At 54.8% G+C, this 57,390-nt stretch carries 53 protein-coding genes (2 of these 53 running past the window's edge); 29 read left to right on the top strand and 24 right to left on the bottom strand.

What is annotated here, in order from left to right; translation table 11 throughout:
* The 5 genes from WA318_RS12995 to WA318_RS12975 all read right to left on the bottom strand — a co-directional run.
* Positions 1-245 carry the beginning of a carbohydrate ABC transporter permease gene (locus tag WA318_RS12995; RefSeq protein WP_258548777.1) on the bottom strand. Its footprint begins 697 nt before the window's first position, so only the first 245 of its 942 coding nucleotides appear in the window; its start codon is at positions 243-245; the stop codon falls past the left edge of the window.
* Entirely contained in the window at positions 242-1,510 is a 1,269-nt protein-coding gene (locus WA318_RS12990) for an ABC transporter substrate-binding protein (protein WP_336081683.1), read from the bottom strand. The genes WA318_RS12995 and WA318_RS12990 overlap by 4 nt, the downstream gene beginning before the upstream one ends.
* Positions 1,511-1,542: 32 nt before the next feature.
* Positions 1,543-2,730 (bottom strand): PLP-dependent transferase, encoded by a 1,188-nt coding sequence (locus WA318_RS12985; RefSeq protein ID WP_336081681.1) that lies wholly within the window; start codon positions 2,728-2,730, stop codon positions 1,543-1,545.
* Entirely contained in the window at positions 2,714-3,436 is a 723-nt protein-coding gene (locus WA318_RS12980; RefSeq protein WP_114099410.1) for a FadR/GntR family transcriptional regulator, read from the bottom strand. The genes WA318_RS12985 and WA318_RS12980 overlap by 17 nt, the downstream gene beginning before the upstream one ends.
* A 334-nt stretch (positions 3,437-3,770) precedes the next feature.
* The gene (locus WA318_RS12975; protein ID WP_336081679.1) at positions 3,771-4,154 is read right to left on the bottom strand and encodes a c-type cytochrome; all 384 of its coding nucleotides are present in this window, start codon (positions 4,152-4,154) and stop codon (positions 3,771-3,773) included.
* A gap of 246 nt (positions 4,155-4,400) precedes the next feature.
* Between WA318_RS12975 and WA318_RS12970 the strand changes: the two genes are divergently transcribed.
* From WA318_RS12970 to WA318_RS12955, 4 genes are all read left to right on the top strand, one after another.
* Positions 4,401-4,883, top strand: coding sequence for a sigma-70 family RNA polymerase sigma factor (locus WA318_RS12970; protein ID WP_336081676.1), 483 nt, complete (start codon positions 4,401-4,403; stop codon positions 4,881-4,883).
* Positions 4,884-5,031: 148 nt separating this feature from the next.
* Positions 5,032-6,147: a FecR family protein gene (locus tag WA318_RS12965; RefSeq protein WP_336081674.1), complete on the top strand. Its 1,116-nt coding sequence runs from the start codon at positions 5,032-5,034 to the stop codon at positions 6,145-6,147.
* 203 nt (positions 6,148-6,350) lie between these two features.
* Positions 6,351-8,765 carry a TonB-dependent siderophore receptor gene (locus WA318_RS12960; RefSeq protein ID WP_336081672.1) on the top strand — a complete coding sequence of 805 codons (2,415 nt, stop codon included), beginning with the start codon at positions 6,351-6,353 and terminating at the stop codon, positions 8,763-8,765.
* A gap of 129 nt (positions 8,766-8,894) precedes the next feature.
* Complete coding sequence (locus WA318_RS12955; RefSeq protein WP_336081669.1) at positions 8,895-9,482, top strand: HupE/UreJ family protein; 588 nt, start codon at positions 8,895-8,897, stop codon at positions 9,480-9,482.
* 98 nt (positions 9,483-9,580) lie between these two features.
* On the opposite strand, the gene WA318_RS12950 is transcribed toward WA318_RS12955, so the two are convergent.
* The 4 genes from WA318_RS12950 to WA318_RS12935 all read right to left on the bottom strand — a co-directional run bounded on the left by WA318_RS12950 (position 9,581) and on the right by WA318_RS12935 (position 12,897).
* A complete protein-coding gene (locus WA318_RS12950; protein ID WP_336081667.1) occupies positions 9,581-10,510 on the bottom strand; it encodes an ABC transporter permease in 930 nt (309 codons plus the stop codon).
* A gap of 7 nt (positions 10,511-10,517) precedes the next feature.
* Positions 10,518-11,297 (bottom strand): ABC transporter ATP-binding protein, encoded by a 780-nt coding sequence (locus tag WA318_RS12945; protein ID WP_336081665.1) that lies wholly within the window; start codon positions 11,295-11,297, stop codon positions 10,518-10,520.
* A 79-nt stretch (positions 11,298-11,376) separates the two neighbouring features.
* A complete protein-coding gene (locus WA318_RS12940) occupies positions 11,377-12,363 on the bottom strand; it encodes an ABC transporter substrate-binding protein (RefSeq protein ID WP_336081663.1) in 987 nt (328 codons plus the stop codon).
* Positions 12,364-12,594: 231 nt separating this feature from the next.
* A complete protein-coding gene (locus WA318_RS12935) occupies positions 12,595-12,897 on the bottom strand; it encodes a hypothetical protein (protein ID WP_336081661.1) in 303 nt (100 codons plus the stop codon).
* A 439-nt stretch (positions 12,898-13,336) separates the two neighbouring features.
* On the opposite strand from WA318_RS12935, the gene WA318_RS12930 reads away from it, so the two are divergent.
* From WA318_RS12930 to WA318_RS12910, 5 genes are all read left to right on the top strand, one after another.
* Positions 13,337-13,810, top strand: coding sequence for a hypothetical protein (locus tag WA318_RS12930; protein WP_258548778.1), 474 nt, complete (start codon positions 13,337-13,339; stop codon positions 13,808-13,810).
* Positions 13,811-13,839: 29 nt separating this feature from the next.
* On the top strand, positions 13,840-14,334 hold the full coding sequence (locus tag WA318_RS12925; protein WP_181850384.1) for a hypothetical protein: 495 nt from the start codon (positions 13,840-13,842) through the stop codon (positions 14,332-14,334).
* Positions 14,335-14,389: 55 nt separating this feature from the next.
* The gene (locus tag WA318_RS12920; protein ID WP_336081657.1) at positions 14,390-15,193 is read left to right on the top strand and encodes a transglutaminase-like domain-containing protein; all 804 of its coding nucleotides are present in this window, start codon (positions 14,390-14,392) and stop codon (positions 15,191-15,193) included.
* Between the two features lie 54 nt (positions 15,194-15,247).
* Positions 15,248-16,120, top strand: coding sequence for a transglutaminase family protein (locus tag WA318_RS12915; protein ID WP_336081655.1), 873 nt, complete (start codon positions 15,248-15,250; stop codon positions 16,118-16,120).
* A 517-nt stretch (positions 16,121-16,637) separates the two neighbouring features.
* On the top strand, positions 16,638-17,372 hold the full coding sequence (locus WA318_RS12910; protein WP_114099423.1) for a Crp/Fnr family transcriptional regulator: 735 nt from the start codon (positions 16,638-16,640) through the stop codon (positions 17,370-17,372).
* Between the two features lie 23 nt (positions 17,373-17,395).
* Here the strand turns inward: WA318_RS12910 and WA318_RS12905 are convergent, their stop codons facing one another.
* Positions 17,396-17,617, bottom strand: coding sequence for a hypothetical protein (locus tag WA318_RS12905; protein WP_336081652.1), 222 nt, complete (start codon positions 17,615-17,617; stop codon positions 17,396-17,398).
* Positions 17,618-17,784: 167 nt separating this feature from the next.
* Here WA318_RS12905 and WA318_RS12900 point away from each other — a divergent pair, with 167 nt between their 5' ends.
* Positions 17,785-18,147, top strand: a complete 363-nt coding sequence (locus tag WA318_RS12900; protein WP_336081650.1) for a hypothetical protein — start codon at positions 17,785-17,787, stop codon at positions 18,145-18,147.
* Between the two features lie 225 nt (positions 18,148-18,372).
* On the opposite strand, the gene WA318_RS12895 is transcribed toward WA318_RS12900, so the two are convergent.
* Positions 18,373-19,536, bottom strand: coding sequence for a hypothetical protein (locus tag WA318_RS12895; RefSeq protein ID WP_114099426.1), 1,164 nt, complete (start codon positions 19,534-19,536; stop codon positions 18,373-18,375).
* Positions 19,537-19,732: 196 nt separating this feature from the next.
* A complete protein-coding gene (locus tag WA318_RS12890; RefSeq protein WP_336081647.1) occupies positions 19,733-20,539 on the bottom strand; it encodes a TetR/AcrR family transcriptional regulator in 807 nt (268 codons plus the stop codon).
* On the opposite strand from WA318_RS12890, the gene WA318_RS12885 reads away from it, so the two are divergent.
* Both WA318_RS12885 and WA318_RS12880 read left to right on the top strand, forming a co-directional pair.
* Positions 20,538-21,704, top strand: coding sequence for an efflux RND transporter periplasmic adaptor subunit (locus WA318_RS12885; RefSeq protein WP_114099428.1), 1,167 nt, complete (start codon positions 20,538-20,540; stop codon positions 21,702-21,704). The genes WA318_RS12890 and WA318_RS12885 overlap by 2 nt on opposite strands.
* An 11-nt stretch (positions 21,705-21,715) precedes the next feature.
* Entirely contained in the window at positions 21,716-24,862 is a 3,147-nt protein-coding gene (locus WA318_RS12880) for an efflux RND transporter permease subunit (protein ID WP_336081644.1), read from the top strand.
* 252 nt (positions 24,863-25,114) lie between these two features.
* On the opposite strand, the gene WA318_RS12875 is transcribed toward WA318_RS12880, so the two are convergent.
* Positions 25,115-26,704, bottom strand: coding sequence for an FGGY-family carbohydrate kinase (locus WA318_RS12875; protein ID WP_336081642.1), 1,590 nt, complete (start codon positions 26,702-26,704; stop codon positions 25,115-25,117).
* A gap of 190 nt (positions 26,705-26,894) precedes the next feature.
* On the opposite strand from WA318_RS12875, the gene WA318_RS12870 reads away from it, so the two are divergent.
* Positions 26,895-27,680 (top strand): HAD family hydrolase, encoded by a 786-nt coding sequence (locus WA318_RS12870; RefSeq protein WP_336081640.1) that lies wholly within the window; start codon positions 26,895-26,897, stop codon positions 27,678-27,680.
* Positions 27,681-27,684: 4 nt separating this feature from the next.
* On the opposite strand, the gene WA318_RS12865 is transcribed toward WA318_RS12870, so the two are convergent.
* Complete coding sequence (locus WA318_RS12865; protein WP_336081638.1) at positions 27,685-28,416, bottom strand: FadR/GntR family transcriptional regulator; 732 nt, start codon at positions 28,414-28,416, stop codon at positions 27,685-27,687.
* A 163-nt stretch (positions 28,417-28,579) separates the two neighbouring features.
* Between WA318_RS12865 and WA318_RS12860 the strand changes: the two genes are divergently transcribed.
* The 3 genes from WA318_RS12860 to WA318_RS12850 all read left to right on the top strand — a co-directional run bounded on the left by WA318_RS12860 (position 28,580) and on the right by WA318_RS12850 (position 31,501).
* A complete protein-coding gene (locus WA318_RS12860) occupies positions 28,580-29,566 on the top strand; it encodes an aldose epimerase family protein (RefSeq protein ID WP_114099432.1) in 987 nt (328 codons plus the stop codon).
* 128 nt (positions 29,567-29,694) lie between these two features.
* Complete coding sequence (locus WA318_RS12855; RefSeq protein ID WP_336081635.1) at positions 29,695-30,411, top strand: FadR/GntR family transcriptional regulator; 717 nt, start codon at positions 29,695-29,697, stop codon at positions 30,409-30,411.
* 190 nt (positions 30,412-30,601) lie between these two features.
* Positions 30,602-31,501: an SMP-30/gluconolactonase/LRE family protein gene (locus tag WA318_RS12850; protein WP_114099434.1), complete on the top strand. Its 900-nt coding sequence runs from the start codon at positions 30,602-30,604 to the stop codon at positions 31,499-31,501.
* A gap of 101 nt (positions 31,502-31,602) precedes the next feature.
* On the opposite strand, the gene WA318_RS12845 is transcribed toward WA318_RS12850, so the two are convergent.
* Positions 31,603-32,367: a 2-keto-4-pentenoate hydratase gene (locus tag WA318_RS12845; RefSeq protein ID WP_114099435.1), complete on the bottom strand. Its 765-nt coding sequence runs from the start codon at positions 32,365-32,367 to the stop codon at positions 31,603-31,605.
* 280 nt (positions 32,368-32,647) lie between these two features.
* Here WA318_RS12845 and kdgD point away from each other — a divergent pair, with 280 nt between their 5' ends.
* The 5 genes from kdgD (at position 32,648) to WA318_RS12820 (ending at position 37,588) form a co-directional block, all read left to right on the top strand.
* On the top strand, positions 32,648-33,574 hold the full coding sequence (gene kdgD / locus WA318_RS12840) for a 5-dehydro-4-deoxyglucarate dehydratase (RefSeq protein WP_336081632.1): 927 nt from the start codon (positions 32,648-32,650) through the stop codon (positions 33,572-33,574).
* Positions 33,575-33,823: 249 nt separating this feature from the next.
* On the top strand, positions 33,824-34,816 hold the full coding sequence (locus WA318_RS12835; RefSeq protein WP_336081630.1) for a TRAP transporter substrate-binding protein: 993 nt from the start codon (positions 33,824-33,826) through the stop codon (positions 34,814-34,816).
* A 108-nt stretch (positions 34,817-34,924) separates the two neighbouring features.
* Positions 34,925-35,470 carry a TRAP transporter small permease gene (locus tag WA318_RS12830; RefSeq protein ID WP_114099439.1) on the top strand — a complete coding sequence of 182 codons (546 nt, stop codon included), beginning with the start codon at positions 34,925-34,927 and terminating at the stop codon, positions 35,468-35,470.
* A complete protein-coding gene (locus WA318_RS12825) occupies positions 35,471-36,760 on the top strand; it encodes a TRAP transporter large permease (protein WP_336081626.1) in 1,290 nt (429 codons plus the stop codon).
* A gap of 33 nt (positions 36,761-36,793) precedes the next feature.
* Positions 36,794-37,588 carry an NAD-dependent epimerase/dehydratase family protein gene (locus WA318_RS12820; RefSeq protein WP_336081624.1) on the top strand — a complete coding sequence of 265 codons (795 nt, stop codon included), beginning with the start codon at positions 36,794-36,796 and terminating at the stop codon, positions 37,586-37,588.
* Between the two features lie 115 nt (positions 37,589-37,703).
* Here WA318_RS12820 and WA318_RS12815 read toward each other — a convergent pair whose 3' ends face one another.
* Positions 37,704-39,053, bottom strand: a complete 1,350-nt coding sequence (locus WA318_RS12815) for a flagellin N-terminal helical domain-containing protein (protein ID WP_336081621.1) — start codon at positions 39,051-39,053, stop codon at positions 37,704-37,706.
* A gap of 489 nt (positions 39,054-39,542) precedes the next feature.
* Here WA318_RS12815 and WA318_RS12810 point away from each other — a divergent pair, with 489 nt between their 5' ends.
* The 5 genes from WA318_RS12810 to WA318_RS12790 all read left to right on the top strand — a co-directional run bounded on the left by WA318_RS12810 (position 39,543) and on the right by WA318_RS12790 (position 44,702).
* Complete coding sequence (locus WA318_RS12810; protein WP_114099443.1) at positions 39,543-40,067, top strand: RNA polymerase sigma factor; 525 nt, start codon at positions 39,543-39,545, stop codon at positions 40,065-40,067.
* Positions 40,068-40,142: 75 nt separating this feature from the next.
* On the top strand, positions 40,143-41,201 hold the full coding sequence (locus tag WA318_RS12805; protein WP_336081619.1) for a FecR family protein: 1,059 nt from the start codon (positions 40,143-40,145) through the stop codon (positions 41,199-41,201).
* Positions 41,202-41,288: 87 nt separating this feature from the next.
* Entirely contained in the window at positions 41,289-43,709 is a 2,421-nt protein-coding gene (locus WA318_RS12800; RefSeq protein ID WP_336081617.1) for a TonB-dependent receptor, read from the top strand.
* An 86-nt stretch (positions 43,710-43,795) separates the two neighbouring features.
* The gene (locus tag WA318_RS12795) at positions 43,796-44,209 is read left to right on the top strand and encodes a hypothetical protein (protein ID WP_336081615.1); all 414 of its coding nucleotides are present in this window, start codon (positions 43,796-43,798) and stop codon (positions 44,207-44,209) included.
* 91 nt (positions 44,210-44,300) lie between these two features.
* Complete coding sequence (locus tag WA318_RS12790) at positions 44,301-44,702, top strand: GFA family protein (protein WP_114099447.1); 402 nt, start codon at positions 44,301-44,303, stop codon at positions 44,700-44,702.
* Positions 44,703-44,751: 49 nt separating this feature from the next.
* On the opposite strand, the gene fhuB is transcribed toward WA318_RS12790, so the two are convergent.
* Genes fhuB through WA318_RS12770 form a run of 4 tightly spaced genes read right to left on the bottom strand, consistent with a single transcriptional unit; the run spans position 44,752 to position 49,472 of the window.
* Positions 44,752-46,737: a Fe(3+)-hydroxamate ABC transporter permease FhuB gene (gene fhuB, locus WA318_RS12785; protein ID WP_336081612.1), complete on the bottom strand. Its 1,986-nt coding sequence runs from the start codon at positions 46,735-46,737 to the stop codon at positions 44,752-44,754.
* On the bottom strand, positions 46,734-47,669 hold the full coding sequence (locus WA318_RS12780; protein WP_336081610.1) for an ABC transporter substrate-binding protein: 936 nt from the start codon (positions 47,667-47,669) through the stop codon (positions 46,734-46,736). The genes fhuB and WA318_RS12780 overlap by 4 nt, the downstream gene beginning before the upstream one ends.
* Positions 47,670-47,672: 3 nt before the next feature.
* Positions 47,673-48,644, bottom strand: coding sequence for an iron-siderophore ABC transporter substrate-binding protein (locus WA318_RS12775; RefSeq protein WP_336081608.1), 972 nt, complete (start codon positions 48,642-48,644; stop codon positions 47,673-47,675).
* A 51-nt stretch (positions 48,645-48,695) separates the two neighbouring features.
* Positions 48,696-49,472, bottom strand: a complete 777-nt coding sequence (locus WA318_RS12770; RefSeq protein WP_336081606.1) for an ABC transporter ATP-binding protein — start codon at positions 49,470-49,472, stop codon at positions 48,696-48,698.
* Between the two features lie 308 nt (positions 49,473-49,780).
* Between WA318_RS12770 and WA318_RS12765 the strand changes: the two genes are divergently transcribed.
* Positions 49,781-50,671 (top strand): SMP-30/gluconolactonase/LRE family protein, encoded by an 891-nt coding sequence (locus tag WA318_RS12765; RefSeq protein ID WP_114099503.1) that lies wholly within the window; start codon positions 49,781-49,783, stop codon positions 50,669-50,671.
* 204 nt (positions 50,672-50,875) lie between these two features.
* A complete protein-coding gene (locus WA318_RS12760) occupies positions 50,876-52,441 on the top strand; it encodes a YbaY family lipoprotein (RefSeq protein ID WP_336081603.1) in 1,566 nt (521 codons plus the stop codon).
* A gap of 152 nt (positions 52,442-52,593) precedes the next feature.
* On the opposite strand, the gene WA318_RS12755 is transcribed toward WA318_RS12760, so the two are convergent.
* The 4 genes from WA318_RS12755 to WA318_RS12740 all read right to left on the bottom strand — a co-directional run bounded on the left by WA318_RS12755 (position 52,594) and on the right by WA318_RS12740 (position 56,293).
* The gene (locus tag WA318_RS12755; RefSeq protein WP_336081601.1) at positions 52,594-53,100 is read right to left on the bottom strand and encodes a GNAT family N-acetyltransferase; all 507 of its coding nucleotides are present in this window, start codon (positions 53,098-53,100) and stop codon (positions 52,594-52,596) included.
* Positions 53,101-53,122: 22 nt separating this feature from the next.
* On the bottom strand, positions 53,123-54,256 hold the full coding sequence (locus WA318_RS12750; protein WP_114099453.1) for a type III PLP-dependent enzyme: 1,134 nt from the start codon (positions 54,254-54,256) through the stop codon (positions 53,123-53,125).
* Positions 54,257-54,831: 575 nt separating this feature from the next.
* The gene (locus tag WA318_RS12745) at positions 54,832-55,752 is read right to left on the bottom strand and encodes a GNAT family N-acetyltransferase (RefSeq protein WP_336081598.1); all 921 of its coding nucleotides are present in this window, start codon (positions 55,750-55,752) and stop codon (positions 54,832-54,834) included.
* A 166-nt stretch (positions 55,753-55,918) separates the two neighbouring features.
* Complete coding sequence (locus tag WA318_RS12740) at positions 55,919-56,293, bottom strand: hypothetical protein (protein WP_336081595.1); 375 nt, start codon at positions 56,291-56,293, stop codon at positions 55,919-55,921.
* Between the two features lie 341 nt (positions 56,294-56,634).
* On the opposite strand from WA318_RS12740, the gene WA318_RS12735 reads away from it, so the two are divergent.
* Positions 56,635-57,390, top strand: the 5' portion of a protein-coding gene (locus tag WA318_RS12735) for an SLC13 family permease (RefSeq protein WP_336081593.1). The gene runs 471 nt beyond the window's last position; 756 of the gene's 1,227 nt are visible here — the first part of the coding sequence; the start codon lies at positions 56,635-56,637; its stop codon lies beyond the right edge, outside the window.

Raw genomic sequence — 57,390 nt, 5'->3', positions numbered from 1 at the left:
GCCTGATCTGATATCAGGGCTTCGAAATGGGCCGTACCGACAAAGCCGCCACTGAACGGGTTAAGGATACGGATATCGCGAAAGGCATAACTCAGTCCAAGGATCAGCGGCATCAACATCACCGCAATGATCAGGACAAGGGCCGGCGAGACATAAAGATAGGGTTCGATGATCCCGGAAAACTTCCTTGAGAAGCCTCCCCGTCTTTCGACGGGGAGTTTTCCGGTTTGGGTTCCAGTGTTCACTGATTTGCCTGCATCCATTTTTTCTGTGCGGGGGTCAGATAGTCTGCCCACTGATCGGCAAGCTCTTCCGGGCTGATCCGGCCAAGCATCGCTTCCTGACTGGTGCGGATGACCAGACTGTCCTTGAAGAAGGCAAATTCTTCAAGGTGGGTCGGCATCACGGTCGGATGGACATCCGGATCGGAAAGTTCGGCGAACCATCCGGCAAATTGCGGGCTGGCAAAGAACGGATCACTTTCGGCGCCATTATGGATTGGAAGGGCACCAATACGCTTGTTCCAGGTCAGGTTGCTTTCCTTGGATTCCAGATGGGCGATCAGTTTCCAGGCTTCGTCTTTATGTTCACTGTTCGAGAACATCGACCAACCGGCATACCCGATGGTCGGGAATGCCTTTCCTGACGGACCTTTGGGCATGGTGGTCACGCCGAAATCTTCTTCCTTCATGCGGCTGGAAATCGCGATCAGTGCGTCGGGGTCCTGATCAAGCATCGCACAGGTCCCGGAATAGAACCCGGCGACAATTTCGTTAAAGCCCCAGTTCAGGCTGTCTTTCGGTGCCAGGCCGTCTTTGTAAAGATTGATCAGATATTCCAGACCGTTTTCCCAGCCTTCGGAATTAAACGTGCTTTGACCGTCTTCGGTGAAGAATTTGTTCGAACCGGCTTCGGCGGCACCAAACATCACCCAGCCGTTCAAACCACCCGGTCCGCCACGCATGCAATAGCCGTATTTGCCCGGAAGGGCCGAGACTTTTTCGGCAGCCGCCCGGAAATCTTCAAGGGTTGCGGGGACTTCGGTGACACCGGCTTCTTCGAACAGTTTCTTGTTATAGAACATCGCACGAAGGTAAAAACCATAAGGCAGCATATAGGCGGTGTTGCCTGCCGAACGCGCAAATTCCAGTGCACGGTCATTCAGCGTCTTGGCACCATCCCATTTTGCCAGATACGGTTCCAGGCTTTCCAGGGCACCGTTATTGGCATAAAGCGTCAGCCAGGTGTCGGGCATCTCGACGACATCAGGCGTCTGGCCGGCTGAAACCATGGTTGCGAATTTCTCGAATGCCTGACCCCAGGGCAGGGAGGTGATTTCGACCGTTACACCGGGGTTCGCGGCTTCATACTCGGCGACCAGCCCTTTAAGGGTTTCGGTACGTTCCGGGCTGGAGATGACTTCCACCAGTTTCAATGTTGTGTCGGCATAGGCCTGACTTGTTAGCGCAATAGACGTCACACCTGCCAGTAGCGTTGTTTTCCAGTTCATTGTGAAGTTCCCTGTTTTTAACGATAGTTTTCTTACTTCAGGCTTGCCTCGATTGCGGTCGCCAGGTCAGACCAGAGGTCTTCGGCGCTTTCGAGGCCGATATGCAGGCGGACCAGATTTTCGGGCACGCCAAAGCGTATCGCCGAATTGGGTCCACCTACTTGCGCCCGCGTAACCAGTGCGGGGACAATCAGGCTTTCATGCCCGCCCCACGACACGCCGATCTTGAAAAAACGCAGCGCATCAACAAAGGTCGGAATGTCGACCTCGGGGGCGAACTCGAATGAGAAAAGTCCGGAAGAACCGCTTAGTCCCGGTGCAGCCGGTTCCATCAAGCCGGGATAATGCACAGCGGTTACTTTGGGATGATTGGCGAGATTGCGGGCAATGATCGTCGCAGAACGTTGATGTTCGCGCATACGTGCGGGCAATGTGCGCAAGCCGCGCAGCAATAACCAGCCATCAAAGGCCGACAGTTTCGCACCAAGATACGGCAGGATATGAGAGCGCACGCGGCCGATAAATTCATTGCTTCCGGCGATCACGCCAGCGACCACATCACTATGCCCGCCGATATATTTCGATGCAGAATGGATAACGACATCACAGCCAAGAATGGCGGGCTGACAGAAAACCGGCGAAGCCCAGCTGTTATCAATCATCGAAACCGCACCATGATCTCGGGCGATCTGGCAAAGGGCGGCGATGTCGTGCGTGTGGAAGGTCCAGCTGGTCGGGCTTTCAAGATAGAGAACCTTGGCACCGGGCATGATCTTTCGCACAGCATCAAGGTCGCGACCATCGACATAATCAACTCGGACATTCATGTCGCGCAGGAACATCTCGAAAAAGCGGAAGGCATCGGGATAGCAATGTTCGACCGACACGATCCGGTCCCCCGGTTTGACAACAGACAGAACCGCCGACGAAATGGCAGCCATGCCGCTTGCCAGACCAAGGGCGTCTTCGGTTCTTTCAAGCTGCGCGATCTTTTCTTCAAAGGCGCGTGTGGTGGGGTTCAGGCCACGGGAATAGACCGGGCGGGTCTTGCGCCCGGCATAGGTTTCGACCATTTCGTCGAAATTCTCGAAGGTGAACAGAGAATTCTGAAAGATCGGTGGAACGACGGCATTTGCAAAATGCTCGGCGTCATAGGCGACCACACTTTCGGGGGCGCGTGGCAACTGATTAGGATCGGCAGGATTATTGTTGTTCTTCATCAGACATTCTCACGATGTCGTTCTCGACGACTTCAAGGATGGCAAGGGTGTGTTTGCGTGCGAGTTCGGCATCACCGGCAACGATGGCGTCAAACAACATGCGGTGAAATTCAAAGGATGAACTGGCGAAATCCGGCCGGTTGAACGGTTGGGCAAAGAAGCTTTCAAAGGCTTCACGCATCTGCCCCAGAAGCTGTTCAAATAACGGGTTGCCTGATGCCTTGTAGATCGAGAGGTGAAATACAAGGTCGGCCTCGCCGGCGGTTCCAAACTCAAGATGCTCTGCCTCCATTGCATCAAGGGCAGTCCGCATTTCATCAATGTCCTCGGGCGTGGCGCGCCTGGCAGCCAGCATACTTGCTTCGACTTCAAGTCCACGGCGGACTTCAAGGGTTTGCAGCAACCCGTCACGCTGGGTGGCAATCGAGAGCGGCATGAAAAGCGTCTTTTCGCTGACCGGTCGTTTCAGATAGGTGCCCGATCCGCGACGAATTTCCACAATACCAAGTGCCTGCATATGGCCGATGGCCTCGCGGATGCTGGAGCGGCCGACTTTCAAGCCCGCCATCAATTCGCGTTCCGGCGGCAAACGGTCGCCCGGAGTCAGTTCCGAGCTGACAATGAAGTCGGTCAGCGCTTCAAGGATCGCATCACGGCGTCCCGATGTTTCAATGGGTCGAATGGTCGTTCCGTCCGCTTGCGGCACATCGCACCTTCATGCTTGTCATCACTGTGTCCGATCTGGCCCGACTTGCAAAAGTCAGTGTGGTCAGTCATCAGACGTCAGACCAATTTTCAGATTGAATCGGTTCAAGTCAAGTCTGGATTCAACCGAATGGTGATTTTGGCATGTGCGAAATACAGCCAAATAGCGGTTTTAGCAGCATTTTCGACCATATGAAGACGTGCAAATTCGCAGTGCACGCATGGCGACAGGTGCTGATCTGTTAAACCGGCAAGCCGGAAACCGGCCGTGAATCGGCGGGGACGTGATGACGGATTTACACGATGGGGAAAACGATGGGGAAAACGATGGGGGTTTATTTGCTCTTGGCTTCGGCTTCCCGGGTCAGGCTTTCCATATAGGTCAGAAGATCGGCGATGCTTTCCGGGGTAAAGGAAAATTCCGGCATTGCCATATTGTCGTGGGATACCGTGATGCCCTCGGCCAGTGCTTCTTCAAGATTTTCAAGCGGCCAGCGTTGCCCGAAACTGGCCAGTGCCGGTGCGTCGGTGATCGCCGGATCGGGCAGGGGATCACCATCAAATTTCGCGTGGCAGCGCAGGCAGGTTTGTTCGGCAATCGATTGACCGCGTGTCACATCGCCGTGCTCTTCGCCCTTGCGCGACAGATAATCGCTGATCCCCCACATGCCTGCGGCAACGACACCGGTCACAAGAATGACAAGGCTTATTTTCTGCAAGGTGATCTCCCCGGAATTGCGTGTTTCTTGTTGATATCGCAAGACCCTATCAGGGTTTGGTAACGAATTTCCTAAGCTGTGTATGGGGTGGGACGGACCGGGTTTTGCGCGGATGATTGTCAATCCGAAAGTTATTGATAATCAATATCATCTACGTTAAGGATCAGCATCATCGAAAGCCCTGATGAAAGCTGTGCTTGAAGGAAGTCCTGTTTGCCCGGTAATTCGACATCATTGATCCTGTTCATGGCGCAGCGTTCGGCACTGGTGAATTATGCCAGCTCGATCATCGGCAACCGGGTTCAGGCCGAAGATCTGGTACAGGAAGCATGGCTGCGCTTTGACGAGGCATCAAAAGGCCGTTTTCTGGACGACGCGACCGGTTATCTGTACCGGATCGTGCGCAATCTTGCCCTTGATAGCAAACGACGTGATGCACAGGAAAGCCGGGTGACCCGTGCGGCGGATTATGATGTCATTGCCAATATCTCGGCTGATGAGGCACCGGATCCGGAAACGGTCGCGCTCTATAAGGATGACTATGCCCGGCTGATGCAGGCGCTGGGCGAGCTTCCCGAACGCACGCGCATTGCCTGTGAAATGCATCGTTTCGGCGGGGCCAAGCTGCGCGAAATTGCCGAATATCTCGATATTTCCGTGCCGCTTGCCCATAAGCTGGTGGCAGACGGGATCGATCATTGCCGTGAACGGCTGGGCGGATGGCCATGAAGGTAAAGCATGACCTTACTGGTTTTTTCAGTGTAGAAGGTCGGAACGCCGATCAGTCCTTTGGCCTTGATCGGCAAAGGTTTTCAAACGAATTGTTCCGGGCCGCAGCCCCGCATCGCACGAACAGCAAAGCAGCGTGAAGACAGGCATGACAAATTCGGCCCAAGCCAAAGCCGCCAAGGCCGCCAAAGAGGCAACCGACTGGTTCATCCTGTTGCAGGAAGCGCCTGATGACCGCGACCTGATCGCGCGGTTTGAGGACTGGTGCGCGCAAAGTCCCCTTCATGCTGATGCCTGGCATGCAACGGTTCGTACTGCGGATCTGATGGCGGGTATTGCGCCCGTAATGTCCAATGGCGACAAAGCGGGCCCCAACGACAAAACCGACTGGCAGCGTTTCCTTGAAGAACGTCGTGCGTCGGACACCGATTTGCTGCGCGTTCGTACAGCCGCGGGCGAAGATGCGATTGCCGCCCAGGCCGAAGAAACCGCAAAGGTTATCTCGGCACAAAGCCGGTTTAAAAAGCGCGGCAATACGTCGTGGGGCGGGATTGGTCTGGGGGGGCTTGCCGTGGCGGCATCCCTTGTTGCCGCCGTGTTTGGCCCGCGTATTGCGACCGAAATGCAGGCCGATCATTTCACCAGGACAGCAGAAATCAGCACCATCACCCTTGCCGATAACAGCACGGTGACACTGGCCCCCGAAAGTGCGATCAAGGTGCATTATGACGGGGCAACGCGCCTTGTCGAACTTCTTGGCGGTGAGGCGTTCTTTGAGGTTGCCCCAAATCCCGATCAACCGTTCAGGGTTGGTGCGGATAATGTCACCGTCACGGTTCTGGGCACGGGGTTTGATGTGTCCGAAGGGACCGGTCAGTCAAGCGTTGCTGTCGAACATGGTCTGGTGCGGGTTGAAAATGCCGCCAATGTCCCGGATGTTTCGGAAATTCTCGAACCCGGTCAGCAGGCGCGCGTCACCCGCGATGGCAAAGTCACCCGGTCGACCACGCCGGTCGATCAGATTGCGCCATGGCGCAACAACCAGCTGATCGCGCAGGATCAGCCATTGGGCGAGATCGTTGATCGCCTGCGCCGCTATTATGATGGCACCATCCTGATCACCGATGGAACTTTGTCCCGGCAAACCGTGACCGGGGTCTATCGGCTGGATGATCCGGTATCGGCATTGCGGGGTATTGCGCGCGCACACAAGGCCAATGTGCGCGAAGTGACCCCCTGGATTCTGATCGTTTCCCCGTCCTGATCCGTTCTGGTCTGTCCATGATCCCGCAAATGCGGATTATCTGAAACCCGCATAAAACCGGCAATTTCAAAAAAGTTCTGATTTTTCGGAAGTTTTTTTTGAAAAAGCTGCATCCCCGTCCGTTTTGTCTTTATACGCCATTGAGAGGCATTTGCATTCTCAATCTGGTTGAGGCATATGACCTGAAACGGAGATCAAGACGAATGAAGAATGGGGGAGCAACCGAACTGCGCAATCGTGGTCGTGTTGCAATTATCGCCAGCGCCCTGATGATGAGCACGGCCCTTGCGCCGGTGATGTTTGCATCACCTGCAACCGCACAGGTCGCATCAAAGGGTATTGATGGTCAGTATGATTTTGACATTTCGGCCCAGTCGCTGACGCGCGCGCTTGCGCAATTCGGGGTGCAGACGGGCTTGCAGGTAACTGTCGATGGCGCGCTTGCCCGCAATGTGGATGCCAGTGCCGTTTCGGGCACCATGCGCGCGGGACGTGCGCTTGAAAGCCTGTTGCGCGGGACGGGCCTGACCTATGTCGTGACCGATGACCAGACCATCGTGATTGAGGCAGTCGTCAGCGGTGATGCCGCCCGGGGCGAGGTTCTTGATCCGGTCCGGGTCGAAGCCAACAGTGCCGAGGCATCCGGTCCGGACACTGCCATCACGGATAGCTTTGTCGCATTGCGCAGCCGCACGGCATCAAAAACCGACACCCCGGTTCTTGATGATTCCTCGGCCATTTCGGTCGTGACCCAGAAGGAAATGGAAACCCGCAATGTGCAGGACATCCAGCAGGCGGTTTCCTATACGGCCGGTGTCCAGGCCGCCGAATACGGGTCGGATTATCGGTATGACTATGTCCGCATCCGGGGCTTTGGCCAGACGTCGCTTGGCAGTTATCGCGACGGTCTTCCGGTCCGGGTTTACAATTTCACCAACAGCCGCCCGGAACCCTATGGCTTGCAGCAGATTGATGTTCTTAAGGGATCGACATCAAGCCTGTTTGGCCTGAATGGCCCCGGCGGTCTGGTCAATATGACAACCAAACGGCCCGAAGACGTGGCAGGCGGTGAAGTCTTTACCACCTTTGGGGAAAATTATCTGCGCGCCGGTGGCGATGTTACCGGGCCGGTTGCTGAGGACAGCAACTGGACATATCGTCTGACCGGTCTGTGGCAGGATGCTGAACGGAGTCAGGACTATTCGCAGGATGACCGTCTTTATCTTGCACCGGCTTTTACCTTTAAGCCCAAGGCAGGGACGGAGCTTACGATCCTGACAAGCTATAGCGAACGTGACAGCGGCCTTGGTTATGGATATCCGATCGGGATTGAAACCAGCCGCGATGCGTTTTTCGGTGAACCGGATTTCAACAATTTCGATACCGAGGAAACCAATATCGGTTATGCGTTTTCGCATCAGATTACCGACAAGCTCGAATTCCGTCAGAATGCGCGCTACACCAATGTCGATCTGACCTATGAGACGGTTTACCTGAATGATACCACCCCGCTTGGCAATCGTTATGCCTTTGCGATTTATGGGGAGCTGGACCGGTTTGGTGTCGATAACCAGCTGCAATATGACACCGCACTCAACGACATGTTTGAGAGCAAGACGCTGATCGGGATTGATTACAATCGCGACCAGAACCGGGAGCTCCGCCGTGACGGTACGGCAACCGCGATTGATCCCTATAACCCGTCCTATTGCGGGCTTTCATGCATCACCTTTACCAGCAGTTCCGATACGGAAATCACGCAGGCGACCTATGGGGCCTATGTGCAGGAACAGCTGACGATTGCTGATGACTGGATTGCCACCGTTGGCGGGCGTTTTGATTATGTGCAGAGTGACACCGACACCATCAGCAGCGGTACGACAAGCGAACGCGATGATCATAAATTCACATCACGTCTTGGCCTGACCTACAAGGCGACCAGCGAAGTTTCGATCTATGGCAATTATTCGGAATCCTTCCAGCCGGTCTATTCCGGTCTGGCGTCGCGTCCGGAGGGCGTGAAACCGCAGGAAGGCACGCAATATGAAATCGGCGTGAAATATCAGCCCGAAACCATTGATGCCCTGTTTACCGCCGCCCTGTTTGACCTGACCCAGGAAAACGTGTCGCAGTGGAATTCAAGTACGAGCAGCTATAAGCAGATCGGCGAAATCAATTCGCGCGGGCTTGAGCTTGAAGGCAAGATGTCACTTGATGAACAGACCAACCTGACACTTGCCTATACCTATCTCGATGCGGAAATCAAAGACGACATTACCGCAGCCAATATCGGCAACAACCCGGCAAACGTGCCCGAACATCAGGCATCGGCATGGCTTGATTACACCATTCCGGGGCAGGGTGCGTTTGGTGATCTGACGCTCGGTGGTGGCATGCGCTTTACTGGCGAACGCGCACGTAATGACGGCAACACCGAAACACTTGGCAGTTACACGCTGTTTGACGCGGCAATCATTTATGCGGTTACCGATGATGTCAGCCTGTCGGTCAATGCAACCAACCTGACGGATCGTGAATATGTATCGTCCAACACCTTTGGCAGTCGCTATTACGGCGATGGCCGCACGGTTTTGGCGACGTTGAAATATAGCTGGTAAGCAAACAGCCTGAGACAAAAGGGCGGGGAAATTCCCCGCCCTTTTTGCGTCATTGGCATTTCCGCAGCCGTATGATAAATTTACGAAACTTCATAATTTCAGATTTCAGCATCCCAAGGAGATTTCAAAATGCGGCGTTCTTCCTTTGTGGCATTTGCCATTGCAACGCTGGTGGCAACACCGGCCCTTGCCCATACCGGTGCTGGTACGGTTTCGGGGTTTGCATCGGGCTTTGGGCATCCGGTCGGGGGGCTTGATCATTTGCTGGCAATGGTTGCGGTTGGCATCCTTGCTTCCCAGCAGGGCGGGAAATCGATCTGGCTGCTGCCGCTGTCCTTTGTCGCGATGATGATCGTCGGTGGCATCCTTGGTGCTGCCAGCGTCGCCTTGCCGCTGGTTGAGCTTGGCATTGTCGGCTCGGTCATTGTTCTGGGGGCGGTCATTGGCCTTGGCAAACATTTGCCAACCGGTGCGGCGATGGCGCTGGTCGGTCTGTTTGCGGTCTTCCATGGTCATGCCCATGGCACGGAAATGCCGACCACGGCAAGCGGCGTTGAATATGGTGTCGGCTTTGCCCTTGCAACGGTGGCCTTGCATGCGGTCGGTCTTGGTCTGGGCCTGACGGTAAAACAGATTGCGCAGAAAACCGCACAGGTTGCTCTGCGCGCAGGCGGTGGAGCGATTGCCGCTGCTGGCGTTTTCCTGCTTGCCGCCTGATTGGGCGCGATAGAGCTTTCCAATAGCCAAAACAGAAACGGCCGCCCTTCGGAAATGAGGGGCGGCCGTTTTTATGGGCGTGATGAGGTCAGGTTTGACTATTCACGCAGCTTTTCATGCGCGGGCGCGCCACCGGCACCGCGACCGCGCTTAAGCGTTGGCAGGGCCAGCATGGCAAGAACAAACAGGCCGGTCGCCAGTTTAAGATCGGGCGGCGGCATGCCAGCTGCCAGACAAAGCGACACCAGCTGATAGTAAATGATCGCCCCGACAAAAGGGGCCAGCAGCTGGCGGAACACCGATTTTTTGCCAACAACCGCCTCGCCGATCATAAGCGCAGCAAGGCCGTTGATCAGGATGCCAAGACCCATATTCACATCGGCAAAGCCCTGTGACTGAACCATCAGCGCGCCACTGGTTGCCGAAAACGCACTGGCAAGACCAACACCGACAATGGTCGAAACCCAGACCGAGATGCCCTGTGCCTCGGCCATGGCGGGGTTGGAACCAACCGCGCGAAGGGCCGTACCCTTTTCGGTTTTGAAGAACCAGTTAAGGGCCAGAAACACACCGGCCCCGATGATCCCGGCAATGATGATCTTGCTGACCGGGAAGCCCGGCGTGACAAACGGGGCCCAGTTATAAACCGTGTCTGAGCCAAAGATCGACAGGTTCGACTTGCCCATGATGCGCAGATTGATGCTGTAAAGCATCGTCATCATCAGGATCCCGGCAAGCAGGGTATGAATGCGGAACCGCAAGTGAATAAGCGCAGTACAGCACCCCGCGACAAAGCCACAGGCAAGGGCCGCAATAATCGCCAGTGCCGGATTGACGCCAGCCGCAATCAGGATACCGCAAACACAGCCGCCCAGCGGATAGGCGCCTTCGCTGGTCAGATCGGGGAAATGAAGCGTTCTGAACGGGATCATGATGCCCAGAACCACAAAGGCCAGAATAAGGCTTTGCGCAAGGGTAACGGGCACAAGGGCGACATAGCTGGTGAAGGTTGAGGAAAGGAATTCCATTATATTCTTATGCCCCCAGCATCATTGCGTCGGTCTTGACTGCGAAATGGTCGACCAGTTTTGCCACCGTGACATTGGCCTTTTCTTCGCCACCGATCTGAAGTTTGACGCGACCGGCATCAAGCATGATGACGCGATGGCCGTAATCAACCGCGTGCTGCATGTTATGGGTGACCATCAATGTGGTCAGTTTCAGGCTGTCAACGGCGCGCACGGTTGCCTGCATGACAAGGTCGGCAGTACGCGGATCAAGGGCAGCGGTATGTTCATCAAGCAACAGCAAATCCGGTGATCCGCCAACCGCCATGATCAGCGACAGCGATTGACGCTGTCCGCCCGAAAGAAGTTCGACCTTGGTTTCAAGGCGGTTTTCAAGGCCAAGGCCAAGAACCGAAAGCCGTTCCTTGTAATCGGCAAGGCGCTTGGTATTCAGGCCACGCGCAAGCGTGCGTTTCTTGCTGCGCAATTCGGCCAGAAGCATGTTTTCAGCAACCGTCATGCTGGCAGCTGTACCCAGCATCGGGTCCTGAAACACGCGGGCGATCCGGGTGGCGCGTTTATGAACCGGTGTACTGGTGACGTCATCGCCATTGATCAGGATGGCACCGCTATCAAGGGACAGTGCGCCAGATACGGCATTGAGCATCGTGCTTTTGCCAGCCCCGTTCGAGCCGATGACAACGCCGAATTCGCCGGTTTGCAAGGTCAGGTCAAGATTATCAAGTGCGACCTTTTCGTCGGGTTGCCCGGCATAAAAGGTTTTGCGTGCAGATCGGATTTCAAGCATCCGTCTTCTCCGTAAAGCCATTGGCGCCGCAGGGGGATTGACCCTGACGGCGCCAATGTTTGTTCAAGTCTGGACGAGCTTATTCGACGATGCAGCCGCAATCGTCAAACGATGCCGGAATTTCGATCCCGAATGCCGAAGCAGCCGATTTCGAAATCATCGGCGCATGGGTTTCATAGGTCGGTGCAGACGGCGGAATGTCAGCCGGTGATTTGCCCTTAAGGATTTCAGCGGCAATCATGCCTGCATTTTTGCCGACCTGGCTGTAATCAACCGAGAAGCTGGCCGGAACGGTGCCATTGGCAACAGCGGAGCTGTCAGAGTTCACAATCGGAACGCCAATCTGGCGGGCCGCCGCCGAAACAGCGGCAATGGCCGGCTGGATCAGGTTCGATGCCGGGGTATAGATGACATCGGCCTTGCCTGCGACCGAGGTGATGCGCTGCTGGATATCGTTGACGTTATCAATACCAACCGGAACAACCGAGAAACCGGCAGCCGGTGCCAGGGCCTCGACCTTTTCCAGAAGGGCGGTGTCGTTGGCTTCGCCCGGGTTATAGGGCAGGGCCAGACGTTTGGCATCAGGCAGAAGCTTGCGGGTGAATTCCAGAACGGCTGCAATATCCTGAAGATCGGATGCGCCGGTCATGTTGGTGTCGCCTGCTGCCCAGGACGGCACAAGCTTGGCAGCAACCGGATCGGTGACGGCCGAGAACACAATCGGAATGCCCGAACCGGCCAGCGCCTGTTTGGCGATCTGGGAAACCGGGGTGGTGATCGTATAGATCAATTTCGGGTTTTCCGACTGCAACTTGGTGATCATCTGGGGGACCAGAGACGCATCAAAATTGGTGTGGCTTTCGGAATAGGAAACGTCCTTGCCCTCGACAAAGCCGTTTGCAGACATGGCTTCCTTGAAGCCCGCAATCGCGGCATTCAGCTGCGGATGTTCGCCAAAATTGGCGATCCCGACCTTGATTTCCTCGGCCGATACGCTGGTGACGGATGCGAAAAGGCTGCCTGCCAGGACCAGTCCGGAAAGGAGGCCCGATTTATTCATTTTCATTCACTGAAACTCCCTGATTCTTTCGGGTCGGCATTTGGGGCGCCAACCTTGTGTGCGGATCATGCGAAGTTCCAAGAAGAACGTCAATCCTCTGTATTATTGCCTACATATTATTCGAATGCGTTTCGGACGTTGCAAATTTGCAAACTGGCAATTGTCCGGGTCATGGATCGGGCCGACATCCAGACCGGCATCAATCAGGCGTGCCCGAACATGATGTCATCACGGACGTTATCCCGCTGGTCCGTATGATTTCGGCATATGCAGGGACATAATCAAGCCTGTCACGATGTTCTGACGATTTTCAGCCGAGTGCGTTATGTCGGTGAAATTGATCATAACGGTGTCAAGCTTCTCGCGAGCTGCTTCCTTTGACATTGTGCTGAGGTCGTGTGCCACCTGCCAGGGATCAAGTCCAAGCCTGGCTAACATGGAAAGTGTCGTGACAGGTGTTCCGTTTGAACCTGCGCCGATTTTTGTCTGCAAAAAACGGTCGTATCTTGTGTCGAGGCCGGTTGGTCTGTTTTCCGTCATGCCTGATCAATCCATGAAAATGTCTGCGCAAGGTCTCTGTCGAGAGACCTGATTTAGCCAAGATGGTTAAATCGCGTTTTGCTGACATTATGGACCAAGCCGGATCTGGAGGACTTAATGTGGATTAGTCAATCCGTTCATTAAGCTGCTTTGTGCATCTGGTTGGCTTTATGTTCTGGCCGAAAAATCCGAAATCCGAAGCCGGTTGCGTCGAGATGTGCGCGGACAATTCTCTTAAAGCTAACCTCGATTAGTTCGTTCGGCTCGCATTCGTTGTATAAGAATAGTCTTCATTGAATGTTCTGCGATGCCGGATCGAAGGCTACGAAGTGTGGGCTTGGATTCAGATCAAAAAGGTATCTTCCTGCGGGCTTTATGCAGGGTCCTTCTGGTCGCCGTATTTTTCAGTAATTTTCCAATCATTTGAAAAATGAGAGGCATGTTCGCCTTCGATATTGCGAGCTCCTCGAGAGGCAAAAGAGCAATTTTTCATCGATCTCTTTTTGCACACGAAAAAATCCGGACATTCAAGCCATTCATCTTCCTTTCAGGAGGACAAGACATGAACTATCCCGATTGGTTAAAGCCCTATGTTCTTGGTGCGGCTTCCGGTGCAGCTTTTGCAATGGTGGTCGGCTTTACATGGGGAGACTGGAAGACGGGCGGAGATGCGCGTCAGATGTCAGAAACAATGTCCCATGACAATGTGATTGCGGCGCTAGTGCCGGTTTGTGTTGCCAAGGCAAACGCGGATTCAAATCGCGAAGAAAAACTGGAAACGATCCGGGATGCTTCAAGTTACCGCCAACAAGAAGCCGTGATGGACGCTGGTTGGGCGACAATGCCGGGCACAGAAATTCCAAATCGTGATCTTGCACAAGCCTGTTTCGATGCTCTTGAACCAGAGCTGTGATAACCGCTGAACTCAAGGAGATAAACACAGTGTCTGATGAGAGAAATACCTCTCCCTTGCCGCCGGAAGCGACAGCTTTGGAACGGCGCGTTCTTGCGCATGAGCGGATATTGCAATCCCTTCTTGCGTTTATGTCACGAAGCGACCCCAAGTTTGTAGAACATCTGCAGGCCAGGTTCGTTTTACCCATGTCACGGGTGTCTCACGAGCATGACTACAAGGAAACAGACGAATACGCCGAAGATTTCATTCGTGCTGTCATGCTGCTTGAGGCGAAAGGCCTGTCAGGTGGTGATAAATCCAAACTGAACAGGAGTTCTGCCAACAAACAGCAAGGTGTTATCAGCCCTGCTCACGCCCCCTATGCAGAGCGTATCGAGCGCACCGGACGGGTTGAGCGCGTGCAACTGGTCAAGAAGAACAGTATCTGGGAAATCAGTGTGGATGGCGTTTTTCGGGCGCACTATCATGACCGGGAGCAAGCCCTTGCAGCTGAGGCTCTTGCGAAGCTGGCATTGTCATGAGTGCTAAGTGCGCGACTGTTCCGATGTGCTGCTCTGGTTGGTCAGGACAATACAAATGCGTCTAAGCATTGGATGCCATTTTCAGTATGAGCTGCAGCAGATCACACCAATGATTGCCCTGTTGAATGTGCATCATTCCCGTGTGGATGATCTGGAGGGCGAAGATTGCCTGCAGACAGTCCCGGAAGTGGTGCAAACGCCATATGTCGACGGGTTCGGGAATATCTGCACGCGTTTGATAGCGCCGGTTGGAACATTTGTTCTGAAGTCAGATGGAACCATCCTTGATGATGGTTCCGAAGATGAGCCATGTCAGAACGCGGAACAGCATGCGGTCGAAGATTTGCCATCGGATGTACTGGTTTATCTGCTTGGCAGCCGGTATTGCGACACAGATCTTCTGTCAAATGAAGCCTGGCGGCTTTTTGAAAATACGACACCAGGATCCGTCAGGGTCAGAGCGATATGTGATTTCGTCCATCAACATATTGCGTTTGGATATCTGGACGCACGCGCGACGCGCACAGCGTCCGAGGCGATGTCCGAACGACGTGGTGTTTGCCGCGACTACACACATCTTGCGATCACACTGTGCCGCTGCATGAATATACCGGCACGATACTGCACCGGATATCTTAGCGATATTGGCGAACCTCTTCCGCATCCGAGCGGTGACTTTGCTGCATGGATGGAGGTGTATCTTTCGGGCAGATGGTGGGTTTTCGACCCCAGAAACAATTCCCCGCGGATCGGGCGTGTCCTGATCGCCAGAGGACGCGATGCGGCCGATGTGCCGTTGCTGCAGACCTTTGGCGAAAGCACGTTGCGTGACTTCCGGGTGTGGACAGAAGAAATATGATGCGTTGCCAATATGGATCTGAAGAACCCTGTTGCGGGGTAGTGGGGCTGTCTTATGCTGTCTCTTGAGCTTATCCATTCAACGACCTATCGGTATCGTCGGCCGGTGTTGCTCGGCCCGCACAGATTGATGCTTCGCCCGCGCGAGGTGCGTGAAACGCGACTGGTTTCCTTTGATGTAAGGATGAACCCCGACACGGAGTTGATCTGGACGCATGATGTTGCCGACAATGCGATCGCAACAGCAAATTTCAAGGATAAGACCGATTATCTTGAAATTATAAGCCAGTCCAGGATCGAGATGAGTGCCACGCAATGGCCGGTTTTTGCGATCTCGGCTGATGCGTGCAGTTTTCCGTTCTCATATTCGGACAATGACTGGATCGATCTTGGTGCTTTGACAGCACAGCATTATCCCGACCCGCAGGGACGGCTATCAGAATGGGTGAACAGTTTCATTTTCGGGTGCCCGACAGACACGCTTTCGTTGCTAAAGGACATTAGCGTCGGGATTTCCCAGAGAACGATCTATCAGGTGCGCGAGAGCGAGGGCACGCAGACGCCGCTTGAAACGCTTGATAAACAGGAAGGGTCGTGCCGCGATTTCGCTGTCTTGTTTGTGGCGGCGGCGCGGTGCCTTGGACTTGGGGCACGTATTGTGTCAGGGTATCTGGTGAACACGGGTGGCTGGTTAAGCGGATCGGACGGTTCGGGGTCTACCCATGCGTGGGCCGAGGTGTTCCTTCCCGGTGCGGGGTGGGTCGCTTTTGATCCTACAAATCGGAGTGTCGGTTCTGGCAACCTTATTGCGGTGGCAGTGGTTCGTGAAATGAAACAGGCCGTTCCGGTCGCCGGTCAATTCACCGGGGGCAATGATGCCCTTCTTGAAATGAGCGTTGCGGTCAGTATCACGGTAACAGAGCGCTAGTCAGATAACGGCAGGCCAACCGCAAACAACCACAAAAGCCGGGTTGGCTTTGCTGAAAATGATGGGGGCAAGCATCCCCAAACGACTTGGTTTTCTTGCCTGCGAACGTGATTATCAGAGTTTCAGCCTGTTGCCGCCCTTGATAATCCTATCGATCAGGCTGTTGACTGCCTGATGGTCTGTTTGGACTGAAATGTGGGGCGGCACTGCAACATGTGCGTTTTTGGCATCCTTAAGAATGCCGACAATATCCTCTGTGCGGAGAATTCCGAGATCGCCCAGGCATAATAGAGTAGACTCGCATATCGAGAGTGCCGCAGATCCCTGGATCTCCATCGAATAATTCATGGTTCGTGCCCTCTTTTAAGTTTTGGTTTGAAGAAAAGCGATTTGGACGCTGCGTTTTCATACCATCACTTCGTTTCTGCGCTGCATACACAGGTTAGTCTGAGCAAGGATATTCTCATATCACTGCGACACTGAGGGGCTCCGATATTCCATGAGGAGACCGGGTTTGATGATTTCCCCGACCGAGGCAGTTTCAAAGAAGCTGAAAAACTATATCGACCTGACCGATCAGGAACTTGGCACACTTGCTGGAATGCCGGGCAGGTCGTTGATGATTCCTGCGGGCGAGGACATCGTCCACGAGGGGCAAAGCGGTCATCGTGCTTTCATTCTTCAGGACGGTTGGGTGATGTCCTACAAGTTGCTTCCCGAAGGTGCGCGACAGATCATTGACTTTCAGGTGCCCGGTGACTTTCTGGGGTTGCGCAGTTTGCTGTTACGTACGTCCGATCATAGCTTTGAAGCGGTTACGGATGTACGGGTCGCCGAAGTCAAGGCACATGACATGCTGTCGGCTTTCTCATCTTCACCACGACTGGCGATGGCGATCCTGTGGGCGGTGTCCTGCGACGAGGCGATGGTTGTGGAACATCTCGTTAATATCGGAAGGCGCTCGGCGATTGAAAGAACCGCGCACTTCCTTTTGGAACTTGGTGCGCGGCTCAGGCTAATTGGTGTCGGTACTGCACAGGGATATCCCTGTCCTTTATCGCAATATCAACTTGCCGATACGCTCGGGCTGAGTGCCATTCATATCAATCGCGTCTTGCGCCAGTTGCGCGAACAGAAGTTGGTGACTTTCCAAAAGGGACTTGTTCGCTTCGATGATCTGGAAAGGTTGACGGCACTTGCAGAATTCGAAATGGGCTATCTGGATCAGATTGGTCCCATCCTTGTAAAATAGGCCATTTGGCGCGTTGCGTGTGCTTAAGAGAAATCTTTGCCAGCCATCCATTTTTCAACGTCGGCAACGGCTTCTTCCTCGGAAACCGCCCTGCGAATTTTGATCATGTTGCAGAGCTGACCCTTGGTTTTGATGGTCGATAGATCGTAGTGTGTCAGGAAGTTCCACTTCTTTTGGGCGTCGGCAAGATACCCTTTTTTCCGGGTGACTGTATCGGATGTTTCGCCACCTTTAAATCCAAACATGATTTTTCCTTTTATTTATTTGTGAATTTTGATCTTTCTTTGTGGTTTTCATTATGAATGAATTTTAATTTCAGAAGCTAACCTATGATATTTATTTTGTTTTTATTTCATGAGATTGTTCTTATTATTCAAGTTTTATTCTCTTAATATCAAGAAAGTTGGTCGTCATGAATACGACAAGAACAACACATAAAACATACGCGTTTACCCATCCGTTCAGCCTGGACGGTTACGCCCAACGCTTTCTGCCGGGGCTTTACAGCATAGAGATAGAAGAAGCGTTATCGTCACGGCGTGGTCGTCTTGATTTCAGGTGGGTTAAGTCACGTTTGTATTTTACTCCCAAATCGGGGGCTCCGATCGAGATCGGCGTCTGCGGCATTGATCCTGATGATTTTGATCGGGCAGCCCTGCAAGATGGAGCAAGGTATTTGAAGGATCATCGCACAGTACGAGGCCGCTCGAAGATTTCTCCGTTTGATCGCCTTGCAATTGAACGCAGTGAGAATGAGGGGATGTCGGTCAAGTAGACGTGTGGAATATTCTTGTATCAGGCGATTGAGATCAGGGGCGTCTGGCGATGTGATGCTCCGAATTCTTTGCCCGATTTCAGGCCTGAAATCCGAAATGCGCGCCGTGAAACACCACTATGGCCCGGATATTCCGGCAACAGATCACAATCAGGAAATCACAATGCGGTTGCACGGGCCGACAAGGATATCAGGGGTATCCTGGGCATGCGGGGCTTTCAGGGCCTAGCTGCCATCAGCTGTTCGAAACACGGTCATGCCATTCACAACCACCCGGCCATCTGGCAGCAGCTGTCCGTCATATTCGGTCGTCCCTTGCGGGCCGGGACGTCCGGCGGCAAGGCCATTGACCGCAAAGGGCAAAAGAGCACCCAGAAGGGTCGGGCTGTCAGGGGTGCCCAGCAGGTCAACCAGCTTGTCCTGTCCCAGCAATTTGAAATCAAATTCACCGGCAAAGCCATAGCGTGCGGCAGCCTGGGCAATGAATTCGCCCGCCCCCAATGCCTCAAGACCGCGCGATTCCACATAGAATTCGTCGACCTTGACCGGCGCCCCGTTATGTGCGGCCTTTTGCCACAGGGCATCGCCAATCTGGCGACGGGCAAGGCGCGGGGCGGTGCCGGTCAGAATATCGTGGAAGCCTTTTTCAATGATCGGTTTGGCATCGCTCCAGGGCAGGCCGGTGCTGCTGCTTTTGACGCGCACGGTGCGCGGCTGAAACAGGCTGGGTAACCAAAGCCCGTCATGGGCATAATCCAGATGGGTCTCGCCTGCTTCGCCGGGATAAAGGGTAAAGCTTGCCGATTTGATCGACCCCATTTTTTCCCGGTTGGGGCCGGTCCATTCCGCACCCTGCCATGCAATGCGCGCCAGTTCGGGCAACCATTGCAGGATCAGACCATTCATCATCCAGTGTTTGCGCGTGATCGGTTCTTCCCCGATCAGGAAATCGGCAAAGCCGTCAAAAGTCATCGGGGCGTTGCGGGCAATATCCCAGCGCAGATACCCGCCCGCGTTGCGAAGGGTCAGCTCGCGCCGGTCGCTGGCAGCTTCGGCATCCATTCTGGCGCGCTCAGGAAGCTTGATATCAAGATCGATATGATCGGGATTGTCGGTATCGCGCACCGTGACATTGACACCGTCCATCAACAGCTCGCGCGCCGTTGAATAGCCGCGAAGATCAAGGGATATGCCGTCATATGTCAGGGTGACGGCATCGCCGTCTATCAGGCGTGCATCGGTTTCGGTTGCCGCAATACCCGATTGCATCAGAATGGCATCAATGGCGTTGCGTGCCTTTTCGACAGTAATCGCCTGGGCGCGCGTGTGCAGTGCAACGAGCGAAATTGCACAGATACCAAATCCCAACAAAGCGTGGCGCACGCGCATAAGGTGATGCCCCTTGACTGGATCGGTCCGGACAGATGGAACGATCAAATTGCGACAGGTTGTATTGTTTAGCGCAATTTTGGTGAAGATAGGGCAAATTTCACCAAAAATTATGTGTCATCTGACGGCAACTGACAGGATGCTGTCAGGAGGGGCGCGTTACAAACAATTGAGTTTGATCACAAACAGGGGGAGCTCAGTTGCCACATCCGAACGTTTTGCGCTGATCGTCGGTCGCAATTCCGCACAGGAAGATATTCACAGCGCGCGATACGCGATTTTCGATTTCGCTGTCTGTCATTGGCGGTCGTGGATGGTGTTTCATGACGCGTGATTGCCAGTCGCCGATCACCATGGCCTCGAAGATCTCGGCTGCGTGATCCGGATCATCAATGTGGATACGACCAAGTTTTTGCTGGCGCGAAAGATAATCGGCAAGGTGTTTGCGGGTACTGTCAGGGCCGATCTCGAAGAACTTTTCGATCAGGGGTAGAAAGTGCTGGCCTTCTGAATACAGAATTTGAGTGAAGCGGGCGACTTCCTCGGTTACTATCTTGTTGGCCAGTTTGGTTCCGAAGTCCGTCAGGGCATCACGAGGAGGGAGATCGGTTTTCAGCGAAATTTGAAGTTCCGCGGAAAATTCCACGCATCGTTCTGTCATGACGGCCTCAAGCAGGCCATCCTTTCCGCCGAATGCTTCGTAAAGGGTTGTACGAGAGCCACCCGACTGCGAAATGACATCATTAAGTGTGACGCCAGCGAACCCTCGCTCTAGCAGAAGTTGCCAGGCCGCATCCATCATGGCGCGCCGCCGCGCAGACCCGCGAGAGGATTGTTTTTCAAACTTTTCTGGCGTTTCACTCATGATTATTGGTTCTGTTGTTTTTGGCTCTTGATCGTGCAGTGCACAATGTGTACTGTACCGTACAGTATTTCGAAAAGCAATGGCAAAGCGTCCTTGAATGCTTTGCACAGGACTTAGAAGGAAAAGCATTTTGTCCATGCGATCTTGTTTAAAATTTGCCGGGATGGCTGCGCTTGCCTTGATGGTCGCTGCCTGCAGCGAGCAAAAAGAAGGTGGTGAACAACAGGCGGCTGCGCCTCAGCAACAGCCCGCAACGCCGGTTGGTACCGTCACCCTTGAAGCCCAGACCGTCGGTCTTGTCGAAGAAATGCCCGGTCGCACGATTGCTTTCCGTCAGGCTGATATCCGTCCTCAGGTGGACGGGATCATCAAGGAGCGCAACTTCACCGAAGGCGGTTTTGTCGAAGCCGGTCAGCAGCTCTATATGATTGATCAGGATGTCTATCTGGCAAAGGTCGATGCCGCACAGGCCGAACTGGCCCGCCAGAATGCGACCTATGAACAGGCGGTCAAAACCCGCAAGCGTTATGATCCGCTGATCAAGTCGCAGGCTGTCAGCCAGCAGACCTATGACGATGCGGTTGCCGCCGAAGCACAGGGCAGGGCATCTGTTGCCGCAGCCCGTGCCGAACTGGAACAGGCGCGCATTGATCTGGCCTATACCACGGTTACCGCACCGATTTCCGGTCGCATCGGTTCGTCCGATTATACCGAAGGTGCGCTGGTAACGGCCAATCAGTCGGCCAAACTGACCACGATCACCCAGCTTGATCCGATTTATGTCGACGTCACCCAGGCGGGTGGCCGTCTTCTCAAGATCAAACAGGCCATCGCCAATGGTCGCATCAAGGGTGTTGAAAACGGTCAGGTCGAAGTTTCCCTGATTATTGATTCTACCGGGGCGGAATATCCGCACAAGGGAACCCTGCAATTCTCGGATGTTACGGTAAATGAAACCACCGGGACCATTCGTTTGCGTGTTGTCTTCCCGAACCCGGATGGAACGCTTTTGCCGGGCATGTTTGTGCGCGGTCAGGTCCGTCAGGGCCACCTCGAAGGTGCATTCCTTGTGCCGCAAAAAGCAGTCATGCGTCGCCCGGACGGGTCGGCTTATGTCTATGTTGTCGCGGATGGAAAAGTCGTCTCCAAGGACGTCACCATCGAACAGTCTCAGGGACAGAACTGGCTGGTTTCTGCCGGCGTTGAAGATGGCGATCAGCTGATCGTTGATGGTCTTCAGCGTGTCGGACCGGGTGCACCGGTCGCAGCACAGCCTGTCGAAACCGCCAAAGCCGCCGAATAAGGACTTATTCAATGGCAAAATTCTTTATTGATCGCCCCGTATTCGCCTGGGTCGTTGCCCTGGTGATTATGCTGGCGGGGGGACTTTCCCTGTGGCAATTGCCCGTGGAACAGTATCCGTCCATTGCGCCGCCATCTGTCGAGATTTCGGCAAGCTATCCGGGGGCGTCGGCCCAAACTGTTGAAAACACGGTTACCCAGGTAATCGAACAACAGATGAGCGGTCTTGACTATCTGCGCTACATGTCGTCGAGCTCGTCGGCAAACGGTCAGGCATCGATCACACTGACGTTTGAACCCGAAGCCGATCCCGACATCGCACAGGTTCAGGTCCAGAACAAATTGCAGGCTGCAATGTCGTCGCTTCCGACCGAAGTGCAGCAGCAAGGCGTGAATGTCAGCAAGTCTTCGGGATCGTTCCTGATGGTTGTCGGCTTTGTGTCTTCTGACGGTTCGATGAATGCCGAAGACCTTTCGGACTTTGTCGTCTCGACGGTCGAGGATCCGCTGGGTCGTGTGAATGGCGTTGGCTCGGTCACCGTGTTCGGTGCCCAGCACGCGATGCGCATCTGGCTCGATCCGAACAAGATGCTGTCCTATAACCTGACGGTTTCAGACATCAGCGCGGCGGTCGAAGCCCAGAACACCGAAGTCACTGCCGGTCAGATCGGTGGTGCGCCGTCGGTTCCGGGGCAGCAGATCAACGCGACCATCACCGCCCAGAGCAAACTGCAGACGGTTGATGAATTCGCCAACATCCTGCTCAAGGTCGAAACCGATGGTGCGCAGGTGCGTCTTGGTGACGTTGCACGCATCGAGATCGGTGGCGAAAGCTATGACGTGGTTGCCCGCTACAATGCCCAGTCTGCAACGGGTATTGGTATCTATCTGGCAACCGGTGCCAACGCGCTTGATACCGCCGAGGCCGTCAAGACCCGTCTTGCCGAACTCAAGCCGTTCTTCCCCCAGGGGATCGAGATCGTCTATCCGTATGACACCACCCCGTTCGTCAAAGTGTCGATCGAGGAAGTTGTTCATACCCTGTTTGAAGCGATCATCCTCGTCTTCCTGGTGATGCTGCTGTTCTTGCAGAACTGGCGGGCAACGCTGATCCCGACGATTGCCGTTCCGGTGGTTCTGCTTGGAACGTTCGGTGTCCTTGCGGCCTTTGGCTATTCGATCAACACACTGACCATGTTTGCCATGGTTCTCGCCATCGGCCTTCTGGTGGATGACGCGATTGTTGTGGTCGAAAACGTTGAACGTGTGATGCATGAAGACGGACTTCCGCCGCGCGAGGCAACGCGGAAATCCATGGGCCAGATCACCGGTGCCCTGATTGGTATTGCGCTGGTTCTCTCAGCCGTGTTTGTGCCGATGGCCTTCTTTGCCGGATCGACGGGGGCGATTTATCGCCAGTTCTCGATCACGATTGTTTCGGCAATGGCCTTGTCGGTTGTTGTGGCGATTGTCCTGACACCGGCACTTTGCGCGACCATGCTCAAACCGACCCATGTCGACCCGCTGACGAAAAAAGGTCCGTTTGGCTGGTTTAACCGTGGTTTTGATAGAACCAACCGGTTCTATCAGGGCAGTGTCGATCATGTTGTTCACCGCAAATGGCGTTACCTGATTGTCTATGGGGTGCTTGTCGGCGGCCTTGCCGCCTTGTTCATGCGTCTGCCGGGCTCGTTCCTGCCAGACGAAGACCAGGGCATCATGTTCTCGATGGTTCAGCTGCCTGCTGGTGCATCGCAGGAACGCACGGTCGAGGTTCTCCAGAAGCTGGAAACCCATTTCCTTGAGAATGAAAAGGAAAACGTACAGGGTCTGTTCACGGTTGCCGGCTTCTCCTTTGCCGGGAGTGGTCAGAACGCCGGTATCGCCTTTGTCAACATGAAGGACTGGTCTGAACGTACTCGTCCCGATCAGGCGGTTGGTGCGGTCATCGGTCGTGCCTATGGGGCCTTTGCCCAGATCCGCGAAGCCATGGTCTTTGCCTTTGCTCCGCCTGCGATTATCGAGCTTGGCACTGCCAACGGCTTTGACCTTCAGCTTGTCGATCGTGGCGGCAATGGTCACGAAGCCCTGATGGCAGCCCGTAACCAGCTTCTGGGAATGGCTGCACAGGACCCGCGCGTGGTCGGTGTGCGTCCGAACGGTCTGAATGACATGCCGCAATTCAAGATCAATATTGATCAGGAAAAGGCAAGTGCGCTTGGCATTAACCTGTCCGACGTCAACCGGACGCTCGCTGCGGCCTGGGGGTCGAGCTATGTCAACGACTTCATTGAAAATGGCCGTGTTAAGCGCGTTTACATGCAGTCGGATGCGAAATATCGCATGATGCCCGAAGACCTTGATTACTGGTATGTCCGCAACAATCAGGGCGAGATGGTGCCAATTTCGGCATTCTCGACCACGAACTGGGACTTCGGCTCGCCGCGTCTGGAACGCTTTAACGGTCTGGCATCGCTCAACATTCAGGGTGCATCCGCACCGGGTGTTGCATCGGGTGATGCGATGAAGGCCATGGACGAACTGGTTGCGAAACTTCCGGGTGGTATCGGCCTTGAATGGCAGGGACTGTCCTATGAAGAACGCGAAGCAGGCGAGCAGGGACCGGCATTGTATGCCTTGTCCATGATCGTGGTCTTCCTGTGCCTTGCCGCACTGTATGAAAGCTGGGCCATTCCGATCTCGGTCATGATGGTCGTGCCGCTTGGTGTTCTTGGTGCCGTGATCGCAGCGCTTCTGCGTGGCCTGCCTGATGACGTTTACTTCCAGGTGGCAATTCTGACCACGATCGGTCTGTCGGCCAAGAACGCCATCCTGATTGTCGAGTTCGCCCGCGAACTTTACGACCAGGGCATGGGGCTTCTTGAGGCCACGGTTGAAGCGGCCCGCCAGCGTCTGCGTCCGATCATCATGACGTCGATGGCCTTTACCCTTGGCGTCGTGCCGCTGGCGATTTCGACCGGTGCCGGTGCTGCTGCCCGTGTGGCGGTGGGGACAGGTGTGATGGGCGGGATGATTGCTGCGACCGTGCTTGCGATCTTCTTCGTGCCGCTGTTCTTCGTCCTGATTGTTGGCACCTTTGCCAAGAACCGCTCCAAACGCGGGGACGTCAAGGCAGCCCACGAACATCCGGCTGAATAGGCGTAAACAAACAAGGCCGGTCCAAACCGGACCGGCCTTGTAAGGCATCGTGCTCGTGGCGGTGCAGAAATTTAAATCTGCATGATCCCCCGACCCCGCCGTCGCGCGTGCGTAAGAAAGGGCCGATGCTTTTGCATCGGCCCTTTTGTTTTGGCCCTATCCAAAAGGAGCGTCAAGCGCCTTTTGAACAGAACCCTCAGGGAGAAAGGCGGGCCGGGTGGCTCATGCCCGGCCCGAAATTGACCTTGCGGGTCAGTTTTTGCTCAGGGCATCAAGGGCTTGGCGATGGGTATGCATCTGATGGAAAATCGCATAACGGCGGTCATGATCGGCCTTTGCACCCGCATCGGGGGCATGAAGCGTTTCCTTGCCCGCCATCTGGCGGGCGGCCTTTGCCAGTCCGCCTTCGCTATCAAGGGCAGCAGCAGCCAGCATTGCCGAGCCCAGCAAGACCGGTTCTTCGCAATCAGACATCACGACGTGACAGCCGGTGACATCGGCATAAAGCTTGACCAGCACCTTTGAGGCGGTATGACCGCCACTTAGATGAATATGGGTGATGTCATAGCCGGTATCATTCAGCGCATCGATAATATGGCGGGTGCCATAGGCAATGGCACAGGCCGTCGCCCAGTAAAGCTTGAGAAAACTTTCCTCGCTTTGATCAAGTGTCAGGCCCGATATCACGCCAAGGGCTTCGGGATCGGCAAGCGGGGACCGGTTGCCATGAAAATCGGGCAAGACATGCAGGCGCGGGGCAAGATCGGTTTTTTCGCCCATCAGCGGCAACAGCTTTTCGCCCGCCAGTTTGTGGGCGTCGCGGCCCATATCGTGCGAAAAAGGATGCATGGCAACGATATGATCAAGCAGCGCACCGGTTGCCGACTGCCCCCCTTCATTCAGCCACAGCCCCGGTGCAATCGCCCCGAAATAGGGACCCCAGATCCCCTTGATAAAGCGCGGGTCCTTTGACAAGGCCATATGACAGGTCGACGTCCCGGCAATCATCGCAAAATGCTGATCAAGATCGCCATCAAGATATTCGCCAAGGGTGCCAAGCGCACCCGCATGGGCATCAATCAAACCCGCCCCGACCAGACAATTGGTGGTCAGGCCAAGATCAGCCGCACCTTGTGCATCAAGGGTTCCGATCCGTTCACCAACGGCAAGGGCCGGGGCATGCATGTTGATCTTGTCATTAAGGTCTTCCATGCCGATCACCGACAGGAAATCGTGATCCCATGTTTCATCCTGATGGGCAAGATAGGTCCATTTGCAAGTTACCGTACAGCAGGACCGCGCATTGCTTCCGGTCGCGCGGAAGGACAGAAAATCGGCAAGATCATAGGCCGCCCCCATCTTGTCCCATGCCGGTTTGTTGTGGCGTTTAAGCCACATCAGTTTGGGCATTTCCATTTCCGGGGACATGGTGCCGCCGATATATTGCAAAACCCGTGAGCCGGTGGTGGTGCATTCCTCTGCCTCGCGCACTGCACGGTGATCCATCCAGACAATCACATCCCAGTTATTGGCCCCGCCCGGTGTGACGCCCAATGGACGGTTATCCTGATCGCGGATGACCAGCGAACAGGTGGCATCAAATCCGATGGCGGCGATCTTTTCCGGTGCGACGGCCGATTTTTGCAAGGCGTCGCGCACGGACTGGCAAACCGACTGCCAGATATTTTCCGAGTCCTGTTCGACAAAGTCGGGTTTCGGCCGGTTCATCGCAATGGCATGGGCGGCACTGCCAAGCAATTTGCCATTGGCATCAAACACGCCTGCGCGCGCGCTGCCGGTACCGACATCTACACCGATAAAGCAGGTGTCCTGGGGACTCATGATGGGTATTCCTCCGCATTTCCCCGGCTTTCAGGTCTGCCCTGATTGCCGGATGTTCTTTTGGTTGGCCTCTTTCATCCTGATTTGATCAAAAGTTCAATAGTTGGTCAAATGTTCATTTTTATTGACGCTGAAACATTTCATTCGTTACGCTGCTTTCATCACACAAATGAAACAAGCCAGGTTCAACATGGCCACAAAAAACAATGATGGAAACGGATCGGGAAACGACGGCGGAAGCAAACCGCTTCCGGGTATCGACGATGTGCCGCTGACGACGGCATCAATTGCCAGGCTGTTTGACGGGTGCAAGATTGTCCTGTTTGATTGCGACGGTGTTCTTGTCGATAGTGAGCCGATCTCGCTTGCGACCCTTGTCGATGTTCTTGATCACTTCGGAGCCCCGCTGACTCTGGAAGAGGTCGCTGAAAGATTTACCGGCCGGTCAAGCTCCGCCCCGATTGATCACATTCGTGCCCTGACCGGGCAGGATGTCGGCGCACAGTTCAAACCGTTCTTTTATCAGAAGTTGTTTGCGCGCTATGAGACCGAGCTTTTCAGCATCCGCAATATTGACGCGGTCCTTGATGCGCTTAAGCAGCGCGCTATTGCCTTTTGCATTTCATCAAGCAGCTCGGTCGAGCGACTGGAAAAAACCATGACGGTGACCGGGCTTGGCCCGTGGTTTGAGGACCGGATTTACAGTGCCGACTTCGTCAGGAACGGCAAACCGGCCCCGGATCTGTTTTTGCATGCCTGTGCCGATATGGGCCATGCCCCGGCATCAACCATCGTGATCGAGGATTCCGTTGCCGGGGTGAAGGCGGCGGTGGCCGCAGGCATGAAATGCATTGGCTTTGTCGGTGGTGGTCATTATGCCGGTCAGGAAGAAATTGCTGCACACAGGCTTTATGACGCCGGGGCTGATATTGTGATTTCTGATATGGCGGTTCTGGTCGCCGCACTTGGTTCCTGATGTCTTATCGCTGGGTCAGAAGTTTCTGATAGCGGGTCTGGCTCAGGCTCAGGTGATCGCGCATGGCCTTGCGTGCGCCGTCATCATCGCGCGTGGCAATCGCATCGTAAATGCGGCGATGTTCGCCAAGGATCATGTCCATATAGGCCTTGTGATCTTCGGCCTCGGGCGGGCGGCGGCGCAGCTGTGCACGGGGGATTGTCTTGTCACCAAGATGTTCAAGGAATTCGGCAAAGCGGCGATTATTGGTAGCTGCGGCAATCGCGCTATGGAATTCGAAATCGGCCAGTGCGGTCGGTTCACCCTTTTCAACAGCGCGTTCCATTTTCTCCATGGCCTCGTAAATCTTGGCCTGCTGCGCGACCGAGCTGCGCGTGCAGGCAAGACCGGCGGCCTCGATCTCGACCGCCATGCGCAGTTCCAGAATTTCAAGTACGTCCGATACCTGCGCATAATCGACCGCAAAGATTGATCTGTCATTGGCCGGTGCCTGTGGCGCAAGAACAAAGACACCCGCCCCCTGACGCGGCTCCAGAAGTCCGTCGGCCTTAAGGGCGGCAATGGCCTCGCGGATGACTGTACGACTGACGCCAAACCGTTCGGTCAGAACCGGTTCGGTTGGCAGTTTGCTGCCCGGTTCGCGCTGACCGCTTTCAATTTCCTGCCTCAGGCTGGCAATGACCTTTTCGGTCAGTGAAACTTTTCGCGGCGTGTTTGACGCACTGGTCTTCTTCATTTTGCGTGTCCGATAAATCCGGTATAAAACAACCGGATATAAAAATGACAGCCCGGCGTTAATCTTTGATTGGCGCAATGGGCATTACCATCTTCACATAATCGAACGGAGATGGTGATGTAAAGTCATCATATGATTTTGGTTGGAATTGAGGCACCACAAGATGTCCAAAAAGGGCGACGCGGAATATCGCTGGAACAGCGGACCATTTCAGATCGGGATTGTTCCCCAGGGCGGGGCGATTTCCCGCATTGACTGGATACGCCCCGATGGTCAGGGCATCATCAATCTGTTACGTCCGGTGACCGAACAGGACATTGCATCGGGCAATCCTTCGAGCCTTGGCTGTTTTCCGATGGTACCCTTTGCCAATCGTCTGGCCTTTGCCGAGTTCGAGTTTGACGGTCGTATCGTAAAAGTTCCGGCCAACCGCCCGCCCAGTCCGCATGCCATTCACGGTTTTGGCCGGGGCTCGGAATGGAATATCGAACGCCCGACGGTCGACAGCCTGCGCTTCAATCACAAATATGACGATCCCGAAAGCGGCTTTGTCTATGTCGCCTGGCAGGAATTCAAGGTCACCGCACAGGATGTGACGCTTGAAATCGGGGTGCGCCATTTGGGCCGTACACCGATGCCCTATGGCATTGGCCTGCACCCCTGGTTCCCCGGTGGCGACGATGTGTCGGTTTCCTTTATCGCCACTGATTGTTTTGGCACGGACGAAGACATGTTGCCGACGACCCGCACGGTGATTGATCTTGGGCGCGATTTTTCGGACTCCAAGATGATCCGTCATAACCGCGGGCTGGATGTGCATTATACCGGCTGGCACCGCGAAGCGGACATGGTCTGGGAAGATGCCGGTTACAGCCTGAAAATGCTGGCAAGCGAGCGGTTCGGGAACCTGCAATTCTATATCCCCGAAGACGGCAAGACCTTTTGCGTCGAGCCGGTATCGCATGTGCCCAATGTGCATAATCGTCCGGAATTCAAGGAATTCGGGGATGTGCTGGTTCTGGATCGTAACCAGACCCTGTCGGGCAGCATGACATTGATCCCGACCTTGCTTGCGCGCCCTGATAGCGGGCTTGTCGATGACGATGATATCGCACAGCCCGAAAGCCGGGATTATTCTCTGGTAGACTGACCGTGCGATCATCTGTTGGCGCGATTTTTCGCCGTGGGATGGTGGTTGACGGGCTTTACCGCCGGGTGATTTGCCGATAAAACTTACAAGCAAGTTTTACAAGATTACAAGCAGGTCCGGGGGACGGAATGGCAGAATTGCTGCTCAAGGCTCAGAAACGCGAAAAACTTGCGGATCAGCTTTATGGCCAGATACTCGAACAGATCGTTTCGGGAAATCTGAGCGAGGGGACAAAGCTTCCATCCGAGAACGAGATTTGCGCATCTTTTGGCGTCTCGCGACCGGTGGTGCGCGAAGCATTGCGCAAACTGCAATCCGACGGGCTGGTCTATGCCCGGCAAGGGGTCGGATCGTTTGTTAAAAAGCGCCCGCCACAGGGCCTGATTGAATTTGGCGGCGTGAATGATGTTGCGGGCCTTTTGCGCTGCTTTGAAGCGCGATCCGCGATTGAGGGCGCAACCGCGCGGATGGCCGCCGAACGAGCCAGTATGCGTCATCACCGCGAAATCGAAGGTGCCCTTAAAATGCTTGAACAGGGTGTTGCCGCCGGGGACATCGCCGATAAGGCCGATCTTGATTTTCACATGGCAATTGCCCGCGCCAGTGGCAATGAAATCTTTCTGACCATCCTTAATTCCCTGCACAATGTGATGCAGAAATCGATGAATGTTGCACTGAATATCACCCGTTCCGGATCGGCTGAACGCGCCAAACGGGTACTGGCCGAACATCGCCAGATCTATGATGCGATTCTGGGACGGGACGGTGAAAGTGCCGAACTCATGATGCGCTATCACCTCCATCAGGCCCGCCAGCGCGTCACCGATCACGCCCGCGAGATGTAATTTTCCTAACATCGCGATCCGCGCCAAATCCCCGTCAGCTCTTTGCTTGCGGGCTTTTGGGGTTGGTGCACAGGCATGTCCTGGCCCAACTGACTGTCATTTGAGCGGGCAAATAATGTTGACAAGCAGCGACCCGGATGGGCACACCAGAGACCATCAAAATTGATCATATGAATTTATCGGGGGCTGCATGTCGGGAACAGATCACGGGCTTTATCAGCCGGAAATCCTGCGCGATGAAACTTTCACCTTGGCGGAATGCCCGAACTGGGATGGCCTGAAAAACCGGCTTTACTGGACAGACATCCTGAACGGAAAGCTGCATGCGCTTGATATCGAAACAGGTGACCGGCATGTCTGGGAATTTGATAGTGAACTGGGCTGTTTTGGCCTGACCGATGCCGGGCGGATCATTGTGGCCCTTCGCAAGGACATCCTGTTCCTTGATCCCGAAACCGATGAGCGCACCCCGCTTTGCAAGATTGAAGACGGGATCAAAAGCCGCACCAATGATGGCAAGATCGGCCCGGACGGGGCGTTCTGGGTTGGCACCATGGATGACAATGCCGACAAGCAGGCAATTGCATCGCTTTATCGCATTACAGCCGATGGCAAGATCGAAGAAAAAGCCAGGGGCTTTAAAATCTCCAACGGTATCGCCTGGTCGCCGGACGGATCGAAGATGTATCACTCCGACTCTCGCGGACCTTGGGTCAATCGCTGGGACTTTGATGTCGCGACCGGCGATATTTCCAACTGCACGCGCTTCCTTGATCTTGATGACACGCTCGGGCGTCCGGACGGGGCGGCGGTTGATATGGAAGGCTGCTATTGGTCGGCCGGTGTGTCGGCGGGCAACCTGAACCGCTTTGCGCCCGACGGGACGCTTTTGAAATCCATCCCGATGCCGATGCCCAACCCGACCATGCCATGCTTTGGCGGGCCTGATATGAAAACGCTTTATGTCACCAGTCATCAGGAAGGCTATAGCGCAGAAAAGCGTGCCCAGTTCCCGCATGCTGGCAAGCTGGTGTCGCTGCGCGTTGAAGTTCCCGGTGTGCCGGTTACCCGGTTCCGCGAAAAGGTCTAGATCGATTTTTGCCGGTCAAGGCAAAAGCCATGCGGCGATGTGCCGCATGGCTTTTCTGTTTTAGACCTTGTCGGCGTATACCGGCTAAACGCCAGCGCAGATCACGCCTTGCTGATCTCGGCCGTCACTGTGCCCAATCCGTCAAAGATCGCTTCGATCTTGCCATGCGGGGTGATGGTTGGAAGCGCGCAGGCACCGGTGGTGATGACGTCACCGGCTTTCAGGCTTTGACCGCGTTTGGCAAGGAAGCCGACCAGATATTCCAGCCCGCCAAAGATTTCCGGCCAGGCATCGGGATCATCATTGGTGGCAAGGACATTGCCATCGCTTTTGGTGGTCACCGTACCGCCGATGAAACCAAGGTCGCGCCAGCCGTCAATTTCCTGACCCAGCACGAAATAGCCGGTCGAATTCAGATCGGCCAGTGTCTGAACCGGGTCCTGTTTTTCGTGATAGCGACGGTCAGCAATCTCGATGGCCAGATGCATCGACTTGATATGATCGAGAATGTCGCTTGATGTCGCATCCGGGGCAGGGGTGCTTGCCATCACCACGGCAATTTCGGCTTCGATATTCGGGAAGTTCAGATCATTGGTCGTCAGTTTGGCACCTTCGCCAAGAATGCGGCCGTCAAGCAATGGGCCAACCAGCGGGCCGTCGGCACCAATTTTTTCCTGTGCCGCACGGGTGGCAACGGCAAGTTTCCATCCCGCCTGTTTTGCCCCGGTCAGGGCAAGTGTTGCATTCTGCACCTCATAGGCCTCGTCAAATGATTTCGGCGCAATGTCGGCAGGCAGCGGTTCAATCAGCGTGTGATTGACAAAGGCATCGGCAAGAATGCGGCTGGCGGCTTTGATATCAGTCATTCCCGGTCTTCTCGGCTGTGAGGGTGAAACAGGTGATGGCCGACCCTAATCGGCTTTGTCGGTAAAGTCATCATATCAATCTGTACGATTCGCCATTTTATCGCCAAAAACCAAGTCATCATACCAAAGTGCAATGGTTCTAATATCGCCTTAAAAGCGGTGTGTGGCGCAGTTTTCTGCGCATTACAGGCCATTTTGGTAATATGTTTGACAAAGTAATATGATGAATTTATAGAGTCATCATAGTTATTTTGATCTATTCAGACTTGAAGGACGCTTGATGCATTATCTTGAGATGAAAAAGGCCATTGGGGCCGGGTTGCTTTCGTTCCCGGTGACGCCTTTTGATGCCGAGGGCAAGCTTGACCTTGATGCGTATCGCGCACATGTCGGCTGGTTGTCGCAATATCCCGCTACGGCATTGTTTGCAGCAGGCGGAACCGGCGAGTTTTTCTCGCTGACCCCGGCAGAAGTCGTACAGGCCGTGCGTGCGGCCAAGGAAGTTGCGGGCGATACGCCGATCATTGCCGGTTGTGGCTATGGCACGGCAATGGCGGTCGAACTGGCCAAAGAATGCGAAGCCGCCGGTGCCGATGGCCTGTTGTTGTTGCCGCAATATCTGGTCGGGGCGGAGCAGGAAGGTCTGTTTGCCCGCGTGAAGGCAGTCTGTGATGCCGTCGAGATTGGTGTGATTGTCTATAACCGGGATAATTCGATCATCACCGCCGAGACGCTGGCAAAGCTGTGTGACGTTTGCCCGAACCTGGTCGGGTTCAAGGACGGTCATGGCAATATCGAAATGGTGACCAAGGTCTGCACCCTGATCGGTGATCGCCTGTCCTATATCGGTGGTATGCCGACCGCAGAAGTCTTTGCCAAGGCCTATAAGGCCGCGGGTGTCACCACCTATTCATCGGCAATTTTCAACTTCCTGCCGCAGCAGGCGCTTGATTTCTATGACGCGCTGACCCGCGATGATGATGAAACGATGAGCCGCGTGCTCAGGGAATTCTTCTATCCGTATCTTGATATCCGCAATCGCGGCAAGGGCTATGCCGTGTCCATCGTTAAGGCGGGAATGCGGGTGATTGGTCGCGATACCGGTCCGGTTCGCAGTCCGCTGACCGATCTGACCGACGAAGAACACAACATGCTGGCCGAGGTCATCCGCAATGCCTATGGCGATGGTGCGTTGCGTATGACCTAGGCGGGTGGGCCGCAATGACTTGGGGCCTGCCTTTTATCCCGGCAGGTGGTTCTGCCGGGATCACGATTTGTGACGCCACAAAAAAAACAGGCGCACAGAATGACCACCTGGTCTGTTAGACTAGTTGTTAACTAATCTTACAGTTGTCCTTACAAGTGATGAATTGTAAGATTATACGACAATAAAAAGTTCCCATCAGGGAAAACAAGGCTTTAACGCAAGTGACGTAATGTCTCGGGAGGAAACCTAATGAACAATCTTCTTAAAACCACGACGCTGACGATTGCTGCAGCGGCGGTATCGATGGCGCTGGCAGCCGGTGCGCAGGCAAAAGAATGGCGCGGCTGGAACATCCATCCGCCGGAATATCCGGTTTCGACCGGCATGGAAGAATTCGCCAGAATCATCAATGAAAAATCCGGTGGCGACCTTGAAGCCAAGGTTTATCACGGCGGTGTTCTGGGCAACCAGCCTGATGCGATCCAGCAGGTCCGTCTTGGCGGTCTGGACTGGGCTGTTTTCAATCTCGGCCCGCTTGGTGAGGTTGCCCCCGAAGCAAACGTTGTTTCGCTGCCCTTCATCTTTAAAAACGTCGATGCCATGCACAAGGTCATGGATGGTCCGGCCGGTCAGCAGATCGCCGATGGCCTGATCAAGGCCGGTCTGCAGCCGCTTGGCTGGTATGATTCCGGTGCGCGTTCCTTCTATAACACCAAGCACCCGATCAAGACCCCGGCGGATCTCAAGGGGATGAAATTCCGCGTGATGAGCAACGATCTCTATGTCCAGATGGTCGCGGCCCTCGGTGGTAACGCAACCCCGATGGCCTATGGCGAAGTTTACCAGTCGCTGAAAACCGGCGTCATTGATGGTGCGGAAAACAACTATCCGTCCTATGACAGCTCGGGTCATTTCGAAGCTGCCAAATACTACTCGGTGACCCAGCACCTGATCCTTCCGGAATGCCTGTGCATCAACAAGGCGCTTTATGACAGCCTGTCGGACGACGAAAAGAAAATCGTTCAGGAAGCGGCTGATGCATCGGTCACCGTACAGCGCGCTGCCTGGGCCGCACGTGCCGAGAAATCCAAGGAAAAAGTCATTGCTGCCGGTATCGCGGTCAACGAAGTTGCCGACAAGCAGGCTTTCCAGGATGCAATGCAGCCGGTCTATGACAACTTCCTGAAGTCCAACCCGGATCTGGCCGATCTGGTCAAAGCCATCCAGGATGCTCAGAAATAAAACATGAACGGTCCGAAGGGCGGCGATGATATCGTCGCCCTTCTTTCTGTCTGTGGTTATTCTATTTCTGGTTCTGTTGCTGATTAATCCAATTCTGGCGGCGCATAGATGTTTTCCAGCTTTATCAATTTGATTGACCGTCTGGGCGGGGGGATTGCCGGGGTTCTGAACCTTATTGGTGGTCTGGCTCTTGTGGCCCTGATCCCGAGTTTCGCCTGGCTGGTCTTTGGCCGATATGTTTTGAACGAAACACCGACCTGGGTCGAACAGATCTCCCTGATCCTTATTGTTCTGATTACCTTTCCCGTGGCAGCGGCCGGTATGCGCGACAACAGCCATCTTTCGGTATCGTTTTTTCGCGATGCCTTGCCGCCAAGGATTGCGGCAATTGTCGCTGCGATCAGCTACGCGGCCATGGCCTGGTTCGGCTACTGGATGCTGATGGGCGGGATGGATCTGGTGGCCTTTAACTGGGCCAAACAGATGCCGATCATTCATATTTCTGACGGATGGCGTTCGGTGCCGATGGCGGTTTGCGGGGCCGGGATCACTTTTTACAGTCTGGTGCATATTCTTAAAATCATCACCCGCTGGAAAACCATTTCAAATGCCAGCCTTTACCATGACGATTTGTTAAACGAGGATATTGAGTAAATGGGCATGACCATTCTTCTGGGCGTGTTTGCCATCGGTATTCTGATTGGCATGCCCGTTGCCATAGCACTTGGCATTGCGGCCCTTGGCGCATTTTTCTATGAAGGTCTTCCGACCCTGATTGCCTTTCAGCGTATCGGATCGGGTATTTCGGCCTTTTCACTTCTGGCCATTCCGTTCTTTATCTTTGCCGGTGAGCTGATGCTTCATGGCGGGATTGCCTCGCGCCTTGTGCAATTTGCAACCGCCCTTGTCGGCAGCCGCCGGGGTGGTCTTGGCATTGTGAACGTGTTTTCATCCATGCTGTTTGGCGGCATTTCCGGATCGGCGGTGGCTGATACATCCGCCCTTGGATCGATCCTTATTCCGGTGATGAAAAAGGAAGGCTATCGCGCCGATTACGCCGTTAACGTCACCGTGACATCATCGATTGCCGGGATCATGATCCCGCCCAGCCATAACATGATCCTTTATGCGGTGGCCGCAGGTGGCGGGATTTCGATTTCCAAGTTGTTCATGGCCGGTGTTGTTCCGGGCGTGATCATGTGCCTGCTGCTGGGTCTTGCCACCTGGCTTGTGGCGATCAAGCATGGCTATCCGGCTGAACCGTTTCCGGGCTGGGGTGTTGTCTGGCGCACGGCGGTGCGGGCGATCCCGGGCTTCTTTACGGCGGTCATAATTGTTGGCGGGGTATTAAGCGGTGTCTTCACGGTTACGGAATCGGGTGCCATCGGCGTTGCCTATGCGTTGATCATTACCGGGCTTGTCTATCGCGAACTCAGCTGGACAGGCTTTGTTGCCGCCGTGCGGCAATCGGCCAAGACCACAGCCCTTGTGATGCTGCTGGTCGGCTGTGCATCGGCCTATGGCTATATGCTGGCCTTCTATCAGGTGCCTGATGCGCTGGCCGAGGCGATCACCGGGATCACCGACAATCCGATCATGGTTCTGTTGCTGATCAATATCATGCTGCTGATTGCCGGCATGATCATGGATATGGCGGCATTGATCCTGATCTGTACGCCGATCTTCCTGCCGCTGGCGGTACAGTTTGGCATGGACCCGATCCAGTTCGGGATGGTGCTGATGATGAATTTGGGCCTTGGCCTGTGTACGCCGCCGGTTGGTTCGTGCCTATTTGTCGGGTGCGCGATTGGCGGGGTGAAAATCGAAAAGGCAGTTCAGTCGATCTGGCCATTCTATCTGGCGATCTTGAGCGCGCTTTTGCTGACAACCTATATTCCGGCGATTTCAATGACGCTGCCGAACCTTGTGTTCGGGGCGAGTTGATCGCGGACAAAACCGATATCAAAGAGGATACCTATGAAACGTTTGCTGATTACCGGTGCTGGTGGAAACCTTGGCAAGATTTGTCGCGAGGGGCTTAAGGGCTATGCCGATGTCATTCGCCTGTCCGACATTTCCCCGATGGACCCGGCAGGCCCGAATGAGGAAGTCGTGCAGTGCGACCTCTCTGATCGTGCAGCGGTGATCGAACTGACCAGGGATGTTGATGGCATCATTCATCTTGGCGGTATTTCGATCGAAGCAGCCTTTGACGACCTTCTTCAGGCCAATCTTGCCGGGACCTATAACCTGTATGAAGGGGCGCGTCAGAACGGCGTTAAACGCATCATGTTTGCCAGCTCCAACCATGCAATCGGTTTCCACAAGCGCACCACCAAGCTTGATGACAAATCCGAACTGCGCCCCGATAGCCTTTATGGTGTCACCAAATGCTATGGCGAGGCGGTGGCAAGCTATTATTACGACAAGTTCGATGTGGAAACGGTTTCGGTGCGGATCGGATCGTGCTTTGAAAAACCGCGTGATCGCCGGATGCTGTCCACCTGGCTAAGCCCGCGTGACTTTATTTCGCTGATGAAGGCGATCTTTGATGTCCCCATGACCGGCCATCTGGTGGTCTATGGTGTGTCGGACAACAAATCCAAATGGTGGAGCAATGATCATGCGGACTTCCTTGGCTGGAAACCGCAAGACAGCTCCGAACAGTTCCGTGCCGAGATCGAAGCGGCCTTTGGCCCGGAAGATCGCCATGATCCGGCAGTGATCTATCAGGGCGGTGGATTTGCCGCCAAGGGCCATTTCGAAGACTGATCCAAGATCGGCTTTCGATCTCGGAACCGCCTAAAATCGATGGCCCGAACGAAACTCGTTCGGGCCATCGTTGCATCAGGTAGGGTGCGTCAAAAAGTTTGTCAGATGTTGTTCACTAGCCTTGCAGCAACCGCAGCAGGTTTTGCGGCATCTGGTTGGCTTGGGCCAGCATCGCAACCCCTGACTGAACCAAAATCTGTTTGGATGTAAAGGACGTCATTTCGGCGGCAACATCCAGATCAAGCAGAGTGGAACGTGCTGATTCCGTATTTTCCTGCGTCGAAGCAAGGTTCTGGGCCGCAAAGTCCAGACGGTTTTGGGATGTGCCGATGGCTGCGCGAGCGCGCTGAAGGTCGTCAATCGCCCGTGTCACAACTTCGACCGCGTTCTGGGCGCCAGCAGCAGTGTTAACAGCGTTCGCGCCAAGATCCTCGAGCGTTTCCTGACCGATACCAGATGATCCCAGTACAGCAGAGTCAACGGCGGTCAAATTAATCGAAAGACGATCATTTGCGGTGTTGCCGCCACCGACCTGGAAATCAATTGAGTCGGAAAGCTGCTGGCCCTTGTCCTCTTCCATGAAGAAGAACTGGCCACCGGATGTATCGACGCCAGATCCCATGAAATCCGTATTGGCCGAGTTAAACCCGAAATCATTGGAACCTGCGGCACCGGCTCTAACGTAATCAACTGAGTCCGAGAAGTTGGTGTTTACTGTAATTGTGAGTCCGAGCTCATCAAAATTGAGCATCTTGCTCCCGCCAGCAGCAATGGATTGTGACCCGCCGGTCGCGGCAAAATCAGTGACGTCGATTGATTGGGTCCGGTCCAGCGTGCCATCAATCGCCGTCAATACCGTCATAATGACCTGATTACCGCCAATTTCCTGGATCCGTATCTCCAGCCCGTTATCGTCGACACCATCTGCAGTGGCGTCCTGTGCCCAGTAATTGTTGTCAGTGATAGCAAACTGGTCAAAGCCGAAAGCGGGCGTAAGCGCTGCATTGCTGATGGCAGGCGTGAGATTGATTGCAACGTCACCCCCATCGCCAAGCAGCTGGATGCCATTGAAGTTGGTCGAGGACGCGATACGGTCGATCTCGTCACGCAGTTGGACGAACTCGTCATTGAGGAAACCACGTTCCACGTCTGACAGGTTGCCTGACGATGCCTGTACGGCCAGTGTTTTCATCCGGACAAGAACGTCGTCAATGGTGGCCATGCCGCCGTCGGCAATTTGCAACATCGAGTTGGCTTGCCCGACATTGACCGAGGCAGTTTTAAGCGCCTGCGTCGTCGCGTTAAGGCGCGCGCCGATTGCCATCGATGCCGCATCGTCCCGGGCTGAGACAACACGTGTGCCAGATGACAGCTTTGAAAGCGACTTGGTTGCCATTGCATCAGACGCAGTCAGATTGCGATGCGCAACATTTGCCGCATAGTTGGAAATAATGTTGAGTGCCATTGGTTTTCCTACCTGGAAAGTGGCGATGGTTTACTACGTGTAAAGTTCGCAATTATTAATAAAGCGAGAATAACAACTATAAGTAAAATATCCTCTTGTCGAGCAAAATCTAATTTACACGACGGATAGACAGTTCATTCCTACTCTTTAGGGTGGGCTTTGGGCGGCTATTTTCGATTAATAGAGGGCGAAACAATGCCGTTCTGAGAGCACATGTGGGGTTTCTGTACCGGGACTCGCACCGTCTGGCGGTTTCGCATTCTGTCATTAGAACGGATCCGGCACAGAGTTGGGGCTTAAATCGTTAGTTGTTGTGTGGTGAACACAGCAAGATTTTCAGATCGCTATGCAGGTTTTAACCCCGGGTCTTTCCCACGGGGAATGGTCGAAGAGGGCGTATGCTTTTTGAATTGACGCATGGTCAGGATTGCTTATAAGCATGAATGAAAATGATAACAGTTATCATTATCGAATTCTGGATGTGCAGCTATGGCGGTCTGTGACCGTTCCTGGGATAATCTTTATCAGCAATATCATGACCGTTTGTTGCGACAGGTGCAAAAATACCTGCCGACGCGCGACGAAAGCCAGGATGTGTTGCAGGATCTTTATGTGCAGTTGCGCCATCGCAATGTCGACCCGGCCCAGATTGACAATCCTCCGGCCTTTCTGATGCGTATGGCGACCAATCTGGCAATTGATGCCTTGCGTCGTCACAAACGCAATCCGGTTGAATTCAATGACCCGGTCGCGATCAGCGAGATGGATGGTGCAGGCAGGCAGTCTGTCACCCCTGAACAGATCAGTTCTGATCGTCAGCGGCTTGAGATCGTCCGACGTGCGATTGATGATCTGCCGCCACGCTGTCGCGAGGTGTTCCTGCTGTGCAAACGCGATCATTTCAGCCCGACCGAGGCCGCCGAACATCTTGGTGTCAGTCGCAATATGGTGGAAAAGCATTTGCGTCAGGCGCTTGGACATTGCAAACAGGTTCTGGCGCGTCATGAAAACTAGACATCCTCAAATGACGCGCCCCGACGTCTATAAGATAACAGGTCACGCAGCCAGAAGCCGGATAATGCCTTTGCCATGACAGAATTCCGCTATCCCGAAGACTGCCAAAGCAATGATGACATTGCTGATTTTTGGGCAGTGCGCCTTGATCAATCGGGATTGACCCCGGCTGAAGAAGCCGCATTTGCCGCATGGCAGGATGCCGATCCGAAAAATCCGCAACGCCTTGTGCGGGCCTGTCAGCTTTGGCAAAGCATGGAAATTGTGGCGGCCGACACGGCATTGTCCGGGCCATCTTCATCTGCCTCTGATCAGGACAAACGGCCGGTTGATCAAGAGGGTATTCGCCGTGATCTGGAACGGCTGGGTGCACTTGAAGGCGGGGATGGGCGGTTGCCTGGAATGCGATCGGCCAAGCGTCGGCCGCGCCCGCTTGTTGCCCTGGTAACCTGCTTGTTGCTGGTGGGGCTGTTTGCCTATTCCGCCCTGCAACCGGCCCCCGATCTGGTGGCGGCGGCAAATGTTTCGGCGGTGACAGAAGTTCATTCCCTGCCAGACGGATCGCGTGTCTGGATGGAGCCCGGAACCCGCGTCAGCCTGAATTACAGCGATACCCTGCGCGATATCACGGTTCTGGACGGCGGCATTTTCATCGAAGTCGCCAAGGATGCAACCCGTCCCTTGCGCATTCATCTTAATCAGTTCACGGCCATTGCCGTTGGAACCGCGTTCAGTGCATCCAAATGGGGCGGTCATGCCCGCATCGAGGTTGCGGAGGGCACGGTCGATCTCGAAGATCGCAAGATGCGTCTGGCCCGTCTGATCGCGGGGCGGTCTGCATGGCAGGATGCGGATGGTGACCTGTATTATGCCGATGTGGCCCCGGATCGCGTCGCCCTCTGGCGCGGTGGTCGCTGGATTGTTGATGACATGCCCGTTGATGAATTGCTGGCGCGCCTTTCCCCGCTTCTGGGTGGTCTGACCTTTGTGCGTGATCCCCGCCTGGATGAAATCACCGTATCGGGAAGCTTTGATCTTGCGAAACCCGAAAGTGCCCATGATGCAATTCTGGCCGCCTATGGTTTGCAGGAAAGCGCATTTCCGGGCGGCTTCAGAATAATTTCAAGAAAATAGAAAAAATGGACTCCTCAAATCCTGATGTCATTCGTCATGAGGATAATAGTGATTTGCATTATTATCTTCGAGCGAAGGGGTTAAGCTTTGAAAGCTGAGAATTTCGGGATGTCGCGCCTGTTGGGAACCAGCGCGCTTGTGGCGACATTGATGATTACGGCAGTGCCGATGGCATCGGCACAGGATACAACCGCCGCCATGCAACAGGTCAGCATTTCCGCGGGCAATCTGCGTGCGGCCCTTGATCAGGTGGCCGATCAGTTCGGTCTGCAACTGATCGTGCAGGGGGATCTGTCGGGACTTGATAGTGCGGCAATATCGGCCGAGCTAAGTGCTGCTGATGCCTTGGGGCGTCTTCTGGCCGGAAGTGGTTACCAGTTTGAATTTGTCACCAATGATAGTGTGCGCATTGCACCGGTGCCGACCCAAAGCATGGGGGATAACGGTGCCATGGTTCTGCCCGATGTCGTGGTCAGCGCCACGCGATCACGCCGTTCGATCAAATCCATGTCGCCATCGGTTGTGGTGATTGGTCGTGATCAGATCGAAACCCAGATGGCCAAAAGCAGCGACATTACCAATGTCATTCGCAACACCGTGCCGGGCTTCATGTTCGATGATCAAAGCCTGATTTCAAGCACGGAAACTTTCCGTGGTCGTGATGTTCAGGTGCTGGTCGATGGCGTGTCGCGCAATACGCCGCTTCGTAACAGCAGCCGCATTCTGTCGATGATCGATATCGCGCAGGTCGACAGCATCGAAGTCATTCCGGGGTCGAATGCCATGAATGGTGATGGAGCGACCGGGGCAACCATCAACATCATCACCAGGACCGGCGAAGTCGGAAATAACAGCTTTGTCGTCGATGGTCATATGACCAGCTATACCGATGATATCGGTGACAGTTTTTCGCCGTCGCTGACGCTTTCGGGCAGTGGCGGTGTCGGCGCGGTCGATCTTGCCGCCAGTGTGACGGCTTCGAAAACCGGCAATGCCTATGACGGTTATGGCAATCAGGTGCCATCCGATGCCATGCTGGGGCAGGGGGGCTTTGACAATGCCGAGGATTTGAACCTGTTTGGCAAGGCCGGTGTGACCGTTGCCGACGGGCATCGCCTGTTCCTGTCGACCGAGATTGTCCGGTTCCGTCAGGACATTGAATATAACGTCGATCTGACGACCCATCCGGTGTCGGTTGACTATGATAATCCCTACACCGCCCAGCCGCTGGAAGATGAAAGCCAGTATTTCACTGCCGGTTACGAATATGATTTCGGCAAGATCGGTACCGGCGATCTGAAGCTGTTTTACAATGACAGCTACAAACAGGCTGCGCGTGCCGATTACCATTCAAGCTACAACCCGGCACTGGTGGCACTGACCAACAACGGTTCGGTCGAAGACCCGCTGGGGCAGTCGGTGATTGATACGGTCAAATACGGGGTGAAGCTCTCGACCGATACCAGCCTTGATGCGGCCTATGACGGACTTACCCTGACCTGGGGTGGGGATCTGACCTTTGATGATGTCAAATATCGTACGATCAGCGGTCGTGATATCGGTGCCCCGATGAAGCAGGACGGCCGGGCCGTATTTGCGCAGCTGAGTGCGCCGGTAACCCGGTTTGTCGACCTTTCCGGCGGGGTGCGTTATGAAAAATACGACCTGACGGTCAAGGATTTCCTGCGTCCGAACTATATGCGCTATAACGCCGGTGCAGGTCAGGCCATCCTTGCCGCCGCGCAATATACCGGGGGCAATACGACCTATAGTGCGGTGACCTATAACGCCTCTGCTGTTGTTCACTGGACAGACCGGTTCGACACTTCACTCAGCTATAGCGAAGGTTTCTCTGTTCCTGATGTCGGGGCCTATACCCGTCGTGCCGGTCTTAGCGGCGTGCCAATGAATTTCAGCGCACTGGATGTCGAGGCCTCCAAGGTTAAAACCTACGAGCTGGCGGCGCGTTATAACGGGCAGGATTTCCGTACCACGGGTGCTGTTTACATGAGCACCAACGAACGTGGCGACAATTTCGATGCCGCGACCAACTCGCTCAGTCAGGAAAAGGAACGCATTCTCGGGGCCGAGCTGACCGGGGAATATGACATCACTGACGATACCTATGTCGGTGCCCTGGCTTCCTATGTCGAAGGCCGTTATGACACCAACAAGGATGGTGATCTTGACAGTCCGCTTCCCAATAACCGTATTCCGTCGCCGTTCCGCTTTACCGGATATGTCGACAGCTATGTCTGGGGGGATCTGAATATGCGCCTTGACGGGACCTATACGGCGGCGCGTAACGAGATCAAAACCGCCAAGATCAAGCCAAGCCTCGTCTTTAACCTGATGGGCAACTATCCGGTGCTGGGCGGGACCGCGCGCTTTGGTATCGAGAACATCCTTGGTACCAGTTACGAAAACCCGGCAGCAACGGCCCTTCGCGGGTATGCCGTTGCCGGGCACGGGCGGAGCATTACCATCGGGTTCCGTCGTGAATTCTGATCAGGTTGATTGAAGTTAATTTCGTTAACACGCGCAATGGCCCGGTGATTTTTTCGCCGGGCTATTTGCGCATAGGGGACCCTTTTATGTTTCGCGCAAGCAATCTGGCCGATGATATCGTTCTGTTTGAAATGATTGACCGTCAAAGTGATGTGGACGGGCAGGCCTATCTGACTGCACTCGATGATCTGGCCGCGCGTAGCGATCCGGTAATCCTGATTTTTCTTGTGTCGGGTTTTGTCGATCAGGATCATGAAATCCGCAAACAGGCGGCAATCTGGTTTAAGCACAATCGCGACCGGCTGGGGCATTTCGCCAAGGGCCTTATTCGCGTTGATGAAGGCCATCATCATGGCGACGGAAATGTTCACAGCCATGGCAGCGATGATCCTGAACACAGCAACTTTGCCCGCATGCTGCCATTTCCGGTCCGGCATGTCGTCACACTTGACGACGCCTTTGCCCTGGCGCGCGATTGGCCATCAGTGTCAGCAGACTGATCTCATTGATAAATTATTGTGACGGGGTTGGAATGTGATAAATGTTCATGTTATGTTCTTTTCTCTGAAATTAAAAATAAAGGGATGAGAAATGATCAAGGGAAGCTGTTTGTGTGGCAAGGTCCGGTTTGAAATTTCGGGCACGCCATCATCGCTGAGCTACTGCCATTGTTCGCGCTGTCGCAAAGCGGCAGGCGTGTTTTCCGCCGTGGTGATCGGCAAGGCCGATGACTTTCATCTGCGATCAGGTGATGATGTGATTGGCCGGTACAGCGGACCTGATTCAAAGTTCGAACGCTGCTTTTGCAAGGAATGCGGCACATCGCTTGGCGATATGTCTTCGGGGTCGATTTACGTGGTTGCGGCATCGGCCCTTGATGATGATCCAAAGATCAGACCATCCCTTCATATCCATACCGCATCCAAACCCGACTGGTATGAAATCACCGACGAGCTCAGGAAATTCGAAGGCGATTATATCGCGGATCAGTAAGGCTGCGTGGATGGCCCGTGCGTCAGATATTGTCTGACGCACGGGATTATTATCGTTTGCGCACCGCAAGGATCAGGAAGTATCCGGTGCCGATCAGGGCGGCGACAAGCCCGGTGGGAAGCTGTGCCGGATAGATCATGTTCCGTGCCAGCCATTCGGCCACCATCATCACATTGACCCCGATCAGAACAGCCCCCAGCAAATGCCCGCCCGCCAGCCGGTAACCGGCAACGCGCGCCAGATGCGGGGCCATCAGGCCGACAAAACTAAGCGGCCCGACAAGCAGGGTGGCACTGGCCGCAAGGATTGCTGCAAGTAACATCATGGCAAACTGGAAACCGGTGATGCCAAGACCCAGCGACACCGACTGATCGGTGCCAAGGGATGCCAGTTCAAGCGGGCGACGAAGCGCAATCGCCACCACCAGCAACACCGCCGTCACCCCGGCAACGATCAGGACTTCATCCATATTGGTGAAGTATGTCGTCCCGGCAAGCCAGGACATCAGCATGGATGTCTGTGTGCCGCTGCGCGTCAGAACGATGCGGACCATCGCCCCCAGGATCGCGGTCAGGGCCAGACCATTGAGCAGCATGTAATGCGGAGCATGGGTGAATTTGCGGCACAGGATCAGCAACACAAACAGCGATATGATCCCGCCTGCTGCCCCGATCATCATCAGTTCGGCACGTTGCCCGAACCCGAAAATGGCAAGGGCAATGATCATGGCGAGTGCAGTGGCCGAACTGACCCCGGTAATTTCCGGGCTGGCCAGCGGATTGCGCCCGACGCGCTGGATAAGCGTGCCTGAAACCGCAAGTGCCGCGCCGCAAATCATCGCGGCAAAACTGCGTTCCGAGCGACCCAGAAGGATATCGAAACTGTCCGCATTCCAGCCCAGAAACACAAGGCCATTGCCATCAAGCGACACAAACAGCGAGACGAAGATACCAGCCACAAGCGTGACGCCAAGGATCACGGTCAGCCGCGTTTTGGATATGATTTCCTGATCGCTGTGCTGATCTTCGCTTTGGGTGCCCGGCATGATCCGGGCCTTGCGCAGGATCAGGATGATAAAAGGGGCCCCGAAAAGCGCGGTTGCTGCCCCGGTCGGCAAAACATCGCCGCCAAGGCCATTAAACTGGCGCACGATAAAATCAATCAGCACCAGAACAAACCCGCCGGTCACAACCGAACAGATCATAAGATCGCGTGACCGGGTCAGTCCGGCAATACGCAGCGCGGCAGGAACCGCAAGCCCGACAAAACCGATCATGCCCGCCGCCGAAATCACCGATGCGGTGATGAAGACAGCAAAGCCAAGGATCAAAAGACGTAAGGTCGTGACTTTGGCACCAAGCGAACTGGCCGTCTCATCGCCCAGTGCCAGCAAATCCAGCGGACGCGACAGGGCCAGAACCGCGATCATGCCAATGATCACACGCGGCAGCACAAATTCGGTCGCCTCCCAGCCATTCTGGGCCAGATCACCGGCCCCCCACATAAAGATCGATTGCAGATATTGCTCGTTAAACAGCAAGACGATCTGCGATCCCGACTGCAACAGCAGATTGACGATCATACCGGCCAGAATAAGCCACAGTGTCGCATTGCCGCGCTTTGACGCAATCAGATACACCGCACCCAATGCAATCATGCCCCCGGCAAGGGCAAAGGCTTCCTGAAAGAGTGCCATTGATGCCGGGGCAATCAGCAGGAAGATGGTCAGGGCAAATTCAACACCGGCCCCGACGCCAAGGGTGGTCGGGGAGGCCAGCGGATTGCGCAATACTGTCTGGATTGCCGCACCGGCCAAGGCCAGTCCCGCCCCGCACAGGAACGCCATCGCAAGCCGGGGCAGGATGCTGTAATGAAACAGGATCTGGTCAAAGTCGGTTTCATCGGGACTGAACATGACCTGCCCAGCCAGTCCTTTCTGCAGGAACGGCCAGAAATCCGTGATCAGAACACCGACACAGGACAGACCAAGCAGAATCAGGAAGGTAGCGGGAAGCCGGGAACGGTTATTGGTCATCGATGCGGGCCGTTCTCGATGCTTTCGGTCAAAAGCCTTGCAAAGCGAAGTGATGATGGAACACCGCCATACATCCAGACGACCGGAAGCTCATAGACCCGGTTGTTGCGGGTGAAGGCCATGAATTTCCACATCGGGGATGCAAACATTTTCTCCAGAATGGCGTCGGGCACAGGGTTGGTGTAAACCACGCTTCCCTCTGCATAGGGGGCAATAAGTTCAAGCCCGCCACGTGCAAAGCCCCATTTATTGACCTCACCGGTAAAACCCATGGGCACATTCATCGCGGCCATCACCGATCCGGGAAGGGACGTGCCGCCAAAAATGCCGATCGTGCTTTCATCAAAGAAATAAATGACATTCAGTTTCTGATCGGGGCCCAGCGCCATCCTTATGCGTTCGCCATATTCGGCCAGCTTGGCATCAACATGTGCCAGATATGCCTGTCCTTCGGCTTCGCGTCCGGTTGCCTTGGCGATCTTGGCGAAAACATCGCGTGCGGCCTCGAATGCCGGGCGCTTTTCATCAAACAGCTTCAATTCCAGAACCGGGGCTATCTCGGAAAGCTTTTCATAGCTCATGCCGATATCGGGAATGGTGATGATCAGGTTGGGTTTGGCGGCACGCAGGGCTTCCAGATTGGGGGATGACCGTTGACCAAGATCGACAAAACCATCGGGGAGTTTCGGTTCTGCGACCCAGTCGGCATAATCCTGTGGATCGGCGACCGCGACGGGCGACAGGCCAAGCTCAATCACTGTTTCGGTAAAGGACCAGTTGATCGTCGCCACCCGCTTTGCCGGTGCCGGAAGTTCAAGGATCCCGCGTTCATGTTCAATCCGGATCGGATCAGCCTTGGCATATGTGCCGTTCACGGCAACAAGGCCGACGCAAAGGACAAGACAACGAAAGGCAGCGCGTATGGTCTTCATGATTTACGATCCGGTTGCGGTGGTCCGGGTGCCGGTCACGGCATCGGCCAGAAGTTCGGCAAAGCGCGCTGCGGACAAAACCCCGCCAAAGGTCCAGCTTGCGGGCACGGGATAAACATGGCCGTTGCGGGCAAAGGGCATGGCCTTCCAGATCGCGGTATCAAGCAAACGGCTTTGAACGGTCGGGGCAATCGGCTCGATATAGGCAAAATGCACATCGCCCATCCCGGCAAGATCGGACACATCGCCGTTATGGAAAGCCCAGCCATTGACGTCACCTTGCCAGGCGTTGGCAAAACCCATGCGTTCAATCAGCGAGCCAAACAGCGATGTTTTGCCATGGATGCGGAAATGGGCCTCGTCGATGATACGGACGACGGCAAATCTGGCGTCCGTACCAACCGCGTCACGGATACGCGCGGCTGCGGCATCGATCCGTGCATTGACCGATGTGATGACATCTTCGGCCTTGTCGGATTTGCCCGCGATTTTTGCGACATTGCGCAATAACATTTCCGCACGGTCGATGGCGGGTTCGCCCGATTGGGTATTATAGATCGAATAGACCAGTGTCGGGGCGATGACTGAGAGTTTGTCATAGGCCATGGCAACATCGGCACTGATCAGGATCGCGTCGGGTTTGGCATCGCGCAGCGCCTCGAAATTCGGTTCGCGGCGGGTGCCCAGATCGGCAAACTCGGCCGGAAGTTCCGGTTCGACGACCCACGCGCGATAGCCATCTGCCTCAGGCACGGCAACCGGATCAATGCCAAGTGCCAGAAGACTTTCGGTCAGCGCCCAGTTCGATCCGGCAAAGCGGGTCGGCGTGGTCTCAAAGGTCACGTCGCCCATTTCGTGGCTGATGGTCTGACCGGTAGTCTGGCTTGCGGTCTGGGCTGTTGCACTCAGGGGCGACAATGACGCCATGGTCACAAGGCAGCTTGCCGTAATCTGGCTGATCAAACGGGTGCGCATGGTAAATATTCCTGATCCCTGTTGGTCGATCATTTCCGCATGTCAGGCGCGCTAGGCGACAAAACTGACGAAACGGTCATGGTCGGGCAGATGGATGACATCAATGTCGGTTTGGAAAATATCGCGAAGGGTTTCGCCCTGCATGAAATCGCGGGCTGTGCCCTGCCAGCAGGTTTGACCGCTGCGCAAGGCAATGATGTGGTCGGCAAAACGTCCCACCATGTCGATATCGTGCAGAACGGCAATCACGGTCAGGTTGCCGTGATTTTTCAGATTGGCGACCAGTTGCAAAATGTCGCGCTGATGGCCGACATCAAGGGCCGATGTCGGTTCGTCCAGCAGCAGAACCGGTGCATCCTGTGCCAGCAGCATCGCAAGCCAGACACGCTGGCGTTCCCCGCCGGAAAGGCTGGCAACCAGACGGTCGGCAAAGCCGGTGACATGGGTCAGTTCCATCGCCTGGTCGATCCTGGCATGATCCTCGGCGCGATAGCGCCCGAATGCGCCGCGCCAGGGATAGCGTCCGAATGCGACGAGTTCGCGCACGCTCAGATGCGGTGGCACCACCGGGTTTTGCGGCAGATAGGCGACCTTGCGGGCGAAATCGCGCGTGCCGTGATGTTCGAGAACCGCATCATCAAGGGTGATGGTGCCGGAATGCTTTTTGTTCTTGCGGGCAAGCAATTTCAAAAGCGTACTTTTGCCCGATCCGTTATGGCCGACAATCGCGCTGAATGCTCCGGTCGGGAAATTGACCGTGATGTTCTCAAGCAGCGTCTTTGGGCTTTTGCCGTCACTTTTGAAGGTAACGTCTTGGAGGTCGAACATATGCTGGAAACTCGTAAATGCAGTAATCGGGCAGGGCCGCCCATACCAATTGGCCAGGTCATGACGGCATGCCAATGATGATATGAGAATGCCTATCAATTACTTGTAGAAATTGCAACCGAGTTGCGATTGCATCTGGGAAAATTTTGGCCGGGAAAAATAATCATCATACAAAATGACTTTTCAGAACTTCCCATTCCGGGTAGCAATAGAAATAACGACTTCGATCCGATGCGGGTCAACGGATACTGCATTGAATGATCGGGCAAACCAGCGCGGAAGACCGCCCAGAATATCAGGGAGAAATCATGGCCAACGTGAAAACCGTATTGCCAAACCTGCGATGTACATTGGGCGAAGGCCCGCATTGGGACTCCCGGGAAGGTGTCCTGTATTGGGTGGATATCGTCGGGAAAACCGCCTATGCGCTCCGCCCCAATGATGGCGGATCACGCAGCTGGACCTTTGATCAGCCGGTTGCTGCAATTGTCCCGCGCGAGAATGGCGGTCTTATGGTTGCACTTGCCGATGGTTTGGCTTTCCTTGATCCGGAAAGCGGGGAAACCACGCCGTTTGTCGCCCCCGATAGTGACCATGCCGGCAATCGGTCCAATGAAAGTCGCGTTGATCCGGCCGGGCGTTTCTGGCACGGCACCATGCAAAACAATATCGGCCCGAATGGCGAAGACCTGCCGGTTACGGCTTCGACCGGGACGCTTAACCGGGTCGGAGCTGACGGGGAGACAGCCCGTTTCCTGTCTGACATCGGGATTTCGAACACGCTGCTTTGGTCGGCAGATGGCACAAGAATGTTCTTTGGCGATACGATCAAAAACACGCTTAATGTCTATGATTTTGACATGGAAACCGGTGTGCCCAGCAATCCGCGCGTCTTCTTTGGTCCGCAGGATCGTGGCAATATGGATGGATCGGCCATGGATGCAGATGGCTATATCTGGAACGCGCGCTGGGGCGGGGGATGTCTGATCCGCTTTAATCCGGCAGGTGAAATCGACAGGATCATAGATCTGCCGGTGACCCAGCCGACCAGCTGTGTGTTTGGCGGGCCGGACCTTAAAACCCTTTATATCACCTCGGCCTCGGTCGGGCTTGAGGGCAATGGCAACGAACTTGAAGGCGCACTTCTGTCGATTCAGACCGATGTCGCCGGGCTGCCCTGTACCCGTTTTGCCGGCTGATCAGCCAAGGGCATCCCGGATACCGGGCATCTGTCTGATCGTGACGATATGCGTCCAGATCCGGGGGCCGCAATGGCCGCATGGCAGCATTTGATTGGGAAATAACACCTTTGCCGCTTTTTGGCCTTGGTTTTAGGTATTTTTGGCGGCAACATTGTGTGCAGAGCAACGCACACTCCAAAATACGAGCAAACCGGGGTCACAATGAATCCAGTATCGTCCGCAAAAATGTGGGTAAGGGCGTTATTTGCCGTTGGCATGGTCACGATTTTATCGGGCTGTGCTGCACTTCAAACCAGCACGACCAAGGTCACCGGATCGGTTTCCTATCGTGAACGCATAGCATTGTCGCCAGACAATGCGTTTCTTGTCGTGCGGCTGCTTGATGTGTCGCGCGCCGATGCGCCATCGGTCGAAATCGCATCCCTGCGCCAGCCGGTTTCCAGTCCGCCGATGGTCTTCGTTCTGCCCTATGACGCGGCAAAGATCGACCCGCGCATGAGTTATGCGATCGAGGCAAAAATCGTCAATGCAAATGGTGATACCTTGTTCCGCAATGATCAGTCCTATGGGGTTCTGACGCGCGGTGCGCCAAGCGATGTTGAAATTCTGGTACGTCCGGTCGCACGTACGCTTTCTGACGGGGCGCGCAAAACCAACGGCACGGACATTTCGCGCGACATTGCCGCGATCGAGGAGCGGCTTTCGGCCATGCGGGTCATTCCCGGTCAGTATGTCGCAAGCGATCATACCGTCACCTACAAGGCCTATGTGTCGCCTGAAGGCGAACCGATGATGGTCGAGGAGCATCGCGACCTTGGCAAATACGGCAAGTCCGACGTGAAGCTTTATTACCGCAACAACCAGTTGCTGCGATTTTCCGAAAATGCGACCCGTGTCAATTTCGGGGGCGCGGAAAGTGATACGCCGCTTCAATACAGCCTGCAGCTTGATTTTGCCCAGGGGCGCTTTTCATCAGGGACCAAAACCGTCAATGGCATCGCAAGCAGCCCCGATGAGCATGAAGTCAGCGGTGCGCTGGCCCAAAGCAAGGTCGCACTCAGCCGAATTGACGCCATGCTGGCCCAGATGAATACCAACCCGACCGAGGCCGCTGGCCCGAAAATATTTGTCTGCGACGACAAAAGCCGGTTTTCGGTAACCTTCGAAAAGCGGATTGAACGCGCCATTGTTGAATTCCCTGGCCGCGAACCCTTGTCGCTGTCTCGGATCGAGACCGGATCTGGATATGGCTATGGCAATGAAATCTATGAATTGCGCGGCAAGGGCGAAGATGCAATCTGGCAAACGCCGTCGGGCGATACCCATTGCGCCGTTTCGGCCGAGCCTGTCAGCCTTGCGCTGGCACCGGGCAATTTCCCGGTCGTAAAGGTGGCCGAGCTTAAAGCCGCGGGCAAGGGGCTCTGGACCGAGTATTTCGAAGATTTGCAACCGGCCATCATCGCCTGTCTTGCCGAAAATCCCGGCGATCTTGTGTCGGTGCTCAAGGCCTGGCCAATGAACCATGGCATGGTTGGCGTGCGTACGGTCAATGGCAATGGTGGTCGTTATGATTGCCTTGTTCCGGCCGATGGTCTTGGCACGGTTCACACCGAACTGGTCGAAACGACCACCAACATTCTGCCCGGCGAAGACGATGTCCGCTTTACCCCGGTAACCGGTGCCTATCCCGGTGGCAAATGCTTTAGCCATGAACGGCTTGAAGATGGTGCAACCTTTGTTGGCTGGCTGTCGGAAAAGACCTGCTAGTCCGGATCGGTTTCGGATATCCATCACAAAGCCCCGCATATGCTGCGGGGCTTTTTTGACTGCGCTTCAAGAAGTACACCGTCTGGAATAAAAAAATCCCGGCAGGGGGCTAGCCATACCGGGATTTCAAAGTCGGAATTCTTTTTATTGCCTTAGTGGGCCATGGCACCGGTTGCGTAAAGCATACCTTGCGCGCCGGTCAGGACGTCGTCATTGCCAAGATTGATCGCCTGGAACCGGTGACGATCAAAATGGCCGGGCATCAAAAGCCCGCTTGCCGGTGCGGCCTTGAAGCCAAAGCGTGCGTAGTAATCCGGGTCTCCGACAAGAAGAACCGAACGGTGACCAGCCGATTGCGCAGCGTTAAGGGCTGCGTAAACCAGACCGGCACCAACACCCGATCCGCTATAGACCTTTTCAACGGCCAGCGGACCGAGCAACAGGGCAGAGCCACTGTCACCCGCATTGACATTCCATAACCGGACAGTACCGATCAGCTGTTTGCCGTCGTGGGCGACAAACGCAAGACCGTCCGCCGGAAGCCGGTCGCGGCGCAGGATTTCAGAAGATTTCTGAAAACGCGCCGGACCCATGACGCGATCAAGCAGCTTTTCACGTTCGACGTGGTCAAAGCGGCCTTCGCGATCAATCGTGATCACTGATCTGTCTTTCCCGAAAGGGTCAGATGATATAGGCGGTCAGCGGCGAGAAGCCGTTAAACGCCACAGATGCATAAGTGGTGGTGTAAGCGCCGGTTGCTTCGATCAGAACCTCGTCACCGATGGTCAGGGCAATCGGAAGGTCATAAGGTTTTTTCTCGTAAAGCACGTCGGCAGAATCACAGGTCGGACCTGCAAGCACGCACGGGGCAACATCGCCACCATCATGAATGGTCGTGATCGGGTAACGGATCGCTTCATCCATGGTTTCGGCAAGGCCACCGAATTTACCGATATCAAGGTAAACCCAGCGCACCGGATCATCTTCGTGCTTGCGCGAAATCAGAACGACTTCGGCTTTGATCACGCCGGCATCACCAACCATGCCGCGGCCCGGTTCGATAATGGTTTCGGGCATGTGATTGCCAAAGTGGGTGTGAAGCGCGTCAATGATCGCCGAGCCATAGGCTTCGGTCGCCGGTACGTCGCGCAGGTAACGGGTCGGGAAACCCCCACCCATATTGACCATGCGAAGGACAATGCCTTTGTCGGCCAGGGTACGGAAGATCGCCGATGCTTCTGCAAGTGCGGTGTTCCAGGCATCAAGGTTGCACTGCTGCGAACCAACATGGAAGGATACGCCATAAGCGTCCAGACCCATGTGATGGGCATGTTCAAGAACTTCGAGGGCCATGCTTGGTGCGCAGCCGAATTTGCGCGACAGCGGCCATTCTGCACCAACACCATCGGTCAGGATGCGGCAGAAGACACGCGATGCTGGCGCAACACGGGCAATTTTTTCGACTTCTTCGACGCAATCAACGGCGAACAGGCGAACACCCATCTGATAAGCGCGCGCAATGTCGCGTTCTTTTTTGATGGTGTTGCCAAACGAAATACGTTCAGGCGTCGCACCAGCGGCCATCGCCATTTCGATTTCGGGTACGGATGCTGTGTCGAAGTTGCTGCCAAGGTCGGCAAGCAGGCTCAGAACTTCCGGGGCCGGGTTTGCTTTGACCGCATAGAAAATGCGGGAATCCGGCAGGGCACGGGTAAAGGTCTCGTAGTTGCGCTGAACAACGTCGAGATCAACAACAAGGCACGGGCCTTCCGGTCGGTTCTGTGCGAGAAAATCAATAATACGCTGAGTTGCCATTGGGGCGTTCTCCCATTCCACGAATATGGCAGCGTGCCGGTACCTGATGCGTATGGGCGCGGTGGAGGCGCGTGACGCGGACTACCTGCGTGCTGTAAAGCTCCGGGGCCAACCGGAACTGCGAAGTAAGTCTGCCTCGCTATGGAATGGGATGTCCCGTTCCGCACGTGGGCAATGATGGTGTGCCTCTTTAGTGTCGGTGGATTTGGACGCCACCTGAGACCAAAAAAGCCCTACACCGTCGTTGCTTTAAGTAAGTCCTACAGGGTTCCAGTAAGCAGGACCACCACAGGCACGTGCGACTTTGGGCAAGTCGCGATTTACGCCTGTTGCTTTTTCCGCGCAAGTGAAATTTTCACCCTTTTTGTCCTGAAACAATCGCAGGATCGTCGAAGAACACATGCGGCAACGCACAAAATGGCTCAAAAGGCCGTGTTTTCGGTTTGCAAGAAGATGAGTTCACGCATTTTGGTATGGGGCATTGCAATTTGTGCATATCCGGGACCTGGGTGATGTTTCATGTCAGGTCTGAAACAGGTGCTCAATGGTATGGAATTGCATGAACCGGGGAAGTGTTACCGGCGCGTTGCGGGGGCTGTTTCACCTGTTTGAGGCGCAACCGGATCTTGATCCGGGATTTCCGAGATAAAATGCCTGCAATAGCCGTTTTCATAAGACCCCACACTTTTGTGAAGGCGTATCGAGGCGGCGTTTTTTTCACGGACCATCGACCAAAGGGGGTTTATTCCCATTTTTTGAAACTCATCCAGCGAATAGCCGGTGATCCATTTGGCAAGTCCGGTTCCCCACCATGGGCGCAAGACGGCAATCCCTGAAAACATCCCGAAACGGGCACATTCAGTACAGGCGGCAATTTGTCCGGTTGCATCGTCACGGGCATAAACCATCCAGGCATCGTCAGTTTTGATCAGCTTCGAGATCAGATCGCTGGTGACTGTCGGATGAACATGTTCGGTACTGTAGGCTCGGTTGTAAAAATCGGCCAGTTCGCCAGCAACCTTGGGGTCGAAATGGTCGCGGTCAAAAGGATAAAGGGTCAAACCCGGCACGGGGATATAAGAATAGGGGGCGCCATCCCAGCAGAAACGAAAGCTGCGCTCGTGTAGATTCTCGGTAAATCCGCAACGCTCCAGAAATGGAATGATCTCGGCATTTTCGGGCGTGACCAGTGCATATTGATGTGTCAGGCCTCGTTGTTGAAAAACACGGTCCATCCCGTCTTTAAGGACATCCCCCACGCCCTGATTGCGATAGGGGGCGGCAACCATGTAGACAACGCTTCTGCATCCTTCAGAAAAATAGGGACGCCAGTGCGCCAGGCCCACACCGATGCACTGATCGTTGTGAGTGGCAATGACCAGTGCCGCAAGACGGTCGAAGGGATTTTTCAGGATGGATTGCCAGAAATCGTAATAATCCGATTCCGGCTTGGTAAAGCCCCATTCCTCAACTGCGCGATAGAGCATGTCTTGCATAGTGGATGGATCATATTCCGTAACAGATAGCGTTGCTGTCAGCGGGGAAGGACAGGATCGCATCGCGGGTTTCTCGACAGAGCAAAAGACAAGAAAAATGCGATTGCCGATATCGGCAATCGCGTTGAAATGCAGGGCTTGAGGTTCTTAGCTGCCTTTAAGTGCCTCAGACATCACCACTAATGCAGCCGAAGCATTGCTGCATCTGATGCATCGAGACACTCAGTTCCTCATCCGAAGAGATGATGCATGGTGTGGAACCACCCTGACAGGGACGAGGGTAGCCGGACATGCCGAGCTCTTCGTCATTACGGGTCAGGCTTTTTGCAGGGGGGGACATTTCAGCGTCGCCCGTAATGCCATAACCGCAAAATGGTCCCCCCGGACGCGGGCCGGGAAAAATGCCGAGATCCTCATCCGAACGGTCGAAGGAAAAACTGTTCTGTGGCTGCGAGGTCGAAAGCGGACGACCCTGGTCACTGGCAAGCCGGTAAAATGCTGGCGACGGAACGGATCCGGCGGTCAGGTTTTCGTTTGTCATATCCCTGATACTCCTGATGGCGAGGTTGATGATCTGTGGAGGCGCAAGTCCAACTATCAACCAACATCAATTACGGAAGTGACATTGGTTCAAAATTGACCGTTCGTACCGGAAAGTCCTGATTTTTCTATTTTTTCCGGGTCTTGTTCTTGCAAAACTTTACAATAGTAATTCACGGTGCGCAACTGCAGGTTCATTCAATTGAAGCCCCATAAACGGCATCGTTAATGCTTGCCGGGTGGGGAAAGGGAGAATAGCCAAAAAATGATCGTGCCTGAGGGGTTTGTTGGCGCTAAACATCGCGCAGGGTCTGGACTTCTATCAGAACAGGATGTTGCAAATTGGACTGGTTGATTGTTGCTGTCTTTGCGGGGGTCTATTTCGGCATGGCGCTGGGGCGCTGGCCGGGGCTTGCGATCAATCGCACCGGAATTGCCGTGATCGGGGCGCTGATCCTGTTGCTGGCTGGCGCTGTCAACGGGGATCAGGCGCTGGCATCAATTGATTTTGCGACCCTGTCGGTTTTGCTGACCCTGATGGTGCTGTCATCTCAATATGCAGCCAGCGGCTTTTTTGACTGGATCGGCAATCGCATTACCCATCTTGATCTGACACCGCGCGGATTGCTTGCCGGGGTGATCATGATTTGCGGTGGCTTGTCGGCGGTCATGACCAATGATGTGGTGGTCTGGGCGGTAACGCCGATCCTGATCTCAGGGGTGATCGCGCGCGGCCTTGATCCAAAACCCTTTGTCATAGCGGTGGCCTGCGCGGCCAATGCCGGGTCGGCCGCGACCCTGATCGGCAATCCGCAAAACCTGATGATTGCCGAATTTGGGCAGCTTGATTTCATCGAATTCCTGATGGTTTGCGGTGTTCCGGCCCTGATCGGGTTGCTGACTGTTTATGCCGTGCTGGTCTATGGCCCGATGACGCGTGGCGCGTTACAGCAGGTCGAAAGGATCGCAGCCGGTTCGGACGCAACGGCCGTGTTGCCTGATCGTCCGATGCTGATCAAGGCGGTGGCGGCAACCATTGCCGTGATCCTGATCTTTATCCTTGTCGATGAACGTGCGCTGTGGTGCCTGCTGATTGTT

The sequence above is a fragment of the Thalassospira sp. CH_XMU1448-2 genome, assembly GCF_037027285.1.
GTDB lineage: Bacteria > Pseudomonadota > Alphaproteobacteria > Rhodospirillales > Thalassospiraceae > Thalassospira > Thalassospira profundimaris_C.
This window is presented reverse-complemented; position numbering and strand designations above follow the sequence as displayed.

Excerpts from the sequence above, each read along its gene's own strand:
- WA318_RS12815 (WP_336081621.1), bottom strand. The coding sequence starts at position 39,053 with ATGGCACTCAACATTATTTCCAACTATGCGGCAAATGTTGCGCATCGC.
- WA318_RS12855 (WP_336081635.1), top strand. The coding sequence starts at position 29,695 with ATGGCAGAATTGCTGCTCAAGGCTCAGAAACGCGAAAAACTTGCGGAT.
- WA318_RS12865 (WP_336081638.1), bottom strand. The coding sequence starts at position 28,416 with ATGAAGAAGACCAGTGCGTCAAACACGCCGCGAAAAGTTTCACTGACC.
- WA318_RS12825 (WP_336081626.1), top strand. The coding sequence starts at position 35,471 with ATGGGCATGACCATTCTTCTGGGCGTGTTTGCCATCGGTATTCTGATT.
- WA318_RS12820 (WP_336081624.1), top strand. The coding sequence starts at position 36,794 with ATGAAACGTTTGCTGATTACCGGTGCTGGTGGAAACCTTGGCAAGATT.
- WA318_RS12900 (WP_336081650.1), top strand. The coding sequence starts at position 17,785 with ATGAATACGACAAGAACAACACATAAAACATACGCGTTTACCCATCCG.
- WA318_RS12885 (WP_114099428.1), top strand. The coding sequence starts at position 20,538 with ATGCGATCTTGTTTAAAATTTGCCGGGATGGCTGCGCTTGCCTTGATG.
- WA318_RS12880 (WP_336081644.1), top strand. The coding sequence starts at position 21,716 with ATGGCAAAATTCTTTATTGATCGCCCCGTATTCGCCTGGGTCGTTGCC.
- WA318_RS12740 (WP_336081595.1), bottom strand. The coding sequence starts at position 56,293 with ATGACAAACGAAAACCTGACCGCCGGATCCGTTCCGTCGCCAGCATTT.
- WA318_RS12830 (WP_114099439.1), top strand. The coding sequence starts at position 34,925 with ATGTTTTCCAGCTTTATCAATTTGATTGACCGTCTGGGCGGGGGGATT.
- WA318_RS12990 (WP_336081683.1), bottom strand. The coding sequence starts at position 1,510 with ATGAACTGGAAAACAACGCTACTGGCAGGTGTGACGTCTATTGCGCTA.
- WA318_RS12930 (WP_258548778.1), top strand. The coding sequence starts at position 13,337 with ATGTTCGCCTTCGATATTGCGAGCTCCTCGAGAGGCAAAAGAGCAATT.
- WA318_RS12845 (WP_114099435.1), bottom strand. The coding sequence starts at position 32,367 with ATGACTGATATCAAAGCCGCCAGCCGCATTCTTGCCGATGCCTTTGTC.
- WA318_RS12835 (WP_336081630.1), top strand. The coding sequence starts at position 33,824 with ATGAACAATCTTCTTAAAACCACGACGCTGACGATTGCTGCAGCGGCG.
- WA318_RS12890 (WP_336081647.1), bottom strand. The coding sequence starts at position 20,539 with ATGGACAAAATGCTTTTCCTTCTAAGTCCTGTGCAAAGCATTCAAGGA.
- WA318_RS12790 (WP_114099447.1), top strand. The coding sequence starts at position 44,301 with ATGATCAAGGGAAGCTGTTTGTGTGGCAAGGTCCGGTTTGAAATTTCG.
- WA318_RS12955 (WP_336081669.1), top strand. The coding sequence starts at position 8,895 with ATGCGGCGTTCTTCCTTTGTGGCATTTGCCATTGCAACGCTGGTGGCA.
- WA318_RS12935 (WP_336081661.1), bottom strand. The coding sequence starts at position 12,897 with ATGACGGAAAACAGACCAACCGGCCTCGACACAAGATACGACCGTTTT.
- WA318_RS12870 (WP_336081640.1), top strand. The coding sequence starts at position 26,895 with ATGGCCACAAAAAACAATGATGGAAACGGATCGGGAAACGACGGCGGA.
- WA318_RS12770 (WP_336081606.1), bottom strand. The coding sequence starts at position 49,472 with ATGTTCGACCTCCAAGACGTTACCTTCAAAAGTGACGGCAAAAGCCCA.
- WA318_RS12750 (WP_114099453.1), bottom strand. The coding sequence starts at position 54,256 with ATGGCAACTCAGCGTATTATTGATTTTCTCGCACAGAACCGACCGGAA.
- WA318_RS12970 (WP_336081676.1), top strand. The coding sequence starts at position 4,401 with ATGGCGCAGCGTTCGGCACTGGTGAATTATGCCAGCTCGATCATCGGC.
- WA318_RS12860 (WP_114099432.1), top strand. The coding sequence starts at position 28,580 with ATGTCCAAAAAGGGCGACGCGGAATATCGCTGGAACAGCGGACCATTT.
- WA318_RS12745 (WP_336081598.1), bottom strand. The coding sequence starts at position 55,752 with ATGCAAGACATGCTCTATCGCGCAGTTGAGGAATGGGGCTTTACCAAG.
- WA318_RS12805 (WP_336081619.1), top strand. The coding sequence starts at position 40,143 with ATGACAGAATTCCGCTATCCCGAAGACTGCCAAAGCAATGATGACATT.
- kdgD (WP_336081632.1), top strand. The coding sequence starts at position 32,648 with ATGCATTATCTTGAGATGAAAAAGGCCATTGGGGCCGGGTTGCTTTCG.
- fhuB (WP_336081612.1), bottom strand. The coding sequence starts at position 46,737 with ATGACCAATAACCGTTCCCGGCTTCCCGCTACCTTCCTGATTCTGCTT.
- WA318_RS12960 (WP_336081672.1), top strand. The coding sequence starts at position 6,351 with ATGAAGAATGGGGGAGCAACCGAACTGCGCAATCGTGGTCGTGTTGCA.
- WA318_RS12940 (WP_336081663.1), bottom strand. The coding sequence starts at position 12,363 with ATGAAAATGAATAAATCGGGCCTCCTTTCCGGACTGGTCCTGGCAGGC.
- WA318_RS12945 (WP_336081665.1), bottom strand. The coding sequence starts at position 11,297 with ATGCTTGAAATCCGATCTGCACGCAAAACCTTTTATGCCGGGCAACCC.
- WA318_RS12965 (WP_336081674.1), top strand. The coding sequence starts at position 5,032 with ATGACAAATTCGGCCCAAGCCAAAGCCGCCAAGGCCGCCAAAGAGGCA.
- WA318_RS12905 (WP_336081652.1), bottom strand. The coding sequence starts at position 17,617 with ATGTTTGGATTTAAAGGTGGCGAAACATCCGATACAGTCACCCGGAAA.
- WA318_RS12985 (WP_336081681.1), bottom strand. The coding sequence starts at position 2,730 with ATGAAGAACAACAATAATCCTGCCGATCCTAATCAGTTGCCACGCGCC.
- WA318_RS12795 (WP_336081615.1), top strand. The coding sequence starts at position 43,796 with ATGTTTCGCGCAAGCAATCTGGCCGATGATATCGTTCTGTTTGAAATG.
- WA318_RS12780 (WP_336081610.1), bottom strand. The coding sequence starts at position 47,669 with ATGAAGACCATACGCGCTGCCTTTCGTTGTCTTGTCCTTTGCGTCGGC.
- WA318_RS12920 (WP_336081657.1), top strand. The coding sequence starts at position 14,390 with ATGCGTCTAAGCATTGGATGCCATTTTCAGTATGAGCTGCAGCAGATC.
- WA318_RS12850 (WP_114099434.1), top strand. The coding sequence starts at position 30,602 with ATGTCGGGAACAGATCACGGGCTTTATCAGCCGGAAATCCTGCGCGAT.
- WA318_RS12775 (WP_336081608.1), bottom strand. The coding sequence starts at position 48,644 with ATGCGCACCCGTTTGATCAGCCAGATTACGGCAAGCTGCCTTGTGACC.
- WA318_RS12760 (WP_336081603.1), top strand. The coding sequence starts at position 50,876 with ATGAATCCAGTATCGTCCGCAAAAATGTGGGTAAGGGCGTTATTTGCC.
- WA318_RS12895 (WP_114099426.1), bottom strand. The coding sequence starts at position 19,536 with ATGCGCGTGCGCCACGCTTTGTTGGGATTTGGTATCTGTGCAATTTCG.
- WA318_RS12910 (WP_114099423.1), top strand. The coding sequence starts at position 16,638 with ATGATTTCCCCGACCGAGGCAGTTTCAAAGAAGCTGAAAAACTATATC.
- WA318_RS12810 (WP_114099443.1), top strand. The coding sequence starts at position 39,543 with ATGGCGGTCTGTGACCGTTCCTGGGATAATCTTTATCAGCAATATCAT.
- WA318_RS12950 (WP_336081667.1), bottom strand. The coding sequence starts at position 10,510 with ATGGAATTCCTTTCCTCAACCTTCACCAGCTATGTCGCCCTTGTGCCC.
- WA318_RS12765 (WP_114099503.1), top strand. The coding sequence starts at position 49,781 with ATGGCCAACGTGAAAACCGTATTGCCAAACCTGCGATGTACATTGGGC.
- WA318_RS12915 (WP_336081655.1), top strand. The coding sequence starts at position 15,248 with ATGCTGTCTCTTGAGCTTATCCATTCAACGACCTATCGGTATCGTCGG.
- WA318_RS12875 (WP_336081642.1), bottom strand. The coding sequence starts at position 26,704 with ATGAGTCCCCAGGACACCTGCTTTATCGGTGTAGATGTCGGTACCGGC.